The 57,671-nt window shown below is 68.1% G+C and carries 48 protein-coding genes (1 of these 48 running past the window's edge); 34 read left to right on the top strand and 14 right to left on the bottom strand.

Annotation, left to right across the window (positions count from 1 at the left end; all coding sequences use genetic code 11):
• The 4 genes in view from moaA to AB3347_RS00225 are tightly spaced (at most 32 nt apart) and all read left to right on the top strand, a layout consistent with a single transcriptional unit that may run on beyond the window.
• Window positions 1-414, top strand: partial view of a GTP 3',8-cyclase MoaA gene (gene moaA / locus AB3347_RS00240; protein ID WP_369089767.1) — the final stretch only. The gene continues 561 nt to the left of window position 1, outside the view; 414 of the gene's 975 nt are visible here — the last part of the coding sequence; its start codon lies beyond the left edge, outside the window; it ends in the stop codon at window positions 412-414.
• 1 nt (window position 415) lies between these two features.
• Window positions 416-1,063, top strand: a complete 648-nt coding sequence (locus AB3347_RS00235) for a carbonic anhydrase (protein WP_369089766.1) — start codon at window positions 416-418, stop codon at window positions 1,061-1,063.
• A gap of 32 nt (window positions 1,064-1,095) precedes the next feature.
• Window positions 1,096-3,051, top strand: a complete 1,956-nt coding sequence (locus AB3347_RS00230) for a type IV pili methyl-accepting chemotaxis transducer N-terminal domain-containing protein (RefSeq protein ID WP_369089765.1) — start codon at window positions 1,096-1,098, stop codon at window positions 3,049-3,051.
• Window positions 3,052-3,070: 19 nt separating this feature from the next.
• A complete protein-coding gene (locus tag AB3347_RS00225; RefSeq protein WP_369089763.1) occupies window positions 3,071-3,757 on the top strand; it encodes a response regulator in 687 nt (228 codons plus the stop codon).
• 25 nt (window positions 3,758-3,782) lie between these two features.
• Here AB3347_RS00225 and AB3347_RS00220 read toward each other — a convergent pair whose 3' ends face one another.
• Window positions 3,783-6,107: a response regulator gene (locus tag AB3347_RS00220; protein WP_369089762.1), complete on the bottom strand. Its 2,325-nt coding sequence runs from the start codon at window positions 6,105-6,107 to the stop codon at window positions 3,783-3,785.
• Window positions 6,108-6,339: 232 nt separating this feature from the next.
• Between AB3347_RS00220 and AB3347_RS00215 the strand changes: the two genes are divergently transcribed.
• The 15 genes from AB3347_RS00215 (at window position 6,340) to AB3347_RS00145 (ending at window position 24,000) form a co-directional block, all read left to right on the top strand.
• Window positions 6,340-7,611 (top strand): nitrate/nitrite transporter, encoded by a 1,272-nt coding sequence (locus AB3347_RS00215; RefSeq protein WP_369089761.1) that lies wholly within the window; start codon window positions 6,340-6,342, stop codon window positions 7,609-7,611.
• A 49-nt stretch (window positions 7,612-7,660) separates the two neighbouring features.
• Window positions 7,661-9,049: a NarK family nitrate/nitrite MFS transporter gene (locus AB3347_RS00210; RefSeq protein WP_369089760.1), complete on the top strand. Its 1,389-nt coding sequence runs from the start codon at window positions 7,661-7,663 to the stop codon at window positions 9,047-9,049.
• 253 nt (window positions 9,050-9,302) lie between these two features.
• Window positions 9,303-13,118, top strand: a complete 3,816-nt coding sequence (locus AB3347_RS00205) for a nitrate reductase subunit alpha (protein WP_369089759.1) — start codon at window positions 9,303-9,305, stop codon at window positions 13,116-13,118.
• Window positions 13,119-13,156: 38 nt separating this feature from the next.
• Window positions 13,157-14,713 (top strand): nitrate reductase subunit beta, encoded by a 1,557-nt coding sequence (gene narH, locus AB3347_RS00200; protein ID WP_027863681.1) that lies wholly within the window; start codon window positions 13,157-13,159, stop codon window positions 14,711-14,713.
• 67 nt (window positions 14,714-14,780) lie between these two features.
• A complete protein-coding gene (gene narJ, locus AB3347_RS00195) occupies window positions 14,781-15,437 on the top strand; it encodes a nitrate reductase molybdenum cofactor assembly chaperone (RefSeq protein ID WP_369089758.1) in 657 nt (218 codons plus the stop codon).
• Window positions 15,438-15,462: 25 nt separating this feature from the next.
• Window positions 15,463-16,146, top strand: a complete 684-nt coding sequence (gene narI / locus AB3347_RS00190; RefSeq protein WP_369089757.1) for a respiratory nitrate reductase subunit gamma — start codon at window positions 15,463-15,465, stop codon at window positions 16,144-16,146.
• 19 nt (window positions 16,147-16,165) lie between these two features.
• On the top strand, window positions 16,166-16,912 hold the full coding sequence (locus AB3347_RS00185; protein WP_369089756.1) for a peptidylprolyl isomerase: 747 nt from the start codon (window positions 16,166-16,168) through the stop codon (window positions 16,910-16,912).
• Between the two features lie 4 nt (window positions 16,913-16,916).
• Window positions 16,917-17,555 (top strand): YitT family protein, encoded by a 639-nt coding sequence (locus tag AB3347_RS00180; RefSeq protein ID WP_369089755.1) that lies wholly within the window; start codon window positions 16,917-16,919, stop codon window positions 17,553-17,555.
• A gap of 45 nt (window positions 17,556-17,600) precedes the next feature.
• Window positions 17,601-18,005 (top strand): ribonucleotide reductase subunit alpha, encoded by a 405-nt coding sequence (locus AB3347_RS00175; protein ID WP_369089754.1) that lies wholly within the window; start codon window positions 17,601-17,603, stop codon window positions 18,003-18,005.
• 157 nt (window positions 18,006-18,162) lie between these two features.
• Window positions 18,163-19,209 (top strand): peptidase U32 family protein, encoded by a 1,047-nt coding sequence (locus AB3347_RS00170; protein ID WP_369089753.1) that lies wholly within the window; start codon window positions 18,163-18,165, stop codon window positions 19,207-19,209.
• Window positions 19,210-19,226: 17 nt separating this feature from the next.
• Window positions 19,227-20,114, top strand: coding sequence for a U32 family peptidase (locus AB3347_RS00165; protein ID WP_369089752.1), 888 nt, complete (start codon window positions 19,227-19,229; stop codon window positions 20,112-20,114).
• A 26-nt stretch (window positions 20,115-20,140) separates the two neighbouring features.
• Window positions 20,141-20,620: an SCP2 domain-containing protein gene (locus tag AB3347_RS00160; RefSeq protein WP_369089751.1), complete on the top strand. Its 480-nt coding sequence runs from the start codon at window positions 20,141-20,143 to the stop codon at window positions 20,618-20,620.
• Window positions 20,613-21,041 carry a putative zinc-binding protein gene (locus tag AB3347_RS00155; RefSeq protein WP_369089750.1) on the top strand — a complete coding sequence of 143 codons (429 nt, stop codon included), beginning with the start codon at window positions 20,613-20,615 and terminating at the stop codon, window positions 21,039-21,041. The genes AB3347_RS00160 and AB3347_RS00155 overlap by 8 nt, the downstream gene beginning before the upstream one ends.
• 96 nt (window positions 21,042-21,137) lie before the next feature.
• Window positions 21,138-23,639 carry an adenosylcobalamin-dependent ribonucleoside-diphosphate reductase gene (locus tag AB3347_RS00150; RefSeq protein ID WP_369089749.1) on the top strand — a complete coding sequence of 834 codons (2,502 nt, stop codon included), beginning with the start codon at window positions 21,138-21,140 and terminating at the stop codon, window positions 23,637-23,639.
• A gap of 109 nt (window positions 23,640-23,748) precedes the next feature.
• Entirely contained in the window at window positions 23,749-24,000 is a 252-nt protein-coding gene (locus tag AB3347_RS00145) for a hypothetical protein (protein ID WP_369089748.1), read from the top strand.
• Between the two features lie 19 nt (window positions 24,001-24,019).
• Here AB3347_RS00145 and AB3347_RS00140 read toward each other — a convergent pair whose 3' ends face one another.
• Entirely contained in the window at window positions 24,020-24,631 is a 612-nt protein-coding gene (locus AB3347_RS00140; protein WP_369089747.1) for a nitroreductase family protein, read from the bottom strand.
• 218 nt (window positions 24,632-24,849) lie between these two features.
• On the opposite strand from AB3347_RS00140, the gene moaD reads away from it, so the two are divergent.
• The 5 genes from moaD to modC are packed head-to-tail and all read left to right on the top strand — an operon-like array spanning window position 24,850 to window position 28,153.
• Complete coding sequence (moaD, locus tag AB3347_RS00135; RefSeq protein ID WP_369089746.1) at window positions 24,850-25,107, top strand: molybdopterin converting factor subunit 1; 258 nt, start codon at window positions 24,850-24,852, stop codon at window positions 25,105-25,107.
• 1 nt (window position 25,108) lies between these two features.
• Complete coding sequence (locus tag AB3347_RS00130; protein ID WP_369089745.1) at window positions 25,109-25,573, top strand: molybdenum cofactor biosynthesis protein MoaE; 465 nt, start codon at window positions 25,109-25,111, stop codon at window positions 25,571-25,573.
• A 25-nt stretch (window positions 25,574-25,598) separates the two neighbouring features.
• Window positions 25,599-26,351, top strand: a complete 753-nt coding sequence (gene modA / locus AB3347_RS00125) for a molybdate ABC transporter substrate-binding protein (RefSeq protein ID WP_369089744.1) — start codon at window positions 25,599-25,601, stop codon at window positions 26,349-26,351.
• A gap of 6 nt (window positions 26,352-26,357) precedes the next feature.
• Entirely contained in the window at window positions 26,358-27,053 is a 696-nt protein-coding gene (gene modB / locus AB3347_RS00120) for a molybdate ABC transporter permease subunit (protein ID WP_369089743.1), read from the top strand.
• A complete protein-coding gene (modC, locus tag AB3347_RS00115) occupies window positions 27,050-28,153 on the top strand; it encodes a molybdenum ABC transporter ATP-binding protein (protein ID WP_369089742.1) in 1,104 nt (367 codons plus the stop codon). Before modB ends, modC begins: the two co-directional genes overlap by 4 nt.
• Before the next feature lie 21 nt (window positions 28,154-28,174).
• Here the strand turns inward: modC and AB3347_RS00110 are convergent, their stop codons facing one another.
• Window positions 28,175-28,819: an NnrS family protein gene (locus AB3347_RS00110; protein ID WP_369089741.1), complete on the bottom strand. Its 645-nt coding sequence runs from the start codon at window positions 28,817-28,819 to the stop codon at window positions 28,175-28,177.
• Between the two features lie 447 nt (window positions 28,820-29,266).
• Between AB3347_RS00110 and AB3347_RS00105 the strand changes: the two genes are divergently transcribed.
• Both AB3347_RS00105 and AB3347_RS00100 read left to right on the top strand, forming a co-directional pair.
• A complete protein-coding gene (locus AB3347_RS00105) occupies window positions 29,267-29,416 on the top strand; it encodes a hypothetical protein (RefSeq protein ID WP_369089740.1) in 150 nt (49 codons plus the stop codon).
• 112 nt (window positions 29,417-29,528) lie between these two features.
• Entirely contained in the window at window positions 29,529-29,711 is a 183-nt protein-coding gene (locus AB3347_RS00100) for a hypothetical protein (RefSeq protein ID WP_369089739.1), read from the top strand.
• A gap of 98 nt (window positions 29,712-29,809) precedes the next feature.
• On the opposite strand, the gene AB3347_RS00095 is transcribed toward AB3347_RS00100, so the two are convergent.
• Window positions 29,810-31,534, bottom strand: coding sequence for a methyl-accepting chemotaxis protein (locus AB3347_RS00095; RefSeq protein ID WP_369089738.1), 1,725 nt, complete (start codon window positions 31,532-31,534; stop codon window positions 29,810-29,812).
• Between the two features lie 249 nt (window positions 31,535-31,783).
• Between AB3347_RS00095 and AB3347_RS00090 the strand changes: the two genes are divergently transcribed.
• From AB3347_RS00090 to AB3347_RS00075, 4 genes are all read left to right on the top strand, one after another.
• On the top strand, window positions 31,784-33,184 hold the full coding sequence (locus tag AB3347_RS00090) for an L-cystine transporter (protein WP_369089737.1): 1,401 nt from the start codon (window positions 31,784-31,786) through the stop codon (window positions 33,182-33,184).
• 221 nt (window positions 33,185-33,405) lie between these two features.
• A complete protein-coding gene (locus tag AB3347_RS00085; protein WP_369089736.1) occupies window positions 33,406-34,176 on the top strand; it encodes a histidine phosphatase family protein in 771 nt (256 codons plus the stop codon).
• Between the two features lie 9 nt (window positions 34,177-34,185).
• Window positions 34,186-35,172, top strand: coding sequence for an NAD(P)H-hydrate dehydratase (locus tag AB3347_RS00080; RefSeq protein ID WP_369089735.1), 987 nt, complete (start codon window positions 34,186-34,188; stop codon window positions 35,170-35,172).
• Between the two features lie 270 nt (window positions 35,173-35,442).
• Entirely contained in the window at window positions 35,443-35,862 is a 420-nt protein-coding gene (locus tag AB3347_RS00075) for a hypothetical protein (protein ID WP_369089734.1), read from the top strand.
• Between the two features lie 356 nt (window positions 35,863-36,218).
• On the opposite strand, the gene AB3347_RS00070 is transcribed toward AB3347_RS00075, so the two are convergent.
• From AB3347_RS00070 to AB3347_RS00060, 3 genes are all read right to left on the bottom strand, one after another.
• Window positions 36,219-39,425 carry an efflux RND transporter permease subunit gene (locus AB3347_RS00070; protein ID WP_369089733.1) on the bottom strand — a complete coding sequence of 1,069 codons (3,207 nt, stop codon included), beginning with the start codon at window positions 39,423-39,425 and terminating at the stop codon, window positions 36,219-36,221.
• Between the two features lie 29 nt (window positions 39,426-39,454).
• Window positions 39,455-40,630 carry an efflux RND transporter periplasmic adaptor subunit gene (locus tag AB3347_RS00065; protein ID WP_369089732.1) on the bottom strand — a complete coding sequence of 392 codons (1,176 nt, stop codon included), beginning with the start codon at window positions 40,628-40,630 and terminating at the stop codon, window positions 39,455-39,457.
• A gap of 247 nt (window positions 40,631-40,877) precedes the next feature.
• Window positions 40,878-41,303, bottom strand: a complete 426-nt coding sequence (locus AB3347_RS00060; protein ID WP_369089731.1) for a divergent PAP2 family protein — start codon at window positions 41,301-41,303, stop codon at window positions 40,878-40,880.
• A 224-nt stretch (window positions 41,304-41,527) separates the two neighbouring features.
• On the opposite strand from AB3347_RS00060, the gene AB3347_RS00055 reads away from it, so the two are divergent.
• Both AB3347_RS00055 and AB3347_RS00050 read left to right on the top strand, forming a co-directional pair.
• Window positions 41,528-42,586 (top strand): DUF475 domain-containing protein, encoded by a 1,059-nt coding sequence (locus AB3347_RS00055; protein WP_369089730.1) that lies wholly within the window; start codon window positions 41,528-41,530, stop codon window positions 42,584-42,586.
• 86 nt (window positions 42,587-42,672) lie between these two features.
• Window positions 42,673-43,074 carry a hypothetical protein gene (locus AB3347_RS00050; RefSeq protein ID WP_369089729.1) on the top strand — a complete coding sequence of 134 codons (402 nt, stop codon included), beginning with the start codon at window positions 42,673-42,675 and terminating at the stop codon, window positions 43,072-43,074.
• Window positions 43,075-43,162: 88 nt separating this feature from the next.
• On the opposite strand, the gene AB3347_RS00045 is transcribed toward AB3347_RS00050, so the two are convergent.
• Together AB3347_RS00045 and AB3347_RS00040 are read right to left on the bottom strand one after the other, a co-directional pair.
• A complete protein-coding gene (locus AB3347_RS00045) occupies window positions 43,163-45,514 on the bottom strand; it encodes a hypothetical protein (protein ID WP_369089728.1) in 2,352 nt (783 codons plus the stop codon).
• 95 nt (window positions 45,515-45,609) lie between these two features.
• Window positions 45,610-46,629: a serine/threonine protein kinase gene (locus AB3347_RS00040; protein WP_369089727.1), complete on the bottom strand. Its 1,020-nt coding sequence runs from the start codon at window positions 46,627-46,629 to the stop codon at window positions 45,610-45,612.
• Between the two features lie 98 nt (window positions 46,630-46,727).
• Between AB3347_RS00040 and AB3347_RS00035 the strand changes: the two genes are divergently transcribed.
• On the top strand, window positions 46,728-47,420 hold the full coding sequence (locus tag AB3347_RS00035) for a UPF0149 family protein (RefSeq protein WP_369089726.1): 693 nt from the start codon (window positions 46,728-46,730) through the stop codon (window positions 47,418-47,420).
• A 143-nt stretch (window positions 47,421-47,563) separates the two neighbouring features.
• Here the strand turns inward: AB3347_RS00035 and AB3347_RS00030 are convergent, their stop codons facing one another.
• Window positions 47,564-48,694, bottom strand: coding sequence for an HPP family protein (locus tag AB3347_RS00030; protein WP_369089725.1), 1,131 nt, complete (start codon window positions 48,692-48,694; stop codon window positions 47,564-47,566).
• Window positions 48,695-48,849: 155 nt separating this feature from the next.
• Here AB3347_RS00030 and AB3347_RS00025 point away from each other — a divergent pair, with 155 nt between their 5' ends.
• Complete coding sequence (locus AB3347_RS00025; RefSeq protein WP_369089724.1) at window positions 48,850-49,806, top strand: MBL fold metallo-hydrolase; 957 nt, start codon at window positions 48,850-48,852, stop codon at window positions 49,804-49,806.
• Here AB3347_RS00025 and AB3347_RS00020 read toward each other — a convergent pair.
• The 4 genes from AB3347_RS00020 to AB3347_RS00005 form a co-directional block, all read right to left on the bottom strand.
• Window positions 49,788-50,405 (bottom strand): 4'-phosphopantetheinyl transferase superfamily protein, encoded by a 618-nt coding sequence (locus AB3347_RS00020; protein WP_369089723.1) that lies wholly within the window; start codon window positions 50,403-50,405, stop codon window positions 49,788-49,790. The two genes, AB3347_RS00025 and AB3347_RS00020, sit on opposite strands and share 19 nt — an antisense overlap.
• Entirely contained in the window at window positions 50,402-54,424 is a 4,023-nt protein-coding gene (locus AB3347_RS00015) for a Pls/PosA family non-ribosomal peptide synthetase (RefSeq protein ID WP_369089722.1), read from the bottom strand. The genes AB3347_RS00020 and AB3347_RS00015 overlap by 4 nt, the downstream gene beginning before the upstream one ends.
• A gap of 68 nt (window positions 54,425-54,492) precedes the next feature.
• A complete protein-coding gene (locus AB3347_RS00010) occupies window positions 54,493-57,045 on the bottom strand; it encodes an ATP-binding protein (protein ID WP_369089721.1) in 2,553 nt (850 codons plus the stop codon).
• Window positions 57,046-57,097: 52 nt separating this feature from the next.
• A partial coding sequence (locus AB3347_RS00005) for an IS1595 family transposase (RefSeq protein WP_369089720.1) occupies window positions 57,098-57,671 on the bottom strand: 574 nt, incomplete at its 5' end.

Below are 57,671 nucleotides of genomic sequence, written 5' to 3'. Positions count from 1 at the left end.
GAAGTGATGCCGATGGGCGCCACCGGCCGCAACACCTCGTATCTCGACCTGCAGCCGATCCGCGCCCGCCTGCAGGAGCGCTACGACCTGGTACCCCAGGCCGTCGAACTGGGCGGCGGGCCGGCGCGCTACCTTGCCACCCGCGACGGCCGCACCAGCATCGGGTTCATCACGCCGATGTCGCAGCACTTCTGCGCCACCTGCAACCGGGTCAGGCTGGCCGTGGACGGCACCCTGTACCTGTGCCTGGGCCAGGAACAGAAGTTCGAGTTCCGCCCGCTGCTGCGCGGCGGCGCCAGCGACGCCGAACTCGAGGCGGCGATCCGCGCGGCCATCGAACTCAAGCCCCAGAAACACGAATTCACCGAGCGGCCCGAGAAGATCATCCGCTTCATGGCCCAGACCGGAGGCTGACATGCAGGACATCGAGAAATTCATCCGCGGCTTCGGCCGCTTCCAGCAGCAGTACCTGAGCGAGCCGACCGCCCTGGACAGCCTGCGCAGCGGGCAGCATCCGGGCACGCTGGTGATCGGCTGCTGCGACTCGCGGGTCGACCCGGCCCTGCTCACCGGCAGCGATCCGGGCGACATGTTCGTGGTGCGCAATATCGCCAACCTGGTGCCGCCCTGCACGCCCGACGCGCCGCCCGGCGTCAGTTCCGCCATCGAGTTCGCCGTCTGCGGCCTGGAGGTCTCGCGCATCATCGTGCTCGGCCATGCCCGCTGCGGCGGCATCCGCGCCCTGATGTCGCAGGCCCGGGTCACCGAGGAAACCGATTTCGTGGCGCGCTGGATGCGCATCGCCGAACCGGTACGCCAGGAAGTCTTGCGCGAGCTGTCGCACAAGCACGAGGACAGCCGTTGCCGCGCGGCCGAACTGGCCAGCATCCTGCACTCGCTGGATAACCTCATGACCTATCCCTGGATCAAGCGCCGCGTGGAAGCCGGCAAGCTCGCCCTGCACGCTTGGTATTTCGACATCGCGACCGGTTCGCTGCTGGCCTACTCCCCGCGCAAGCAAGAGTTCCTGAACCTGGTCGAGCCGCTCGCCGCCGCGGCATGAGCGCAAGCACCAACGCAAGCGCGAGCCCCATCATGCCCGACTACCCGCCGATCCCGGTCCGGCTGCGCCTGTCCACCCGGATCGCCGGCGCGCTGGTGGGCTTCCTGCTGCTGGCCCTGGCCGCGATCGGCGCCACCCTGTGGCTGTCCTGGCAACTCGAAGGCGCCGGTGCGGCGATCAACGAGACCGGCAGCCTGCGCAGGCACGAATACCGCCTGGCGATGCTGCTCGGGCGCGACGTCCATACGCCGGGGGCCGGCTTCGACCAGGCCGCGCGCCGCCAGATCGCACTGATCGATTCCACCCTGGTGCTGATCGCACGCGGCGACCCGCAGCGCCCGCTCGGGCTGCCCCCGACGGCAGCCGTGCGCACCAGCTTCGACCTGCTGGCGCAGCGCTGGCACCGCGACATGCGCCCGCTGGCCCAGCAGGTGCTCGCCGCGCAGGGCGCCGACCGGGTCACGGCCCTGCGCCGTTTCCTGGCCGGGACCGATGCCTACGTCGCCAGGATCGACGAAGTCGTGCAACTGATCGAACGCGATAACGAGGTGCGCACGTTCTGGCTGCGCTCGTCGCAGCTGGCCTTGATGGCGCTGGCGGTGGGCGGCACGGTGGTGCTGGTCTACATGATGTTCAGTCTGATCGTCGCCCCGGTCGAACGCCTGCATGCCGGCCTGCGCAGCATGGCCGATACCGAGTTCGGCGTGCGCCTGGACGTCGACGGCAAGGACGAATTCGGCCAGCTGGCGGCCGGCTTCAACCAGATGGCCGACCGCCTGCAGCAGTTCTACGGCGAGCTGGAACGCAAGGTCCGCGACAAGACCGCCGCGCTGGAAGAACAGAACCGCGAACTGGCGCTGCTCTACGACAGCGCCGCCTTCCTGCAACGGCGCCAGCCGCTGGAGCCGATGTGCGAAGGCTTCCTGGAGCGGATCGTCCGCTATTTCGGCGCCGACGCCGGCTCCGTGCGGCTGGTCGACAGCGGCAGCGACAAGGTGCACCTGGTGGTCCAGCAAGGCTTGTCCGAGGCGATGGCCGAAGCCGAGCGCTGCATGCCGGTCGGCGACTGCCTGTGCGGCGAGGCCGCGCAACGCAAGGAAGCGGTGGTGCACTGGCTGGGGAGCATGCCGCCGCTGCCCACCTCGCCCGCCGTCTCCCAGTGCGCGGCGGACGGCTTCGTCACCGTGTCGGTGTTCCAGATCTTCGCGCAAGACCAGCACCTGGGCGTGTTCAGCCTGCATTTCCGCAGCGAACGACACTTCGACGCGCATGGCACCGCCCTGCTCGACACCCTCGGACGGCTGCTGGGCACGGCGATCGAGAACATCCGCCTGGCCGCCCGCGAACGCGAGATGGCGATTTCGGAAGAGCGCAACATGGTCGCCCGTGGCTTGCACGACAGCATCGCCCAGGGCTTGAATTTCCTCAACCTGCAGGTGCAGATGCTGGAGGCATCGCTGCGCAACGGCCAGCAGCAGGAGGCGGCCGAGATCGTGCCGGCGCTGCGTGCCGGCGTCAAGGAAAGCTACGAGGACGTGCGCGAACTGCTGCAGAACTTCCGCAGCCGCCTGGAAGAAGAGGACCTGAACGGCGCCTTGCGCAAGGCGGTGCGCAAGTTCCGCGACCAGACCGGGCACGAGGCCAGCTTCGTCGCCGAAGGCAGCGGCGGACCGCCATTCGCGCGCCAGGAGCAATTGCAGATCCTGTTCATCGTGCAGGAAGCCCTGTCGAACATCCGCAAGCACGCCCGCGCCGACAGCGTGCTGGTGCGTGTCCGGGACGGCCAAGACTTTTCGCTCTCGATCAGCGATAATGGCGTCGGATTCGACTCATCCTTGGCATCCGATGCAGCCGGTGAGCACGTGGGCCTGCACATCATGCACGAACGGGCCCGGCATATCCACGCCGACCTGGCCATCGAATCCAGGCCTGGCGCCGGAACCACTGTCAGCCTGCACGTGCCGAGTGCGCAGCGCCGGCTTGCCTGACTAAAATTGGAGTAATTGCATGGCCGAATCAAGCGAGCCAATTCAAGTCCTGCTGGTCGACGACCATCCCCTGTTCCGCAGCGGGGTGCGTTCTTTACTCCAGCGCAACCCTCGTTTCGCCGTGGTCGGCGAGGCGTCCGACGGCGTCGACGGGGTCAAGCGCGCGATGCAGTTCAAGCCCGACGTCATCCTGCTCGACCTGCACATGCCGGGCATGTCCGGCGTCGAAACGCTGCAATTGATCCTGCAGGGCTGGCCCGAGGCCGTCGTGATCATGCTGACCGTGTCCGAAGAGGCCGAAGACCTCGCTACCGCACTCCAGGGCGGAGCGCGCGGCTACCTGATCAAGAACATCGACGCCGACTACCTGGTGCGCGCGATCGAGCGCGCCGCCGCCGGCGAGTCGGTGCTGGCCGAATCCATGACCGGCAAGCTGATGGCGCAGCTGCAGAAACAGCGCGAACCCAGGGCCCCGGCCCCGCCGTCCGAGCTCGACAAGCTCACGCCGCGCGAACGCGAGATCCTGGCCTGCCTGGCGCGCGGCGAAAGCAACAAGCTGATTGCCCGCGTGCTCGACCTGGCCGAAAGCACGGTCAAGATCCACGTCCAGAACATCCTCAAGAAACTCGGCCTGTCGAGCCGGGTGCAGGCCGCGGTGTTCGCCGTCGAGCAGGGACTGAACGGCCATTCCGAGCGCCCGTCCTGAGCGCCCTGCCGGGCCACGGCCTCAGCTACCGGCCGGACAGCGCCAGCAATGCCGCACTCGCCTCCTCATAGGCGCGCCTGAGCTCCCCGAGCTGCGCGCCGACTTCCTCGAAATGCTCGCCCTTGCCCATCAGCTCGAGATTGATGCATGGCACCCGCATGCGGTTGGCGCCGACAAAGTCTATGCTCGACTGCAAGTAATGCGCGGTCGACGCGAGCAGCGCACCGTCGCGCGTCTCGACCGCATGCGCCAGCTTGTCCAGCAGCTGGGGCACCTCGCCGACGAAGGAGCCGATCACTTCATCGAGCAGCGAGGCGCCGTCGTCGATCGCGCGCAACTGGTCGATCCGTGAGGCTTTGATGACCGCGCCGTCGCGCCGGCGCGCCGTCACGTGCTCGACCGCCGCCGCCAGCGCCCCGTCCAGCACCTCGAGCTCGATCGGCTTGGGCACGTAGTCGTTCATTCCCGCGTCCAGGCAGCGTTCGCGGTCGCCCGGCATGGCGTTGGCCGTCATCGCGATGATGTAGGGCGCGTTGGCGCCGCGGAAGCGCTGGCGCAGCCGGCGCGTCGCTTCCAGGCCGTCCATCTCCGGCATCTGCATGTCCATCAGGATCACCGGATACTCCTGGCGTTCCAGCGCCTCGAGCGCTTCCAGGCCGTTGGCCACCACGTCGCCCCGGTAGCCGAGGTGGCGCAGCAACTGCTTGATGACCTTCTGGTTGATCGTATTGTCCTCCGCGACCAGGATGTCCACTTCCGCGCCGGCCCGCGGCGCCAGCGTCGGCGCCGGCGCCGCCCGCTCCGCGCGGCCGCCGCGTTCGCCGAGTACCTGCTGCAAGGCCTCGAGCAGGGCGGCCGGCTTGATCGGCTTGTTGAGCCAGGCCGAGAACGCCCCCATGGCGTCGGCATCGGCATCGGCGCGCGGGCGCTGGCCGACCGAGGTCAGCAGCACAAGCGGCAGCGCCTTGCGGTCGCGGTGCTTGCGCAACTCGAGCGCCAGGCGGGCGCCGTCCATGTCGGGCATCTGCATGTCGAGGATGGCGACGTCGAACGGATGCCCGTCGCGCACCAGGTCGACCGCCTCGACGCTGGAGGCCGCCGCCAGCGGCTCCATTCCCCAAAGCAATGTCTGTTTCATGAGGATGCGCCGGTTGGTCGCGTTGTCGTCGACGATCAGGATGCGCCGGCCGCGCACGTGCGTGGCGCGGTCGCGCAGCACGTTCTCGGCCAGCTGCTCGTCGAAGGCCTCGGCTTCGATGGCAAAGGTAAAGGTCGAGCCGCGCCCCACTTCGCTCTCCACGCTCAGGTCGCCGCCCATCATCTCGGCCAGGCGCCGGCTGATCGTCAATCCCAGTCCGGTGCCGCCGTACTTGCGCGTGGTGGAGGCGTCGACCTGGGTGAACGAACTGAAGACGTCCTCGAGGCGGTGCGCCGGAATGCCGATCCCGGTATCGCGCACGGCAAAGGCAAGCCGGCAGGCGCCGCCCTCGCGCGCGACGGACGACACCGTGACCACGACTTCGCCATGGTGGGTGAACTTGATCGCATTCGACAGCAGGTTCACCAGGATCTGCCGCAGGCGGGTGGCGTCGGCCAGGATCGTCGCCGGCACCCCCGGCTCCAGCATGTAGGCCAGGTCGAGGTTCTTTTCGCTGGCGGCCGGCGCCAGCAGGTCGAGCGCGTCCTCGACGCAGCGCCGCACTTCGAAGGCATGGCGCTCGAGGTCGAGCCGCCCTACCTCCAGTTTCGAATAGTCGAGCAGGTCGTTGATAATCGAGAGCAGCGCTTCGCTGCTGGAACGGATGGTTTCCGTGTAATCGCGCTGTTCCTCGTTGATGTCGGTGTGCAGGAGCAGGCTGGTCATGCCGATGACGGCGTTCAGCGGCGTGCGGATTTCATGGCTCATATTCGCCAGGAACATGCTCTTGGCCTGCATCGCGGCCTCCGCCCTGTCCTTGGCCGCTTCCAGTTCGCGCTCGTAGGCCTTGCGCTCCGAGATGTCCTGCAGGATCGCGGTCAGGATGACGCGCCCGTCCGCCTCGGATTTCGAGATCGTGGCCTCGGCCGGGAACTCGCTGCCGTCCTTGCGGACCGCATAGATGGTGCCGCGTTCGCCCATCCGCCGCGCCGGCCGCTCTCCATGGCGAAAGCCGGCGACGCGCTCGCCGTGTCCCGGGCGGAAACGCACGGGAATCAGGAGCTCCAGGCTTTGCCCGACCACCTCCTCGGCGGCCCAGCCGAACACCCGTTGCGCGCCCTGGTTGAAGAACACGATGCGCTGCGCCTCGTCGGTGCAGACGACGGCGTTCTCGGCGATATCGATAATGCTGCTCAGTTGCTCTAGGCTCAATGGATTCTGCATGGCGTCAGGCTGGGCTTCGTGGAAATGTCGCCATCCTACACGGTCGCGCCGGCTCAAGGTGGACGAATCCCGACGCGCTCCCCCGCGTGGGCTGCTAGGTCTTTGTGACTAGCCGCCCTAGCTCTCTTGCCCAAATGAATATCGCCCTCCGGCCAATAGTTGGGCATGCCGCTTCCACGTACGCTTCGAACTATCGAAAAGTGCGTTTCAGGAGAAAAACATGAGCACCGATAAGAGACCGCTCGCGGTCCTCGTCAGCAGTACCTTTGCATTCACGATCTGCTTTGCCATATGGATGATGTTCGCCGTCCTGGGCATTCCCATCAAGGCCAAGCTGGGCCTGAACGAAACCGAGTTCGGCCTCTTGATCGCCACCCCGGTCCTGAGCGGCGCGCTGGTGCGCGTCCCGCTCGGCATCTGGACCGACCGCTTCGGCGGCCGCATCGTCTTCTTCATCCTGATGCTGGCCTGCGCGCTGCCGATCTACCTGATCAGCTACGCGACCGCCTACTGGCACTTCCTGGTGCTGGGCCTGTTCGTCGGCCTGGCCGGCGGCTCGTTCTCGGTCGGCACGCCCTATGTGGCCCGCTGGTTCGACAAGGAACGGCGCGGCTTCGCCATGGGCGTGTTCGGCGCCGGCAATTCGGGCTCGGCCCTGACCAAGTTCGTCGCCCCGGCCATCATCGCCGCCGCCGGCTGGGAGTACCTACCCAAGGTGTATGCCGGGGCGATGATCGCCACCGCCCTGCTGTTCTGGTTCTTCTCGTATTCGGACCCGGCGCACAAGACGCCGTCCGGCGAGTCCTTCGCACAGCAGATGCGCGTGCTGAAGGACCCGCGGGTATGGCGCTACTGCCAGTATTACTCGGTCGTGTTCGGCGGCTACGTGGCCCTGGCCCTGTGGATGACCAAGTACTACGTCGGCGAATACGGCTTCGACCTGAAGCTGGCCGCCCTGCTGGCCGCCTGCTTCTCGCTGCCGGGCGGCGTGCTGCGCGCGCTGGGCGGCTGGATCTCGGACAAGTACGGCGCCTACAAGGTCACCTGGTGGGTGATGTGGGTCTGCTGGGTGTGCTTCTTCATCCTGTCCTACCCGCAGACCACCATGAGCGTCAAGACCGTCGAGGGCGTGATGGACATGCAGATCGGCCTCGGCCCGATCGCCTTCACCGCCCTGCTGTTCGTGGTCGGCGTGGCGATGGCGATCGGCAAGGCCTCGGTGTTCCGCTTCATTGCCGACGACTTCAGCGACAACATCGGCGCGGTCTCGGGCGTGGTCGGCCTGGCCGGCGGCCTGGGCGGCTTCATCCTGCCGATCCTGTTCGGCGCCATCGTCGACCTGACCGGCATCCGCTCGAGCTCGTTCATGCTGCTCTACGGCACCGTGTGCGTCTCGCTGGTCTGGATGCACTTCTCGTTCAAGCCCGAGCGTACCGAGCCGGCGGCCACTGCGCCCAGGGCGCCGGCCGCACCGGTACGCAAGGCAGCCTGATTCCACCAACCATTCCTTCAACTAATTACAACGCACACAGGAGAACATTGTGAGCAGCTACCTGATATCGACCTGGGAGCCCGAGGTCCCCGCATTCTGGCAAAACCGCGGCAAGGCCACCGCCAGCCGCAACCTCTGGATCTCGATCCCGGCCCTGATGCTGGCCTTCGCGGTCTGGATGGTCTGGAGCGTCGTCGTCGTCAACCTGCCGGCCATCGGCTTCAAGTACAGCACCAACCAGCTGTTCTGGCTGGCCGCGGTGCCGGGCCTGTCCGGCGCGACCCTGCGCATCTTCTACTCGTTCATGGTGCCGATCTTCGGCGGCCGCAAATGGACCGCGATCTCGACCGCCTCGCTGATGATCCCGGCGCTGGGCATCGGTTTCGCCGTCCAGGACCCGAGCACCAGCTACCCGACCATGCTGGTGCTGTCCCTGCTGTGCGGCTTTGGCGGCGGTAACTTCGCCTCGTCGATGTCCAACATCAGCTTCTTCTTCCCGAAGGCGCAGAAGGGCTACGCCCTCGGCATGAACGCCGGCCTGGGCAACCTGGGCGTGTCGGCGGTGCAGTTCGTGGTGCCGCTGGTGATCACCGCGGCCGTGTTCGGCGGCGAGCCGCAGACCTGGAACAAGGTGGTGGAAGGGGCCGCCCAGACCAAGCAGGTCTGGCTGCAGAACGCCGGTTTCATCTGGGTGCCCTTCATTCTCCTGAGCTCGCTGGCCGCATGGTTCGGCATGAACGACCTGGCCTCGGCCAAGGCCTCGTTCTCGGAACAGGCCGTGATCTTCAAGCGCAAGCACAACTGGCTGATGTGCTGGCTGTACATCGGCACCTTCGGTTCCTTCATCGGTTACTCGGCAGCCTTCCCGCTGCTCACCAGCACCCTGTTCCCGGACGTGAATCCGCTGCAGTACGCCTTCGTCGGCCCCCTGGTCAGCGCCCTGTCGCGCGTGGCCGGCGGCTGGGTCTCGGACAAGCTGGGCGGCGCCCGCGTGACCGTCTGGACCTTCGTCGCCATGATCGGCGCCGTGCTCGGCGTGCTGCACTTCCTGCCCGGCGCCGGCAATCCCGGCAACTTCGGCGGCTTCTTCGGCATGTTCCTGGTGCTGTTCGCCTGCACCGGCGTGGGCAACGCCTCGACCTTCCGGATGATCCCGGTGATCTTCCTGACCCTGCACCAGCGCGCTTGCGCCGGCCAGCCGGAAGCCGTGCAGACCCAGGCCGTCGCCAGCGCCAACAAGGAAGCTGCCGCCGTGCTCGGGTTCACCTCGGCCATCGCCGCCTACGGCGCCTTCTTCATCCCGAAGAGCTACGGCACCTCGATCGCCCTGACCGGCAGCGCCGACGCCGCCCTGTGGTGCTTCATCGGCTTCTACATGAGCTGCATCGCCGTGACCTGGTGGTTCTACTCGCGCAAGGGCGCGGAAATGCCCTGCTGATCGCACGATCGGCAGGAGTGGCGCGCCGGCCCGGCCTGCGCGCTGCGGCGAAGGCCGCTGCCTGAGGCTTCAGGCAGCGGCCTTCGTGCTTTCGGACCGATGCGGGGCTAGTCCGAAAGGTGTAGACGCCCTAGTCCCTAATCCGGCGCCGGACCGACTTCTTACGAATACTCAATGGACGAGCCGCTCCGTAGACTGGCGACAGTGAAATCACATTAGCGAAGCGCGCCGCCGGCGCGACGATGGAGAAACCATGAGTCACTTTCTGGACCGACTGAAATTTTTCGGCAAAGCCAAGCAAACGTTCTCGAACGGCCACGGTGAGGTGGTCAACGAGGACCGCACCTGGGAAAACGCCTACCGCCAGCGCTGGCAGCACGACAAGATCGTGCGTTCGACCCACGGCGTGAACTGCACCGGCTCCTGCAGCTGGAAGGTGTATGTCAAGAACGGCCTGATCACCTGGGAAACCCAGCAGACCGACTATCCGCGTACCCGCCCGGACCTGCCGAACCATGAGCCGCGCGGCTGCCCGCGCGGCGCCAGCTACTCGTGGTACGTCTATTCGGCGCAGCGCGTCAAGCACCCGATGGTGCGCGGCCGCCTGATGCAGATGTGGCGCGAAGCGCGCGTCACCCGCGACCCGATCGCCGCATGGGAGTGGATCACCCAGGATCCGGAGCGCTCCGCCAGCTACAAGTCGATCCGCGGCCAGGGTGGCTTCGTGCGCGCCAAGTGGGACGAAGTCAACGAGATGATCGCCGCCGCCAACGCCCACACGATCGACAAGTACGGCCCGGACCGCATCATCGGCTTCTCGCCGATTCCCGCCATGTCGATGGTCAGCTATGCCGCCGGCACCCGCTACCTGAGCCTGATCGGCGGCGTGGCCATGAGCTTCTACGACTGGTACTGCGACCTGCCGCCGGCCAGCCCGCAGGTGTGGGGCGAGCAGACCGACGTGCCGGAATCGGCCGACTGGTACAACTCGACCTACCTGATGGTGTGGGGCTCGAACGTGCCGATGACCCGTACCCCGGACGCCCACTTCTACACCGAGGTGCGCTACAAGGGCACCAAGACCGTGGCCGTGTCGTCCGACTTCGGCGAAATGGCCAAGTTCGGCGACATCTGGCTGGCCCCCAAGCAGGGCACCGACGCCGCGCTGGCGATGGCCATGGGCCACGTCATCATGAAGGAATACCACGCGACCGGAAAATCGGCGTATTTCACCGAGTACGCCAAGCAGTACACCGACTTCCCGATGCTGGTGATGCTCAAGGAACGCGACGGCACCCTGGTGCCGGACTACTTCCTGCGCGCCTCGCACCTGGCCGACAAGCTGAACGAAACCAACAACCCGGAATGGAAGACCCTGGTGCTCGACCAGACCACCGGCAAGATCGTCGCCCCGAGCGGCTCGATCGGTTTCCGCTGGGGCGAGGCCGGCAAGTGGAACCTCGAGCAGAAGGAAGGCTCGACCCGCAACCCGATCGATCCGCAGCTGTCGCTGATCGACGCCAACGACGGCATCGTGCCGGTCGGCTTCCCCTACTTCGGCGGCAAGGATGCCGACGACCTGCTGCTGCGCAACGTGCCGATCAAGAAGATCACCCTGGCCGACGGCAGCGAAGCCATGGTCACGACCGTGTTCGACCTGTCGATGGCCAACTATGGCGTCGACCGCGGCATCTGCCCGAACGCGGCCAAGGGCTATGACGACGACGTTCCCTACACCCCGGCCTGGCAGGTCAAGCACACCGGCGTCAAGGCGCAGGACGTGATCACCGTGGCGCGCGAGTTCGCCGACAACGCCGACCGCACCCGCGGCAAGTCGATGGTCATCGTCGGCGCGGCGCTGAACCACTGGTACCACATGGACATGACCTACCGCGGCATCATCAACATGCTGATGATGTGCGGCTGCATCGGCCAGAGCGGCGGCGGCTGGTCCCACTACGTGGGCCAGGAAAAGCTGCGCCCGCAGACCGGCTGGACCCCGCTGGCCTTCGCGCTGGACTGGAACCGTCCGTCGCGCCAGATGAACTCGACCTCGTTCTTCTACGCCCACACCAGCCAGTGGCGCCACGAGAAGCTGCACACCTCGGAGATCCTGTGCCCGACCGCCGACGGCAAGATGGAAGAGATGGCCCTGATCGACTACAACGCCAAGGCCGAGCGCATGGGCTGGCTGCCGTCGGCGCCGCAGCTCGAGACCAATCCGCTCGAGGTGACGCGCGCCGCCGAAGCGGCAGGCAAGGATCCGGCCCAGTACGCGGTCGAGCAGATCAAGGCCGGCAAGCTGAATTTCTCGTGCGACGACCCGGACAATCCGGCCAACTTCCCGCGCAATATGTTCGTGTGGCGTTCGAACATCCTGGGCAGCTCGGGCAAGGGCCACGAGTACTTCCTGAAGTACCTGCTCGGCACCCAGAACGCCTTGCTGAGCGACGAGACCGACTGCATCAAGCCGCGCGACGTCAAGGTGCGTCCGGCCGCCGAAGGCAAGCTCGACCTGCTGGTGGTGCTCGACTTCCGCATGTCGACCACCTGCCTGTACGGCGACATCGTGCTGCCGACCGCGACCTGGTACGAAAAGGACGACCTGAACACCTCCGACATGCACCCGTTCATCCACCCGCTGTCGGAAGCCGTGCAGCCGCTGTGGGAATCGAAGTCGGACTGGGAAATCTACAAGGGCATCGCGGCCAAGTTCTCGGAGATCGGCGGCGCCCACCTCGGCACCCGCAAGGACCTCGTGCTCACCCCGCTGATGCACGACACCCCGGGCGAACTGGGCCAACCCTTCGATCCGAAGGACTGGCGTCTTGGCGAGTGCGAGCCGGTCCCCGGCAAGACCATGCCCGCCATGACGGTCGTGGAGCGCAACTACCGCGAAATCCACAAGAAGTTCACCTCGGTGGGACCGCTGCTCGAGAAGGCCGGCAACGGCGGCAAGGGCATCGGCTGGAAGACCGGGCACGAAGTCGAGACCCTGCGCGGCATCAACCGCACCGTCCAGGAAGAAGGCGTGTCGCAGGGCCAGCCGCGCCTGGACACCGCGATCGACGCGGCCGAGATGATCCTCACGCTGGCGCCCGAAACCAACGGTCACGTGGCCGTGAAGGCCTGGGATGCGCTGTCCAAGATCACCGGACGCGACCACACCCACCTGGCCAAGCCGCGCGAACACGACAGCATCCGCTTCCGTGACGTGCAGGCCCAGCCGCGCAAGATCATCTCCTCGCCGACCTGGTCGGGCCTGGAGAGCGAAGAGGTCAGCTACAACGCCTGCTACACCAACGTGCACGAGCTGATTCCGTTCCGCACCCTGACCGGCCGCCAGCAGTTCTTCCAGGACCACCTCTGGATGCGCGACTTCGGCGAGGGACTGTGCGTGTACAAGGCGGCGATCAACACCAAGACCACCGAGGCGATCATGAACCGTCGCCCGAACGGCAACAAGGAGCTGGCGCTGAACTTCATCACGCCGCACCAGAAGTGGGGCATCCACTCGACCTACTCGGACAATCTGCGCATGCTGACGCTGTCGCGCGGCGGACCGCACGTGTGGCTGTCGGAAACCGACGCGAAAGCCGCCGGCATCGAGGACAACGACTGGATCGAGGTGTTCAACGTGAACGGCACGCTCACCGCCCGCGCGGTGGTCAGCCAGCGCGTCCCCGAAGGCATGACGCTGATGTACCACGCCCAGGAAAAGATCGTCAACGTGCCGGGCGCGGAGATGTCGAAGAAACGCGGCGGCATCCACAACTCGGTGACCCGCGCCGTGACCAAGCCGACCCACATGATCGGCGGCTATGCCCAGCTGTCGTACGGCTTCAACTACTACGGCACGGTCGGCTCGAACCGCGACGAATTCGTGGTGGTGCGCAAGATGCGCGACGTGGAGTGGATGGAAGGCGCACGCGACGAATCACGTCCGAACAGCGACGAGATCACGCGCGGCCCGCGTCCCCAGGCCGGCAAACCGGCGGCGCAGCCGAAGGCGCCGAAAGAGGAACGGGAACCTGCGCTGGCATTGACGCCGGCACCGAAGAATGCATAACGCGCCAGGATACGCGCCAGGATGAATGAGGAATTGAAATGAAAATCAGAGCACAAATCGGCATGGTCCTGAACCTGGACAAGTGCATCGGCTGCCACACCTGTTCGGTGACCTGCAAGAACGTCTGGACCAGCCGCGACGGCGTCGAGTACGCCTGGTTCAACAACGTCGAGACCAAGCCGGGCATCGGCTACCCGAAGGAATGGGAAAACCAGGACAAGTGGAACGGCGGCTGGAAACGTACCGCTTCCGGCAAGATCGAACCGCGCCAGGGCTCGCGCCTGAAGATCCTGGCCAACATTTTCGCCAACCCGAACCTGCCGGCCATCGACGAGTACTACGAGCCCTTCACCTACGACTACGAGCGCCTGCAGAACGCGCCGCTGTCGGAGACGCCGCCGACCGCCCGTCCGGTATCGGTCCTGACCGGCAAGAAGATGGACAAGATCGAATGGGGCCCGAACTGGGAAGACGACCTGGGCGGCGAGTTCGCCAAGCGCAGCAAGGACAAGCTGTTCGACAACGTGCAGAAAGAGATGTACTCGACCTTCGAGAACACCTTCATGATGTACCTGCCGCGCCTGTGCGAGCACTGCCTGAACCCGGCCTGCGTCGCCTCCTGCCCGTCCGGCTCGGTGTACAAGCGCGAAGACGACGGCATCGTGCTGATCGACCAGGACAAGTGCCGCGGCTGGCGCATGTGCATCTCGGGCTGCCCGTACAAGAAGATCTACTACAACTGGTCGTCGGGCAAGGCCGAGAAGTGCACCTTCTGCTACCCGCGCATCGAAGCCGGCCAGCCGACCGTGTGCTCGGAAACCTGCGTGGGCCGGATCCGCTACCTGGGCGTGCTGCTGTACGACGCCGACAAGATCGAGGCCGCCGCCTCGGTCGCCGACGAGCAGGACCTGTACGAAGCCCAGCTCGACCTGTTCCTCGACCCGCATGATCCGAAGGTCATCGAGGAAGCGCGCCGCCAGGGCATCCCGGATTCGTGGCTCGAATCGGCCAAGCGCTCGCCGGTGTACAAGATGGCGGTCGAGTGGAAGATCGCCTTCCCGCTGCATCCGGAATACCGCACGCTGCCGATGGTGTGGTACATCCCGCCGCTGTCGCCGATCCAGGCTGCGGCCGAAAGCGGCAAGATGGGCATGAACGGCATCATCCCGGATACGCAGAGCCTGCGCATCCCGGTGCGCTACCTCGCCAACCTGCTCACCGCGGGCAAGGAAGCGCCGGTGGTCCATGCGCTGGACCGCATGCTGGCGATGCGCGCCTACATGCGCAGCAAGTCGGTCGACGGCGTCGAGAACCTCGCCGTGCTGAAGCAGACCGGCCTGAGCAAGGCCGTGGTCGAGGACATGTACCACATCATGGCGATCGCGAACTACGAGGACCGCTTCGTGATCCCGAGCAGCCACAAGGAGATGGCCGAGGACAGCTTCAACGAAAAGGGTTCCTGCGGCTTCTCCTTCGGCAACGGCTGCTCGGACGGCGTCAGCGACGCCTCCCTGTTCGGCAAGAAGAAACAGGGCTCGGTGCACTTCGTCTCGATGCCGAAGTCGCGCAAGAAGAAAGAGATGGAAGGCGCCTGAGGCGCTAGATGCATCCCAACCGCCGCCCCCGGCCCCGGGGGCGGGCCAAGGAAAATGAGGAATCGACATGCAACACTACCAAATCCTGTCGGCGCTGCTGACCTACCCCGAGCCGGAGCTGGTCGCCGCCCTGCCCGAGCTCGAAGCCGGCCTGCCGGTGCCGATGCGCGCCCGCGTGGCCTCGCTGCTGGCCCACCTGGCCGAGAACGACATGATCACGCTGCAGCAGGAATACGTGCAGACCTTCGACCGCACGCCGACCCACTCGCTGCACCTGTTCGAGCACATCCATGGCGAGTCGCGCGACCGCGGCCAGGCCATGGTCGACCTGATGGAAGAGTACAAGAAGCACGGGCTGGAGATGTGCCCGGACGAGCTGCCCGACTACGTGCCGCTGTTCCTGGAATTCCTGTCGCAGCTGGATAGCGACGAGGCCGCCGCGCGCCTGCTGGGCGACGCCGTCCACGTGCTGGCCCACATCGGCCGCAAGCTCGATGCCAACGGCAGCGTGTACGCGGGCGTGTTCGACGTGCTCGAAAGCCTGTCGCCGGTCCAGGCCGAGGAGCTCTCGGAGCCGCCGATCAAGGACATGGACGAGGCCCTGGAAACCTTCGGCCCAGGCGCGGACGGCGTCGAGCCCCTGCTCAAGCCGGCCGCGAACGGCACGCAACCGATCAACTTTTACCCGCAAGGCACCCACCGCCAGGCGCGCGCCGCCGCCTGACCGCCGGAATGCCCAGGAGACCATCATGAACTACCTGCACCAATTCACCTTCGGGATCTATCCCTACATCGCGCTGGCGATCTTCCTGCTCGGCAGCCTGATCCGCTTCGACCGCGAACAGTACACCTGGAAGTCCGAGTCCACCCAGGTGCTGCACCGCGGCAGCCTGCGCTGGGGCAGCCCCCTGTTCCACATCGGCATCATCGGCCTGTTGGGCGGCCACGCCGTCGGCCTGCTGACTCCGGTCTGGGTCTGGGACAGCCTGGGCGTGCCGCACGGCGCCAAGCAACTGTTCGCCATGGTCGCCGGCGGCGTCATGGGCACCCTGTGCCTGGTCGGCATCCTGCTGCTGCTGGCGCGCCGCATCGCCAACGACCGCCTGCGCCGCGCCACCACCTTCAAGGACAAGATCGTCCTGCTGTGGATCCTCGCTACCTTGCTGCTGGGCCTGAGCTCGATCTTCGTGTCGGCGGGCCACATGGACGGCCACATGATGGTGCTCCTGATGACCTGGGCCCAGCACATCGTCACCTTCCGCGGCGACGCCGCCGGCTTCATCGTCGATGCGCCGCTGGTGTTCAAGCTGCACCTGTTCATGGGCATGTCGCTGTTCGTCATCTTCCCGTTCACCCGCCTGGTGCACGTGTGGAGCGGCTTCGGCGCCGTGACCTACCTGGGCCGCGCCTTCCAGCTGGTCCGCCCGCGCTAAGAAGGCTAAAGGAGACATCATGGGACTTTCCGTCAACGGCGTCGACATCGACGACAGCGTCATCGAACGCGAACTGCCGCATCATCAGGGCGCGGCCAATCCGCTCAAGGAAGCGGTACACGAAGTGGTGCTGCGCACCCTGCTGCTGCAGGAAGCAGCGCGCCTCGGCATCCAGGGCGAGGACGACGATGCGCGCGTCGAAGCCCTGCTGGCGTGCGAAGTACGGGTGCCGCAGGCCGACGAAGCCGCCTGCGCCCAGTACTACCGCAACCATCCGCAGCGCTTCACCAACGGCGAGATGGTCGAGGCGCGCCACATCCTGTTCCAGGTCACGTCCAGCGTGCCGCTGGAACTGGTGCGCGCCACCGCCGAGTCGGTGCTGGAAGCCTTGCGCGCCGCGCCCGAGCGCTTCGACGAACTGGCGCGCCAGTACTCGAACTGCCCGTCCGGCGCGGTCGGCGGCAGCCTGGGCCAGCTCTCGCGCGGCCAGTGCGTGCCCGAGTTCGACAAGCTCCTGTTCCGCCTCGGCGAAGGCCAGCTGGCCGAGCGCCTGCTGGAAACCCGCTTCGGCCTGCACATCGTCCAGGTGCAGCGCCGGGTCGACGGCCGCCTGCTGCCCTTCGAGGCGGTACACGGCCAGATCGCCGACTACCTGAGCACCGCCGCCTGGCAGCGCGGCGTGCACCAGTACCTGCAACTGCTGGTGGGACGGGCCGAGATCGCCGGCGTGAGCCTGGAAGGCGCCGACACGCCGCTGGTGCAGTAGGGCCATGGGCGGCGCCGGACAATCCATCGCCGAACCGGGCGGGCCGCACTCGGTCCCGCACTCGGTGCTGGACGACCTGCAGGCCCTGGTCGGCGGCGCCATGCTGGTGTCGCTCGGCGTCACCCTGATGAACAGCGCCGGCCTGGTCACCGGCGGCGTCGCCGGACTGTGCCTGCTGCTCCACTACGCGACCGGCATCGGCTTCGGCAAGATCTTCTTTGTCCTGAGCCTGCCCTTCTATGCCTTCGCCCTGCGCAAGCTGGGCTGGCGTTTCACCCTCAAGACCCTGGGCGCGGTGCTGCTGTTTTCGCTCGGCACCGAGCTGTTGCCGGGCCTGCTGCAGCTGGGCCGGGTGCACCCTCTCTACGCCGCCCTGATGGGCGGCATCCTGGTCGGGGTGGGCCTGTTGATGCTGTTCCGCCACCGCGCCAGCCTGGGCGGCTTCAACATCTTCTGCATCTGGCTGCAGGAACGCTTCGGCTGGCGCGCCGGCCTGGTGCAGCTCGCGATCGACGCGCTGATCCTGCTGGCATCGCTCGCACTGCTCAGGCCATCGGCCTGGCTGCTGTCCTTGGCGGGCACCGCCGTGCTCAACCTGACCCTGGCCATCAACCACCGCCCCGGACGCTATCTCGCGCACTGATCCGGCCCACCGTGGCAGACTGACCTTTTTCTTCGATCCCCTATCATGCAACTCAACGACTTCTCCGATTTCCTTGCCGCCGCCGGCGCCCAGGACGAACCGCAGCAACTGCTGTTCGTGTTCGCCGCCGCCGAGCTGCCGCAAACGCATTCGCCCGGCCAGAAAAAGCGCTTCGATGCCGGCCGGGGCGGCGCCTTGACGCCCGTGATGTGCGTCGACAAGTCGGCCGCCGAACTGGCCAGCTTCGCGGCCCTGGCCGAGGAGTCGCGCCAGACCGGCCAGCCCTGGGACATGGTGTTCGTGGCGGCCCTGCCCGGGCGCGACGGCCAGCCGCCCACCGGCCAGGACGTCGAGCGGGCCCTGAAGATGATGATCGATGCCGTGCACCGCGGCGCCATCGAGCGCTTCGCGGCCTTCGATCCGGACGGGCTGCCGGTGCGCTTCTTCTAGCAGGATTCCTGCGCCGTCCTTAAACCAGTTTAAGGCGGGCGCGGCATGCCCTCGCTATAGTCGTGGCACGGGAGAACCGAGGTTTTCCCGCAGCGCCGGCGCATGCCGGCAACGATCGACAGCACGGCCTCCGGCCGGCATTACCGTCCCGCTATCCATGTCACGTACCCTATCCGATGAGAGCCGCGCCGCAGCGACGCGCGCGCCGGTCGAACTCGTCTGCCCTGCAGGCAGCCTCCCCGCCCTCAAGGCCGCCGTCGACAACGGCGCCGACTGCGTCTACCTCGGCTTTCGCGACGCCACCAACGCCCGCAATTTCGCCGGCCTGAACTTCGGCGACGCCGCCATCGCCGACGGCATCGCGTATGCCCACCGGCGCGGCCGCAAGGTCTTCCTGGCCCTGAACACCTATCCGCAGCCCGGCGCCTGGGACGTCTGGCGCCAGGCCATCGACCGCGCCGCCCTGGCCGGCATCGACGCCGTCATCCTGGCCGATCCGGGCCTGATGGAATATGCCGCGCGCGTGCACCCCGAACTGCGCCTGCACCTGTCGGTCCAGGGCTCGGCCACCAACGCCGAAGCGATCAACTTCTACCACCGCCATTTCGGCATCGCGCGCGCGGTGCTGCCGCGCGTGCTCTCGCTGGCCCAGGTCGAGCAGGTGATCGGCAACACGCCGGTCGAGATCGAGGTATTCGGCTTCGGCAGCCTGTGCGTCATGGTGGAGGGGCGCTGCCAGTTGTCGTCCTATGCGACCGGCGAGTCGCCCAACACCCATGGGGTGTGCTCGCCGGCCAAGGCGGTGCGCTGGCAGCGCACCCCGGCCGGCCTCGAGGCGCGCTTGAACGAGGTGCTGATCGACCGCTACGACGCCTCCGAGCATGCCGGCTACCCGACCCTGTGCAAGGGTCGCTTCGAGGTCGACGGCGACACCTATTACGCGGTCGAGGAGCCGACCAGCCTGAATACCCTGGAGATCCTGCCGAAGCTGATCAATCTGGGCGCGCGCGCCATCAAGATCGAGGGGCGCCAGCGCAGTCCCGCCTACGTCGCGCAGGTGACGCGGGTCTGGCGCCAGGCCATCGACCTGTGCAGCGCCGAACGGCAGCGCTATTCGGTAAGGCCGGCCTGGATGGCCGAACTCGACAAGGTAGCGGAGGGCCAGCAGCACACCCTGGGCGCCTATCACCGCCCATGGAAATAACGGATCCGGAGCCTCCCATGAAAATTTCCCTCGGTCCCATCCAGTACTACTGGCCGCGCGACACCGTGCTCGCGTTCTACGACACCATGGCGGCAGCGCCGGTCGACATCGTCTATCTCGGCGAAACCGTCTGCTCGCGCCGCCACGAACTGCGCCTGGCCGACTGGCTGGCGCTGGCCGCCATGCTGGAAGCGGCAGGCAAGCAGGTGGTGCTGTCGACCCAGGTGCTGATCGAGTCGAGCCCCGACCTCGGCACCCTGCGCCGGATCGTCGCCAACGGCCGCCACCTGGTCGAGGCCAACGACTTCGGCGCGGTCCATTGCATGGACGGCCTGCCCTTCGTGGCCGGGCCCCACCTGAATCTCTACAGCGCGCAGTCGCTGGCGATCCTGGCCAATGCCGGCGCCACCCGCTGGGTCATGCCGCTGGAGATGTCGCGCGGCGGGCTGGCGGCCCTGCTCGACGAGAAACCGCCGGCATTGCAGACCGAAGTATTCGCCTACGGCCGCCTGCCGCTGGCATTCTCGGCGCGCTGCTTCACCGCGCGCCACCGCAATCTCCCCAAGGACGACTGCCGCTTCAGCTGCATCGACCATCCCGACGGCCTGCTCATGGAAACCCGCGAGAAGCAGCCCTTCCTGGTCCTGAACGGCATCCAGACCCAATCGGCCCTGGTCTACAACCTGGTCGACCAGTTCGACGCCATGCGCGCCATGGGCGTGGACGTGGTGCGCCTCAGTCCCCAGGCGGCGCACATGCGCGCCATCGTCGACCTGGCGCACGCCGCACTGCACGGCCGCCTGGACGGCGCCGAGGCGGCCCGGCAGATGGCGCCGCTGATGCCGGCGGCGGCCTGCGACGGCTACTGGCACGGCCGGCCCGGACTGGACAAACAGGCCGCATGAACGCGGCCGCCATCACGAGGACAATCATGTACCATTCACCACAACACCTGCCGGCGCCCGTGGGGCGCCTGCTGTCGCTGCTGCCCGCGTATCCGGGTTCCTGCCTGTTCGCGGCGGCGCTCAACCGGCTCCTGGTCCGGCACTTGCCGGACGACGTGCGCGCCGGCCTGGCCGGCAAGCGCCTGCGCCTGCGCGCGCTGGATGCGGGCATCGCCTTCGACTTCGTCTGGGGCGGCCGCGCCTTCGCCGCCGCCAGGCGCTCCGGCGACGCCGACCTGAGCATCAGCGCCAGCCTGCGCGACTTCGCCCTGCTGGCAGCGCGCAAGGAAGATCCGGATACGCTGTTCTTCAGCCGCCGGCTGGTCATGGAAGGCGACACGGAACTGGGCCTGCTGGTCAAGAACACCCTGGACGCGATCGAGCAGCCGCTGTTCTCGCTGGACGGCCTGTTGCCGCGCCGCCCGGGTGCGCGCCGCGCCGCGCGGCAGGGAGCGTCCCATGGCTAAGGACCGCGCAAGCCTTCCGCTGGTGTACTCGTGCTCGGGCTGCTCGAGCGCGGCACAGATGGCCAACCACGTCGCCCTGGCGCTGGACCGCCTCGGCGTGGCCGAGATGTCCTGCATCGCCGGGGTCGGCGGCGACGTGCCCTCCCTGGTCAAGCTGGCCAAGTCCGGCCGGCCGGTGGCGGTGATCGACGGCTGCCCGCTGGTCTGCGCCCGGAGCTGCCTGGCGCGCCACGGCGTCGAGCCCGACATGCACTGGCAACTCGGCGAGCACGGCGTGAAGAAGCGCTACCACGCCGGTTTCGACCCCGAGCAGGCCGAAGCGATGGTGGCGCGCGTGGCCGCGCAAGCCGGGTTGCTGCAGCGCGTGCCGGAAGCGGCTGCGCCGGATGCGCCGGTGCCCAGCGCTTCGGCCCTTTCTTGAACCAGTTTAAGGCGGTATCCCGGCTTTGCGCGGATAGTGGATGGCGTTGCAAATCAACCAAGCGGATCCCCTCCGGATCCCACTATCGCGAGAACCATGAACGCTAATGACCAGATGTTCGCAGCGACCATGCCCCCCCAGGAGGTGTCGGTCGACGTGCTGCGCGAGAAGTACGCCAAAGGAAGCGAGACCAGTATCGACGAGGTGCGCGCGCGCGTTGCGCGCGCCCTGGCAGGCCACGAGGCCGAGGCCTTGCGCGAGAAGATGGAACAGCGCTTCCTGTGGGCCCAGGAACAGGGCTTCGTCCCGGCCGGCCGCATCAACTCGGCCGCCGGCCTGGGCATCAAGGCGACCCTGATGAACTGCTTCGTGCAGCCGGTGGGCGACTCGATCACCGGCAGCCATGACGGCCTGCCCGGCATTTACACGGCGGTGGCGGAAGCGGCCGAAACCATGCGGCGCGGCGGCGGCGTCGGCTACGACTTCAGCCCGATCCGCCCGGCAGGCAGTGTGGTGCGCGGCACCCGGTCGCGGGCTTCCGGGCCGGTCTCGTACATGGAAGTGTTCGACGCCTCCTGCCGCACGGTCGAGTCGGCCGGCGCGCGGCGCGGCGCCCAGATGGGGGTGCTGCGCGTCGACCACCCCGATATCGAGCGCTTCATCGCCGCCAAGGATGGCGGCGCCTTCAGCAACTTCAACCTGTCGGTCGGCGTGAGCGACGAATTCATGGCGGCGGTGCTGGCCGACGCCGAGTTCGAATTGCGGCACCAGGCCGAACCGGGACCGGACGCCGTGGCCGGCGGCGCCTGCCTGCGCGACGACGGCCTGTGGGCCTACCGGCGGGTGCGTGCCCGCGCGCTGTGGGACCAGGTCATGCGCTCGACCTACGATCATGCCGAGCCCGGGGTGCTGTTCATCGACCGCATGAACGCGGAAAACAACCTGTACTACCTCGAACGGCTGGCCGCCACCAATCCCTGCGGCGAGCAGCCCTTGCCGCCCTACGGATGCTGCGACCTCGGTTCGCTGAACCTGACCCGGTATGTGCGCCACCCGTTCAGCGCCGAGGCGCGCTTCGACTTCGACACCATGCGCGAGGTCGCCGCGATCGGCGTGCGCATGCTCGACCTGGCGCTCGACGCGACCCAGTGGCCGCTGCCGCAGCAGGCCGCCGAAGGCCGCGACAAGCGCCGCGTGGGCCTGGGCTTCATGGGCCTGGGCAGCGCGCTGGTCATGCTCGGGATACGCTATGACAGCGAGGAAGGACGCGCCATGGCCACCCGCATCGCCTGCGAACTGCGCGACGCCGCCTATGCCGCGTCGATCGCGCTGGCGCGCGAGAAGGGACCGTTCCCGCTGTTCGATGCGCAGCGCTACCTGGACGGACAGTTCGTGCAGCGCCTGCCCGAAGCCCTGCGCGACGAAATCGCCCTGCATGGCATCCGCAACTCGCACCTGCTGTCGATCGCGCCGACCGGAACGATCACGCTGGCCTTCGCCGACAATGCCTCGAACGGCATCGAGCCGGCGTTCTCGTGGGTGTACCACCGCAAGAAGCGCATGCCGGACGACAGCACCCGCAGCTACGAGGTCGCGGATCACGCCTGGCGCCTTTACCGGCACCTGGGCCACGCGGTCGGCGACGGCTCCCTGCCGCCACAGTTCGTGACCGCCCTGGAGATGTCCGCGCACGACCACCTGCGCATGATGGAGGCGGTGCAACCGTATATCGACACCGCGATCTCCAAGACCGTCAACGTGCCGGCCGACTATCCCTACGACGGGTTCAAGGACCTGTACACCGAAGCCTGGCGGGCCGGGCTCAAGGGCCTGGCCACCTACCGGCCGAACAGCGTCACCGGCAGCGTCCTGAGCGTGGCACCGGCGCCGTCCGGGTCCACTCCCGCCCCGGCTGCCCCGGCGCCCTGCTCCGCCGACACCGATCCGCTGCGCCGGCGCTTCGAGAGCCGTCCGATCGGCGAGCTCGAGTCCGTGACGGCCAAGGTCGAGTACAGCACCCAGGAGGGCAAGAAGGCGGTCTACCTCACCATCAGCTTCATCCGGGTCGACGGCATGCTCGATGGACGCGCGGTGAGCATCGAACGCCCCTTCGAGTTCTTCATGCCGGCCAACCAGCGCAGCGACGGCCAGCAATGGATCACCTCGACCATGCGCCTGCTGTCGATGGCCGCGCGCGCCGGCAGCTCGATCGCGAAGGCGCTGGGCGACATGCGCGAGGTGGTCTGGGAAAAGGGGCCGGTGCGCTGCGGCCACCTCACCCGCGAGGACGGCGTCCAGGTGCCGGTCTACCACGACTCGGAAGTGGCCGCGATTGCCTTCATGCTGCAGCGGATCCTGATCGGGCGCGGCTTCCTGGACGCCTACGGCAACCAGGTGCCGGTCATGGAGCTCGACCGCTTGCTAAGGCTGCGCAGCAGCGCGGCCGCAGGCCTGCAGGTGCGGACGGCGCCTGCCGGTGCGGTCGCGGTGGCCGCGCGCCCGGCCGAGAAATGCCCCGAATGCGGCGCGCGCGCCTTGCAGAAGGTCGACGGCTGCGCCCGTTGCAGCGAATGCCATTACATCGGCAGCTGCGGTTGATGACAGGAGCGCAGGAGCGGGAATGCGAAAAAACCTGAACTGCTTCAAGGAAGTCCGCGCATGACGCGGCTACGATGAAGAGACCGATACCGATCCCCAAGGAGCCAAGATGGAACACTCTCTACAACTGAACGCCGTCCTCGATCATGCCGGCATCGACAAGATGCTTGGCGTACTGCGCAGCATGCCGGGCATCCGCGCCGTCGAGCTGGCCGCAGGCAGCAGCCGGGTCGACCTGCAGTACGACGACGGCCTGACCTCGCCGCAGGAAATCGACACCAGCATTTCGCGCTCGGGTTTCCCCCTGCAGCCGCGCGCCGCCCGCTCGGGGGGCTGCTGCGGCTCCTGCGGCGGCGCTTAGCCCGCCGCCAAGCGGGGATTCACAGCACGGTCAGGTAGTGCGCCGGCTGCGGGCGCGGGCGCTCTTCCTTGACCCGCTCGGCGCTGCCGAAGCCGACGAAGCACACGGCCTGCTCGCCCTCTTCCAGTCCCAGCAGGCGGCGCATGCCGGGAGCGGCCAGCGCGGCGCCGCTGGCCAGGCCGCTGGCAATGCCGAGGGCCTGCGCCGCGGTCAGCATGTTCTGCACCGCGCATCCCAGCGCCACCAGGCGTTCCGCCACCGGCACCTCCGCCGGCGCCGGGTCGCCACGCAGCACCGCGACCAGCAGGCAGGGCGCGTGGAAGGCCTTGGCATGGGCCGCCTTGCGCGCGGCTTCGTCGGCGGCCGGCTCGCGCTGCACGAGCGCGTCCACGAAGGCATCGCCCAGTGCGTGGCGCTTATGCGCCGGAATCAGGACCAGGCGCCACGAGCGCTGCTTCGCATGATCGGGCGCATGCCCCGCCGCCTCGCAGATGCGCTGCAGGCTGGCCTCGTCGGGACCGGGCGCCAGCAAGCGGCGCAGCGATGTATTGCGGCGCGCGGCCAGCAGCGACCATAGTTGCTCGGTCTGCGGGAGAAGCGCGGGAAGCGCCGGATGGGTGGAAAATGCCATGGTGACCTCTCGTGCCTGGACTCGGCCTCGGACTCGGCCACAGTGATGCCGGATATTGTCGCATGCCGTGTTTTCGGACGAACTCGACCATTCAGCCGGGCGCCTACGCCGGAATGACTAGGCCGGCGTAAGCCGTCATGCCGACAGCCTTGCGGCGGCGATCTGCCTAGAATGTCGGCAACACCTCCAAGCAACCCATCCGCCCGCATCCAACTATCATGCACATCACACTGCGACTCTTCGCCAGCCTGCGCGAGACCCTCGGGGTCTCCTCCGACAAGCTGACGCTGCCCGACACGACCCGCACTGCCGGGGATGTGGTGCACGCCCTGCGCGCGCGCGGCGGCGCCTGGGCCGAGGCCCTGTCCGACGCCGGCGCTTTCCGGGTCGCGGTCGACCAGACCATGGGCAGCCTCGACAGCCCGGTGCGCGATGGCGCCGAGCTGGCCTTGTTCCCGCCCGTGACGGGGGGCTAGCATGCGCGTACGCGTCCAGCAAGAGGACTTCGAGCTCTCCACCGAGATCGCCGCCCTGCGCGCCGGCCGCGGCGACATCGGCGCCGTGGTGGCCTTCGTCGGCACGGTGCGCGAGATGAACGGCGCCGGCGCCGTCTCGCAGATGGAACTCGAACACTATCCGGGCATGACGGAGACGGCACTGGAAGCCATTGCCCGCGAAGCCGGCAGGCGTTGGCCGGTCTCCGACATCCTGATCGTCCACCGGATCGGCGCCTTGCGCGGCTGCGACCAGATCGTGCTGGCGGCAGTGGCAGGCCGCCACCGCCGCGAGGCATTTGCCGCCTGCGAGTTCGTGATGGACTACCTCAAGACCCGGGCCCCGTTCTGGAAAAAGGAAATGACGGCGCATGGCGCGCACTGGGTGGCGGCACGGGCCTCCGACGAAGCCGGCCTGGCCAAGTGGCAGGCAGCCGCCCAGGCTTGACCTGACTTTCCGTCTCCTGAGTTCGATGAAGCGTTTTCTTGCATCCCTGCTCGTGACACTGGCGTCAAGCGGCGCCGCCTGCTCCACCCATGCCGCCGAGGTGCACGTGGCGGTGGCCTCGAATTTCGCCGCGCCCATGCAGAAGATCGCCATGGCCTTCGAGAAGAAGAGTGGTCACAAGACCATCCTTGCCTTCGGCGCGACCGGCAAATTCTATGCACAGGTGAAGCATGGCGCGCCGTACGAGCTGCTGCTGTCGGCCGACGCGGCGACGCCCGCCAGGCTGGTCGCGGAAGGCCTGGCGCTGCCCGGCAGCGCCTTCAGCTACGCCACCGGCCGGCTGGTGCTGTGGTCGGCGCAGGCCGCGTTGGTCGATGCCAGGGGAGCGGTGCTCGGCAATGGCGGCTACGCCCACCTGGCCGTTGCCAACCCCAGGACCGCGCCCTACGGCGCAGCCGCCCTCGAGGTGCTCAAGAAACTCCGCCTGCTCGATGGCGTGAAAAACAGGCTAGTCCAGGGCGAGAACATCGCCCAGACCTATCAGTTCGTGAAGACCGGCAACGCCGCCCTCGGCTTCGTGGCCATGTCCGAGGTGTACCGCGGCGGCGCATTGATCGGCGGATCGGCGTGGGTGGTGCCGTCCAGCCTGCATGCGCCGATCCGCCAGGACGCGGTGGTGCTTGCCAAGGGCGCCGCCAACCCGGCAGCCCGGGAGCTGGCGGCCTACCTGCGCTCCGACGAGGCGCGCCGCATCATCCGCTTCTACGGCTACGAGTAAGCGCGCATGGACGACATCGATCCGTTTGCCGGCGATTTCGCCGCGGTCTGGCTGACCGTGAAACTGGCGACGCTGGTCACCCTCCTGTTGCTGCTGCTTGCCACGCCGCTGGCATGGTGGCTGGCGCGCACCCGCTCGCGCCTGAAACCCGTGGTCGGCGCCCTGGTTGCGCTGCCCATCGTCCTGCCGCCGACCGTGCTCGGCTTCTACCTCCTGCTTGCGCTGGGGCCGGAAGGCCCGCTGGGCCGCCTCGGCGCGGCGCTCGGGATCGGCATCAAGCCGTTTACCTTCGAGGGCCTGGTGCTGGCCTCGGTCCTGTACTCGCTGCCCTTCGCGGTACAACCGCTGCAGAATGCCTTCGACGCGATCGGCAGGCGCCCCCTCGAAGTGGCGGCGACGCTGCGCGCAAGTCCCTGGGACAGTTTCTGGACCGTGGCGGTGCCGCTGGCGCGGCCGGGATTCCTGTCCGCGGCGGTCCTCGGCTTTGCCCATACGGTCGGCGAATTCGGCGTCGTGCTCATGATTGGCGGAAATATCCCGAACGAGACGCGGGTCGTCTCGGTCCAGATCTACGACCATGTGGAAGCGATGGCCTACACGCAAGCCCACTGGCTGGCGGGAGGCATGCTCGTGTTCAGCTTCGTGGTCTTGTTCGCCCTTTACACCTTGTATCCCCAATCGATTCGGAATCCGCGCACATGACAGGTTTACGGCTACAGTTCAATGTGGCGCTGCGCGCCAGCGCAGCGGCCGAACCGGACGGCTTTGCGCTCGACATCGACCTTGCCTTGCCGCAGGCCGGGATCAGCGCCCTGTTCGGGCATTCCGGATCCGGCAAGAGCACCTGCCTGCGCGTGATCGCCGGCCTCGACCGGATCGCCGGCGCGCGCGTGTCCTTCGGCGACGAGGTCTGGCAGGACGACGCGCGCAAGCTGTTCGTCCCGCCCCACCAGCGGGCGCTCGGCTATGTGTTCCAGGAAGCCAGCCTGTTCGATCACCTGACGGTGCGCGGCAACCTCGAGTTCGGCTTCAAGCGAGTGCCGCAGCACGCGCGCCGCTTCGCGCCGGCGGACATTGCCGAGCTGCTCGGCATCGCGGCGCTGCTGGACCAGCGTCCGGCGCGCCTGTCCGGCGGCGAACGCCAGCGGGTGGCCATTGCCCGCGCCTTGCTGGCCTCGCCACGCATCCTGCTGATGGACGAGCCCCTGGCCGCCCTCGACTTCAGGCGCAAGCGCGAGATCCTGCCCTACCTGGAGCGGCTGCGCGACGAACTGGCCATGCCGATCGTGTACGTGAGCCATGCGCCGGACGAAGTGGCGCGACTGGCCGACCACCTGGTGCTGCTCGACGAAGGAAAAGTACTGGCCAGCGGCCCCCTGGGCGAAACCCTGGCGCGGGTCGACCTGCCGCCGCATGTCGGCCCGGAGATCGGCGCCGTCTTCGACGCCGTGCTGACCCGGCACGAAAGCGGCGAGCTGTCCTCGCTGAGCTTTCCGGGAGGCACGCTTACCGTCGCGCGCCGCGCCGAGGCGCTCGGCAGCCGGCTGCGTTGCCGCATCGATGCGCGCGACATCGGCCTGTCGCTGGCCGATCCGGCGGCCTCCGGCAAGGCCGATGCGCTGCCCGCCGAGGTCACGGCGGTGGCTGCCGCGAACGACGCCATGGATGAGGTGCTGGTGCAGCTGCGGGTCGGGCCGACACCCTTCCTGGCGCGCGTCAAGGCCCGCTTCCTGCAGGAGTGCGGTATCCGGCCGGGCCGGCAGGTCTGGGTGCAGATGCAACACGTGGCATTGCTGGCCTGAGCCAGGGCCTGCGCCGACGGATCAGGAAAGGTCGGCGCTCGAGGGGGTGCCCGCTGCGGCAGCTTTCCTGTCCGCTCCAGCATGGCGCACGCACAGGATTGCCAGCACGAGGCTGACGATCGCGGCTGCCTCGACGAATTTGCCGGGGCCGAGCGGCGACATGCCCAGCGCGGCGGCATGGTAGAGCACATTCAGCAGCGACAACAAGCAGAGCAAGTCGACCAGCACCACGTGCTTCGGCATTCGCGCGCGCTTGAGAACGCTGTACAAGGGCAAGGGCGCGAACAACAGGAAGGCGCAATCGACGGCAGCGAGCACCGCATCGGGCGCCATGAGCATGGCGCCGCGTCCGGCCAGCCAGACGCCGGCAATGAATACCAGCCACATGCCGCGCGCAGGATCCCGTCTCGTCCAATTTTGCGCGGCACGGTAGAGAAAACCGATGAACAGCGCCGCCAGCACGCCGAAGATCGCCTCATGCGCCAACCAGGGCGCATCGATCCGCTGATGCCTCATCCATCCCGGCCCCACGCCCATCCAGGACAGGCCGGCGACAATCGCAAAGCCCGATGCCATCAGGTAGAACGGACGGGCTCCGGCGTCGACAGCGACGAATCCAGTGCTGGTAAAACCGGGAGAAGCGGTCCCGCTGCGTGAGGATGACATGTTTCCGAAAAATATTTGGACTCACACATCGTAGGGCGTGGCGGGTGCCCCGGCAATCTGTCGGAGTGACTATGCCCCCCTCCCGAAAGACCGGCAGCGCCGCCAGGGTGTCTTCGGCGGCACGCGCCACGACATGATTCAACATTTACTGCCTGCCACTTAAATTTGCATCATGTGCCGAACTTGTGCCGGTCTCGCCCGGTCATATGAGTCCGACAATACCCGGCGCTGCGTGTTGGTTTCAACCGACGCCCTACCGTAATTGCTTGACAGCGCATGCGCATCGCCGGATATTGTTGTTTCAAGGAAAGCCCTTGAAATCGTAAGCAATTGTGTGTGCTCTTGAATTACTTGAGCATACATGTAAAATAAACAACATCCGATGCGCCTGCCGGCACGGCTCGCATTGCGGACTGGATTCCTGAGTTGAAGCGTTACCGGCACTGCATGTCGACCACCACTCACCCGGCCATTTCCGGCGCGCGTCCCCTGGACGCCCGCGCCGGATCCTGCACGGGCCTGGCGCCGGCCATGCAGCCTGCCGATCTGCTCCCCTTCTCCTGCCCCGGCCTGCAGCGCACTGTCCGGCTTGCCTAAGCGGCAGGCACGGCGCGTGTTCGGCGCCGCCCGCCTGCCAGCATCCGCTACGAACGAGACACCATCCACAACAAAAGCCGGTCTCCGGTGGAGACGGCAAAAGGAAACCACCATGAATACCGAACATTCGCACCCGAGCATCCATCCGGCCACGGTCGACCGCAGCAACCCGAGCGCGCCGAAGCGCAGCTTTGCCAAGTCCATCGTGGCGAACAGCCGCCGCCTGCGCGCCCGCGTCGGCGTCGCCATCGGCCTGTGCCTCGGCCTGGCGGCGCTCGTCATCGTCCTCGAGTAAGCCTGCGGCGCTTCGCGCCGCCCCATGAAAAAAGGCAGCGGCCGTCCGGCGCGCTGCCTTGTCTTTTGGGCGCCCACCCGGGGCTGCCCTGCGCGCGCCTAGAACTCTTCCCAGCCTTCGGTCGCTTCCGCCCGGGCCTTGGCCGGCTTGCCGGCCGGCTTCGGCGCGACCGGCTTGGCTGCGATGCGCGCCGGCGCCTTGGCCGGACCTGCGGCCGCGGCCGGCGCCTGCCTTGCCGCCTGCCTTGCCGGCTGCGCTGCTGCTGCCGAGCTTGCCTGCGCGTCGAGCTTGAAGGTGCCGACCGCCCGCGCCAGCGCGGCGGCTTCTTCCTGCAGCGACTGCGCCGCCGCCGAGGCCTGCTCGACCAGCGCGGCGTTCTGCTGCGTGACCTGGTCCATCTGCAAGACCGCACTGTTGATCTGCTCGATGCCGGCGGTCTGCTCCTGGCTGGCGGCCGTGATCTCGGCCATGATGTCGGTCACGCGGCCGACGCTCTGGACGATTTCCGCCATCGTCGCGCCGGCCTGGTCGACCAGCTCGGAGCCGTGGTGCACCTTCTGCACCGAGTCGTCGATCAGGGTCTTGATCTCCTTGGCCGCCGCGGCGCTACGCTGCGCCAGGCTGCGCACTTCGCCCGCCACCACCGCGAAACCGCGTCCCTGCTCGCCGGCGCGGGCCGCTTCGACCGCCGCGTTCAGCGCCAGGATATTGGTCTGGAAGGCAATGCCGTCGATCACCGAGATGATGTCGACGATGCGCGTGGCCGAGCCGTTGATCGCGCCCATGGTGCGCACCACCTGTTCCACCACTTCGCCGCCCTTGCCCGCCACCTGCTGGGCCGACGCCGCCAGCGCGTTTGCCTGGCGCGCGTTGTCGGCGTTCTGCTTGACGGTCGAGGTCAGCTCTTCCATCGACGAGGCGGTTTCTTCGAGCGAGCCGGCCTGCTGCTCGGTGCGGCTCGACAGGTCGAGGTTGCCGGCCGCGATCTGGCCCGAGGCGGTAGCGATGGTGTCGGTGCCGCCGCGCACGCGGCTGACGATCTGCACCAGGGCCGCGTTCATGTCTTTCAGCGCCTGCAGCAGGCGGCCGGTCTCGTCCTGCGAATCGACCTCGATCTTCTGGGTCAGGTCGCCCGCCGCCACCGCGCCGGCGATCTGCACGGCGCGCTCGAGCGGGCGAACGATCGCGCGCACCAGCATCCAGCCGACCACGGCCGCCATCAGCAGGCCGAAGGCGAGGCCGGCCAGGCAGACCAGGCGCACGGTTTCGTAGGTCGACTGCGAGTCCTCGTACTCTGCCTTGACGATCGCCTGCTGCAGATCGACCAGCCTGCCGCCGAGCTCGTTTACAGGCTGGAACAAGCGCGGCATCTCGTTCTCGACCAGCTCGTTGGCCAGCGCGTTGTCGCCGGCGCGCACGGCCGCGACCGCGGGCAGCAAGGCCTTGGTCAGGAACAGCTTGCGGGCCTCAACGAACTTGCCCGCAATTTCCGCCTCTTCGGGCGTCTGGCTGGTTGCCGCATAGGATTTCCAGGCAGCATTGACTGCCGCAATATTGGCATCCACCTTGTCCATCAGTGCGCTGCGCTTGCCAGGGTCAGCCACATCGGTCGATGTGGCGACCAGCAACTGGTTTGCGGTGATCAGTTGCAGCACACGCCCGAGTTCGTTGACCGAGACGACCCGATTGTCGTGCAAGTTGCGCAGTTCGGCGTTGGCGGTATTCAGGTTGACCAGGCCAATAACGGCGCCGATCACCAGCTCGGCTGCGAGAAAACTAATGACCAGGATGAGACGGGTCTTGATGGTGAGGTTTTTTAGCATGATGGACGTGGTGGAGAAGACGGTTATTGAATTATAGAAACAAAAATTACCTCGTGTGCATATTGCGCGCTCCACGAGCCTGGATCATGTTGCTTCGTCGCACACTTACCACAGGAATTGCCTAGAACACAGCAATCCCTCGCCTCACCTGGCGCCAATACCTGTCCATGGGTCCGGCATTCATGTCAGTTTGCCTATAGAATGGTGCAAATGATTTCCGCAGCGCATTAGCTGCTTTGAAAGACTCTGATGAACTTCCCCGTCCTGATCAACCTGAGCCTTGCGCTGGTCGTGTGCGTGCTGCTCTATCGCCTGCAGGCGAACCATGTTTCCTTTACCAAGCGCGTGTTCACCGGCCTCGGCCTCGGCGTGCTGCTGGGCGCGGCCCTGCAGGCCGTCTACGGCGCCGCCTCGCCCGACGTGGCCGCCACCAATGCCTGGCTGGACGTGATCGGCAGCGGCTACGTGAAGCTGCTGCAGATGATCATCATTCCCCTGATCATGGTTTCGATCGTGCAGGCCATCCTCAAGCTGCGCAACGCGGCCTCGCTCGGCAGCATCAGCACCTTGACGATCGGCATCCTGCTCGCGACCACCATCGTGGCGGCCGCGATCGGCATCCTGATGGCCAAGCTGTTCGGCCTGAGCGCGGTCGGCCTCACCGCCTCCAGCGCCGAGCTGGCGCGCGGCGAATACCTGCAGGGCAAGCTGGCAGCGGCGCAGGAGATCTCGCTGCCGGGCATGCTGCTCTCCTTTATCCCTGCCAACCCCTTCCTCGACATGACCGGGGCGCGCAACACCTCGACCATCGCGGTGGTGGTGTTCTCGATCTTCATCGGCATCTCGGCCACCGGCATCGCCGGCAAGAAGCCCGAGGTGTTCGAGTCCTTCAGCGGCTTCGTCCACGTCGCCCACGTGATCGTGATGCGCATGGTGACCCTGGTGCTGCGCCTGACGCCCTTCGGCGTGTTCGCCCTGATGACCAAGATGGTGGCCGGGTCGAGCCTGCAGGACATCCTCAGCCTGGCCAGCTTCGTCGCCGCCTCCTACTGCGCGCTGGCGCTGATGTTCCTGGTGCACCTGGTGCTGGTCGCGGGCAGCGGCCTGAACCCGCTGCGCTACGTGGCTAAGATCTTCCCGGTGCTGGCCTTCGCCTTCACCTCGCGCACCAGCGCGGGCTCGATCCCGATGAGCGTCGCGACCCAGACCGCGCGCCTGGGCACGCCCGAAGGCATCGCCAACTTCGCCGCCTCCTTCGGCGCCACCATGGGCCAGAACGGCTGCGCCGGCATCTACCCGGCCATGCTGGCGGTGATGATCGCGCCGACCGTCGGCATCGATCCATTCACGGCCGGCTTCCTGCTGCCGCTGCTGGCGATCATCGCCTTCGGCTCGATCGGCGTAGCCGGCGTCGGCGGCGGCGCCACCTTCGCGGCGCTGATCGTGCTGTCGGCGATGGACCTGCCGGTGGCGCTGGCCGGCCTCCTGATCTCGGTGGAACCCCTGATCGACATGGGCCGCACCGCCCTCAACGTGAGCGGCTCCATCACCGCCGGCACCCTGACCAGCCGCATCCTCGGCCAGACCGACCTGCGCGTGTTTGATAGCGATGCGGACATCAATCTGGATAGCGAGGAGCAGGTCGTCTGACGAGACGACCTGCGCGGTTTGAGGAAACCGCCTGCGTCGTCTGACGAGACGACCTGCTCCGTCCGGCAGGACGAATTGCGCTTTTTAATGCCTGACAAACAGCCCTTGTAAGCGCCTTCCGACGCTACGGCAAGCCGGTGCGGAAGGCCTGCAATCGTGCGCTTTGCGCCCGTAGAATCCGTCTATGATGACGTCATGTCAATATCGAAGACGGGCTGGTAATGGAACAGAAGTGGCCGCAGGAGATCTGGCTGGTCAGGCACGGACAGAGCGCCGGCAACGTCGCGCGCGACCTGGCCGAAGCCGCCGCCGGGCACCGCATCGACATCGCCCACCGCGACGTCGACGTGCTCCTGTCCGAGCTGGGCGAACGCCAGTCGCAGGCGCTCGGCTCCTGGTTCGCATCCCTGCCGCCGGAGCAGCAGCCCACCGTGGTCCTGCACTCGCCCTACGTGCGCGCCATTCAGACCGCCAACATCCTGATGGAGCGCCTCGATCCGGCGCACCGCAGCCGGATGGTGGTCGAGTCCGACGAGCGCCTGCGCGAGAAGGAATTCGGCATCCTCGACCGCCTCACCACCTACGGCATCGCGCACCACCATCCCGAGCTGTACGAACAGCGCCAGCACGTCGGCAAGTTCTACTTCCGCCCGCCCGGCGGCGAGAGCTGGTGCGACGTCATCCTGCGCCTGCGCAGCGTGATCGACACGCTCAACCGCGAGTACTGCCGCGAGCGCGTGCTGATCGTCGCGCACCAGGTCACGGTCAATTGCTTCCGCTACCTGTTCGAGCGCCTCGACGAAAAGACCATCCTCGACTTCGACCGCGCCGGCGACGTGCCGAACTGCTCGGTCACCTCCTACGAATACGATCCCGAGCTCGGCAAGGGCGGCCACCTGGCCCTGCGCCTGGTCAACTTCGTCGCGCCGCTCGAAGCGAGCGGCACGCCCGTCACCGCCAGCAAGGACCTGCCTGCCGCACCGAAGGCATGAGCCCATCCCATGGAATCACGCATCGACATGCCCTCCAGCCCCACCGCCGTGCATGACGTCGACACAGCCCTGCTGCGCAGCTGGCCGGTGCCGATGCCGGCCGTCGAAGGCGACAAGGAAATCCGCGGCCACGTGCTGGTGCTGGGCGGCTCCTGCGAGATGCCTGGCGCCGTCATCCTGGCCGCCACTGCCTGCCTGCGGGCGGGCGCGGGCAAGCTCACCATCGCCACCGGACAGAGCGTGGCCCAGCTGGTGGCGCTGGCCATGCCCGAGGCGCGCGTCATCGGCCTGCTCGAACACCCGAGCGCCGGCTTCAGCCTGGACGCCGTGGCCTGCCTCGATCCGCTCGCCGAGCGCGTCGACGCGGTCCTGATCGGCCCGGGCATGCGGGACGAAGCAGCCACCGCCGCGCTGGTGCACGCACTGCTGCCGCGCTTCGAGGCGGCCGATACCCGCGTGGTGCTGGACGCCTGCGCCATGGGCGCCCTGCTGCACCCGCCTGAGAACTGGCCGCAAGGCATGCCCTGGCGCTTCGAGCGCCCGGTCATCCTCACGCCGCATGCGGGCGAGATGGCGCACCTGACCGGCATCCCCAAGGACGACATCAATGCCGCGCCCGATCCTTGCGCGCTCGACACCGCGCGCAACTGGAATGCGGTGGTGGCGTTAAAAGGCGCGCGCACTGTCATCGCAACGCCCGATGGAACGTTGTACCAGCACGAGGGCGGCAATGTGGGCCTGGCGATCTCCGGATCCGGAGACGTGCTTGCCGGAATCATTGCCGGCCTGGTCGCGCGCGGTGCGCCGCTGGACCAGGCCACCTGCTGGGGCGTGGCGCTGCATGCGCGTGCCGGCGAACGCCTGGCCGAACGGATGGGCACCTTGGGATACCTGGCGCGGGAAATATCACACGAGATACCCGCGCTGTTGGAACAGATCGCGGGCCAGCATGCCGGCGACACGAGCACCCTCCGGCAAACGCCGGTGGCTTGGTGAATGGGCATCCACAACGCCCGATTTCCTGCAATCCGTAGCAATTCCGCAGCGTAGCGCGGAAACATGTACGACAGTGTGCGGTCCAACTGGCTGCCAATGTTTTTTCAGTCGGATTCGTGCACTGACCGGGGCCGCGTATTGCGTCGGTTCCCTGATGGTTCCACTGCTGGGTTCCCGAACCCTCAGAGGACCCAACCTGGCGCCGCAGCCCGTCCAAGGCCTCACCTGGGCACTGCGGCACAAGATAGACGTGAACGAGGAGTTTAAACAATGAAAGCACTGACTCAAGCACCAAAAATCCTGCTGACTGCTGCCGTGTTGGCCTCCCTGCTGGGCGCCTGCCGCAAGAACGAGCCGGCGACCGACACCACGACCACCACCCCGGACACCTCGGCCACCGCGCCGAGCAGCACCTCGGGCGCAACCGGCACCACCGGCGACACCGGCACCGGCGCAACCGGCACCGGCACGACCGGCACCACCGGTGACACCACCGGCACCGGCGCAACCGGCACCGGCACCACCGGCACTACCGGCACCACCGGCGACATGGGCACCGGCACCACCGGCACCACCGGCACCGGGACCACCGGCACCACCGGCACGACCGGCACGACCGGTACCACCGGCACCGGCACTTCGGGTACCTCGGGCACCACCGGCACCACCCCGCCGAGCAGCGGCGGCTGATTCAACACCTGCCGAACAAGGAATGGCGCCTGCAGTGCGGGCGCCGCTCCTTCCGGGCCAGGCGCAAGCCTGGCCTTTTGCTGTCGTCTCCACAGCGGCGATGGACCAGCCCGGCCGGGCTGGCTGGGCCGTTTCGTAAAAATACGGGGGGGGTCAGGTCTGACATTTAGACACGAGCTGAGCAATACGACAGCGTAATGGTCGAGTTCGTGTCCGAATGTCAGACCTGACCCCTGCTCTTTTCGCGTCTCGCCTCCCTGCTCTTTCCTGCCAGAGACCCAAAAAAAGCCAGCCCGAAGGCTGGCTCTTGCGCTGCGCACTGCGGGCGCGCTGTTGCCGGCGGATGCCGGCCAGGCTCAGGCCGGTTGCGGCGTGCCGCGGCCGCGGCCGCTTACCAGGCGGCCGATGCGCAGGATGACGCGGAACACCAGGCGCACGAAGACCAAGGTCAGGATCGCCTCCACCAAGGTCACCAGGAAGGCCAGGGCCGCGTTGTAGCGCTGGGCGCGGCGGCCGAACTTGGCGAACATGCGGTCGCGGGCGATCTCGATGCTGTCGTAGAAGGTCGGCACGACCAGCAGGGTCAGCAGCGTCGAGGTGATCACGCCGCCGATGATCGCGATGGCCAGCGGCTGGTAGAACTGGCCGGCGTCGCCGAAGGCCATCGCCACCGGGAACATACCTGCGATCAGGGCGAAGGTGGTCATCAGGATCGGACGCAGGCGCTTGCGGCCGGCCTGCATCAGCGCCTCTTCGCGGTCCATGCCTTCCTTCTCCAGGGCGCGGGCGGCGTCGATCAGCAGGATCGCATTCTTCGCCACCAGGCCCATCAGCATCAGCACGCCGATCATGCTCATCAGGTTGAGCGTGTTCTTGGTCAGGATCAGGGCCAGCACCACGCCGATCAGGGACAGCGGCAGCGACAGCATCACGCCCAGCGGCGCCGTGAAGGAACCGAACTGCATCACCAGGATCAGGTACATCAGCAAAATACCCGAGAACAGCGCGATGAGCATCTGGCCGAACAGTTCCTGCTGGTCCTGGCCCTGGCCGCCCAGCGACAGGCCGTAACCCGGCGGGAAGTCGAAGCTCTTGGCCAGCTTCATGGCGTCGGCGGTCACTTCGCCGGCCGAACGGCCCTGGGCGTTGGCCGACACGGTGATCAGGCGTTCGCCGTCCTTGTGGCGGATGCCGGCCGGGCCCTTGCCCATGGTAATGGTGGCGATCTGCTCGAGCGGCACCATCATGCCGGTGCCGGCCACCGCGATCGGCAGGCGCTCGATGCTGTCGGTATTGACGCGGTCGTCCGGATGCAGGCGCACGGCGACGTCGCGGGTCTCGCTGGTCGGGTCGACCCAGTCGCCCACCTCGATGCCGGCGAAGGCCACGCGCAGGGCCTGGGCGGCGTCATTGACCGAGATGCCCATGGCGTTGGCCAGGCCGCGGTCGAGCACGATCTGCAGCTCGTTCTTCGGATCCTGCTCCGACAGGGTCACGTCGACCGCGCCCGGCACCTGGCGCAGCTTCTCCATGTAGGCCGAGGTCAGTTCCATCAGCTTGCGCGAATCCGGACCGGTGAATTCGATCTGGACCGGCTTGCCGCCGCCGCCCAGGTCGTCGATGACGGTGTACTCGGCGCCCACCAGCGGAGCGATCTTGGCGCGCAGTTCGGTGCCGATCTCGGTGCCGCTGCGCTTGCGCTTGCTGCGCTTGCCGATATCGACATAGACGCGGCCGCCGCTCAGGTCGACGTAGCTGTTGGTATCCTCGGTTTCCGGGATCGAACGGGCGATCTCGGCGGCCGCTTCGACCTTGCGGCGCGAATATTCGAGGCTCGACGAGGCCGGGGTGCGGATCTCGACCATGATAGTGCCGAAGTCCGATTTCGGCATGAAGCTCGAGCCGCCGAAGAAATGATGCAGGGTGATGGCGCCGATGAAGCTGGCGACGGCGATCGCACCCATCCACTTGCGATGGTGCAGCGCCCAGGCGATCACGCGGCCATAACGGTCGGCCTGGTGGTCGAACCAGGTGTTGAAGCGTTGCAGCACACGGCTCAGGCCCTTCTTCGGCGCATGCGCGTGGTCAGGCGGGTCGCCCCAGTAGGCCGACAGCATCGGGTCGAGCGTGAACGAGATCAGCAGCGACACGATCACCGAGCAGGTCACGGTCAGGGCGAAGGGGCGGAACCATTCGCCCGAAATGCCCGGCATGAAGGCCACCGGCACGAACACGGCCATGATCGAGAAGGTGGTCGCGGCCACGGCCAGGCCGATCTCGGCCGTGCCTTCGAGCGCGGCGGTACGGCGGTCCGAGCCCATTTCCATGTGACGCACGATGTTTTCGCGCACCACGATCGCATCGTCGATCAGCACGCCGATCGCCAGCGACAGGCCCAGCAGGGTCATGAAGTTCAGCGTGAAGCCGCACAGCCAGACCGCGATGAAGGCGGCCAGCACCGAGGTCGGCAGCGCCAACGCGGTGATCAGGGTCGAACGCCAGGAATTCAGGAAGGCGTAGACCACGAAGATGGTCAGGATCGCGCCCAACACCAGGGCTTCGATTACGTTGTTCAGGCTGCTCTGGGCGTCTTCGCCGCCGTCCTGCACGACTTCGACCTTGGTGCCTTGCGGCAGTTCCTTGCTGACTTCCTTGACGACCTCGTGCACCTTCTTGGCCAGCGAGACGGTCGAGGCGTCGGGCGAGCGGGCGATCTGCAGGCCGACGTTCGGCTTGCCGCTGCGGACCGACAGGCTGTTGATGTCGGCAAAGCCATCCTTGATCTCGGCCACCTGGTTCAGGCGCACGATCTGGTCGCCGTTGCGCTTGACCACGATCTGCGAGAAGTCTTCCGGACGCTCGATGCGGCCGACCAGGCGGATGCCCTTCTCGTCCAGCTCGCTACGCAGCTTGCCCACCGGGGCGTTGGTGTTCTGGGTGCGCAGGGCGTTGGTGACTTCCGACACCGAAACATTGTATTCACGCAGTTTCTCGGCGCGCAGCAGGACCGACAGCTCGCGGCGCAGGGCGCCGTTCACGTTCACGGTCGAGACGCCCGGGATGGCGCGGAACTTGTCTGCCAGCACGTCCTCGGCGTAACGCGAGATGTCGGCGTGCGACTGCGAGCTGGAGGACAGCGAGAGCTGCATCACCGGCTGGGCGTTGATGTCCCAGCGGCGCAGCACCGGCTCGCGCATCTCGACCGGCAGCTTGTAGCGCACCGCGGCGATCGCGTTGCGCACATCGTCCGAGGCTTCGATGACGTTGCGGCCGAAATTGAAGTCCATGAAGATCGACACGCCGCCTTCGTACGAGTTGGAGGTGATCTCGTTCACGCCCTGGATCGCCAGCAGCTGCTTTTCCAGGCGGTTGGTGATCTCGCGCTCGACGGTCTCGGGCGAGGCGCCCGGATACGGGATGTTGACCGACAAGGCCGGACGTTCGACGTCCGGGTTCTGGTTGACCTTGAGCTTGGACAGGGCGAGCAGGCCGATCAACATCATCGCCACGATCATGACGACGGTCGCGACCGGCCGCTTGACACTAAAATTAGAGAGGAACATTTGTTATTTTCCTTGTTTCCCTGATTGCCTTACTTGCCCTGCAGCGGCGCTGGGCCGGCTGCGCTGGCCACCAGTGCGCTCGGCATCTCGACCTTCTGGCCTTCCTTCAGGTTCGAGGTCGGGGAGCGCAGCACGATGTCGCCGGCCGCCAGGCCCTGCTTGATCTCGACGTTGCCGGTGCGCGGATCGCGCGCGCCGACCACCAGCGGCACCTTGTTAAGGGTCTTGTCCTTGATGCGCCAGGTATAGGCGCTGTCGCCGGCCTTGACCAGGGCGGCTTCCGGCAGCATCAGGGCGCTCGTGCTCTTGGCGTCGATGCGGCCTTCGGCATACAGGCCGGCCACCTTCGGCTGGGCCTTGTCGGCGAACTCGATCACCACCTCGACCTGGCGGGTGATGGCGTTGGCGGCCGGGTCGATGCGCTTGACGATGCCGGCGAACTGCTGCTCGCCGTAGCCGTTGACGCGGAAATTGACCTTCTGGCCGAGCTTCACGTTGGCGATCTCGTCGGCCGAGACACGGGCCTGGAAGCGCATGCTGTTCGGGTCGATGACCTTGACCAGTTCCTTGCCGATGGTCGCGGTGTCGCCGGCCGAGACCTTGCGCTCGGAGACGATGCCGTCGAACGGGGCACGGACCACGGTGCGCGACAGCTGCTGGCGCGCGGTGGCGGAGCGCGAACGGGCGGCCGACAGCTCGCTCTGGGCGCTGTTGCGGCGCACTTCGGCTTCGTCCAGGCCCACGGCCGACGTCATGCCGGACGCGCGCAGGGTCTTCATGCGCTCGAGCTGGCGGTTGGCCTGGTCCAGGGCCTGGCTGGCGGCGCGCACGGCTTCGTCGCTGGAGGCGACGGTGTCGCGGATCGCGGTTTCATCCAGGCGCACCAGCACATCGCCGCGCTTGACCGGCTCGCCGTTCTCTTTCAGGACCTGCAGGACCACGGCCGAGACTTCGGCGCGCAGGTCGGCCTTGCGCTCCGGCTGGATCGAGCCGGTGACCACCGGGCCGCTGCTCAGGGTATCGCTCTGGATGGTCAGCACGTCTTCCGATGCCACCTTCAGCTGCGCCGGACGCTTGTCCTGGGGACCGCCCTTGGCGCCGGCCTGGGCTGTTTCCTGACCCGGTTTGGCGGGTTCCTTGGACTCCTTGCTGCAGGCGACGAGCGCCGAGGCGATAGCAAGGACGAGTAGTGATTTGCGCAGCATTGTGGTTCTCCAGAGAATGGACTCAGTGGTTGTTCTTGTAAATATACGGATATGGACAGCCAGCGCGCAGTATCGGGTAGTGCCCTGCCAACTTCAAGCGAGGACGCTGTGTACTGCGGAAATCGAGGGATGAAATGCGGTATTCGGCGATGAGTTGCATTCCAGGCGGACTGAAATGTGCCCGATTCCGGACAGACGGTGGACAGGCGGACGTCCGGCAGCGCCGCCTGCGCACCGTGCAGGGTGTTTACACGCCGGCCCCGAACACGGCGTGGATCAGGAAGCCCATGCCGATGCCGGTGAGGATGCCGCCGCCGATCTCCACCAGGGTGTGGCCCATGCGCTCGCGCAGCACCACGTGGCCCACGGTCTCGGTGGCCAGCCGGTTGATCGCCGCCGCCTGGCGCCCCACGTGCTGGCGCAGGCTGTTGGCGTCGATCATGACGATGAAGGCCAGGGTCACCGCCACCCCGAAGGCCGGGTGCCCGATGCCCTCGCGCAGGGCGATCAGGGTGGCCATGCTGGTGACTACCGAACTGTGGTTGCTGGGGAAGCCGCCGTTGCCGACCAGGTTGAACGCCCAACGGCGCTGGCGCACACTGGTAATCAAGAACTTGATCGGACCGACGACCATCCAGGTCAGTACGGGTGTTACGAGGTATGCGAGATCCATGTCGAAAATCCAGGTGCGAACGTCATTCAATCAAACCGCGCAGCGCGGCGCGGGCAGGCGCCAGGCCGGTGGGTGAGGCCATGCAGCGCGGAATTATCTCAGAAGCAAGCTATCATCGATACAAATACCGATAGGGATCAGAAACATCCGTAGCGCCGTTGCAGCACCCGGGACGGTAAAATTCTTCTCACTTAACAATACAAACAACACAGCAAGGGGGCGGTATGCGGCATTTCCGGTTGTCGATTGGGGTCACGGTCATCCTGATGGCCCTGGCGGGTTGGTGGGGCTACGAGCACCGCGGATTCCCGGGACTGTGGCAGGCGCTCTGGATCACGGCCGTGCTCGGCGTACTGGAAGTCTCGCTGTCCTTCGACAACGCGGTCGTCAACGCCTCGGTCCTGCGCGGCTGGAACGAGTTCTGGCGCAAGCTCTTCCTCACGGTCGGCATCCTGGTGGCGGTGTTCGGCATGCGCCTGCTGTTCCCGCTCGTCATCGTGTCGGCGGCGACCGGCCTCGGCCTGGTCGAGGTCTGGCACATGGCGATCGACAATCCGAACGAATACTCGCGCCACCTCACCGAGAAGCACGCCGAGGTGGCGGCCTTCGGCGGCGCCTTCCTGATGCTGGTGTTCCTGAACTTCCTGTTCGACGAAGAAAAAGAACTGCACTGGCTCGGCTGGCTCGAGGAAAAGGTCGGCAAGTACGGCACCGAGGGCCTGGCCGTCCTGCTGACCCTGTCGGCGGTGTTCGGCGCCATGGTCCTGATGCCGGAGCACCGCAAGCTGCCGGTGCTGATTGCAGGCGTCACCGGGGTGCTGATCTATATCGGCGTGCAATGGCTCAGCGGCCTGCTCGAGAGCGAAGAGGAAGACCCGACGGTGGGCAAGATGATCGCCCAGGGCAGCATCGGCGGCTTCCTCTACCTAGAGGTGCTGGACGCCTCGTTCAGCTTCGACGGCGTGATCGGCGCCTTTGCCATCACCAACGACGTCGTCATCATCATGCTGGGCCTGGCGATCGGCGCCATGTTCGTGCGTTCGATGACGGTGTTCCTGGTCTACAAGGGCACGCTGGACGAATTCGTCTACCTGGAGCACGGCGCGCACTACGCGATCGGCATCCTGGCCCTGATCATGTTCGCCAGCGTCCACTACCACATCCCCGAATGGTTCACCGGGCTGTCGGGGCTGGCCTTCATCCTGGTGTCGCTGTGGTCCTCGGTGCGCTACCGGCGGCGCATGGAACACGCCGGGCACGCCGCCGGGGAACGGGTGGGCTGAGCGGGACATTTTGCTAAATTGTCCAGCCGTGGCAGAATGGGCGCGGCTGCCATCCTGCCATCCTGACAACCGACCGAAACAAGACCATGCCGAAACGCGCCACCGCCATCCTCCTGTCCGCCATCGCCGCCATCGTGGTGCTGTTCGCGCTGTACACCTGGTTCACCCTCACCTGGTCGTATTCGGAAGGCGAGCGCGCCGGCTACCTGCAGAAATTCTCCAAGAAGGGCTGGCTGTGCAAGACCTGGGAAGGCGAAATCCTGCTGTCGAGCATGCCGGGCGCGATCCCGGAACGCTTCGCCTTCACCGTGCGCGACGACGCCGTGGTGCGCCAGTTGCAGAATGCGATGGGACAGCGGGTGCAGATCTCCTACCAGCAGCACGTGGGGATTCCGACCTCGTGCTTCGGCGAGACCGAATACTTCGCCACCAAGGCGCATACCGGACCGGTCAACCCGGTGGCGCCGAGCGAGGCGCCTGCGCAGTAATACGCGCCGTGTATTGAATAATGCTTATTGATATGCGAGGCATATCACTAAGCGCATCCGATTTCCTGGCGCGCCACTGCCCCGAGTCTCACTCCGGCTCGCTCTTGCGCTGATTCAGGATCACGTCCGCCAGCCTGGTCGCCGCCTGCGCGGCCGAGGCCGGCGGCGTGCTCTTGAAGCGTCCCAGCACTTCCCGCGTGATGTTCACCGACGCCACCCGGTGCTCGGCCTCGGCCCTGCGTTCGCCGATGGCGCTGTCCAGGGCCGCCAGTTCGCCGCCCTGCTCTTCGTGGCGCCGGGCCTCCAGCTCGGCCAGTTCGCGGCGTGCCTCGGCCATGCGCCGAGTGGCCTCGGCCGCCTTGCGCTGCATCTCGGCGTGGCGCTGGGCGTGCTCCAGCAGCGCGCGCTGGGCCTCGCGCTTCTCGACCGCCGCCTGCAGCGCGGCCTGTTCCGCCAGCTCGCGCTCGCGCGCCAGCCTGGCCTGCTCTTCCTCGGCCGCGGCGCGCGCCTGGGCCGCCTGGGCGGCCGCCTGCTCCGAGGCCAGCCGTGCGCCGGCGGCTTCGTTGGCGCGGGCGTCGGCTGCCGCCTGCAGGCGCTGCGCGGCCAGCTTGCGCTCGACCAGGGCCAGCGATTCGCGCGCCGCCTCGGCAGCCGCCCGCTCGTCCGCGATGGCCGCATCCTGCAAGGCCTGCTGGCGCTGCGCCAGCGCGGCGCGCTCGGCCTGCGCCTGCGCCAGTTCGGCGGCGCGCCGGGCCTGCGCCTGCTGGGCCGCGGCGGCGGCCTCGGCATGTTCGGCTTCCTCGATGGCGGCGCGGGCCTGGGCGCGCTGCGCTTCCAGGGCGGCTTGCTGGGCGCTTTCGGCACGGCGTTCGGCCTCGGCCTGCTCGCGCAGCTGCGCCGCCGCGGCCTGCGCCGCCTGGGCGCGGGCTTCGGCAGCCTGGGCCAGCTCGCGCTCGGCCTGCAGGCGTTCGTGCTCGCGCGCCAGCGCCGCCTGTTCGGCGGCGGCGCGGATGCGTTCGGCCTCGGCCAGGCCCTCGGCCTGCTCGGCGCGCAGGCGCGCGGCTTCCGCCGCTTCCTGCTGCGCCTCGGCCTGGCGGCGCAACGCCGCCAGCGCCGCCTCTTCCAGCGCATTTTCGTGGGCCCTGGCCTCGGCCGCCTGCGCCGCCAGGGCGGCGCGTTCGTCCGCCAGCGCGCGCTGGCGTTCCTGCTCGGCGGCCTCGCGCCGCGCCGCCTCGGCCGCCGCTTCGTCACTGGCGGCGCGCGCGCGCGCCTGCTCGGCGGCGACGGCCTCGGCGTCCAGGCGCAGCGCGACCTGCCGGCTGGCTTCTTCTTCGGCGTGGGCGCGTTCCTCGGCCACCTCGCGCAGCTTGCGGTCGGCCTCGATCCGGCCCTCGGTCGCCGCCAGGATCCGGGTTTCGGCCTCGCGCCGCGCCGCGGCGCCGGCGGCGGCCATCTGTTCCAGGCGCTCGCGGTGGGTGGCGGCGTCGCGCAGCTCTTTTTCGGTCTGCAGGCGCAGGCGCAGCGACTGGGCCGCGACCCGCTCGGACTCGGCCTGCGCCAGCGCGATCGCCTCGCGTTCCTGCTCGATGTGGGCCAGCGCGCGCGCTTCTTCCAGCGCCCGGGCCTCGGCCGCGGCGCGCGCGAAGCTGGCGGCCAGCGCCACCTGGTCGGCGCGCTCGCGCTGCTGGGTCAGTTCCAGGGCTTCGGCCTCGGCCTCGGCCAGCTTCTCGGCCGTCTGGCGGGCGGCGCGTTCGGCGCGCTCGCGCTCGCGCGCCAGGATCGCCACGCGCGCGTCGGCGCTGGCGTTGTGCAGCACTTCTTCCTTGGCCGCTTCCACCGCCGCCATGCGCTCGGCCGCCTGCAGGCGCGCCTGCTCGGTCTGCGCCAGCAATTCCTCGGCCGCGCGCGCGGCCTGGGCCGCCATCTCGGCCTGGGCCTCCACCTGGGCCGTGGCGCGGCGCCGCGCTTCTTCGTCGAGACGGGCGCGCGACTCGAGCGCCATGCGGGTTTCGGTCTCCTGCTGCACGCGGGCGCGCAGTTCGGCGGTTTCCTGGCGGATCGCTTCCAGGCGCTCGTTCGAGGCCTGGGCGGCGGCGCGCAGCGACTCCATGCGTTCGCGGTTGGCGGCAATCGCTTCTTCGGAGGCCTGGGCGCTGGCCAGCGCGGCGGCGGTGGCGGCCGCATCCATGGCGGCGCGCTCCTCGGCCAGCGAACGGGCGCGCGCCTCGGCGTGGGCGCGGCTCTCGGCGGCGACCTTGGCCTTGGCTTCGGCCTCGACCCGGGCGATGGCTTCGTGGATGTCGCGCATTTCCATGGGGCCGCGGCCGGCCGGCGCCGCTGGCGCCGCCGGTGCTTCCTGCGGCAGCACGCTTCCCGCCTGGGAAAGGTCGATCGTGAAATCGCTATCGTCGTTGTCGTGCTCGGGCTTGATGGGTTCCATGGTGTTCTCGAAGGCAGGCGGCGTCCCGCCGATTATCCGGCAAAGCGTGCGGACGCGTCACGCGGAACTGGACGGGGAATACCCGCCAATTCCGGTCATACGGGCCACAGCGGCGGCTCGTCCATCAGCGCCACCTGTTCGCGCAGCTCGAGGATTCGGTCTTGCCAGTAGCGCTGGGTGTTGAACCAGGGGAAAGCCGCCGGGAAGGCCGGGTCGTCCCAGCGCATCGCCAGCCAGGCAGAATAATGGATCAGGCGCAGGGTGCGCAGGGCCTCGACCAGGTACAGCTGGCGCGGGTGGAACTCGCAAAAGTCCTCGTAGCCGGCCAGCACGTCGGCCATCTGCCCCACCATCTCCTGGCGCTCGCCCGACAGCAGCATCCACAGGTCCTGTACCGCCGGCCCCATGCGGCTGTCGTCGAAATCGACGAAGTGCGGGCCGTCGGGCGTCCACAGCACGTTGCCGCCATGGCAATCGCCGTGCAGGCGCAGCAGCGGCAGTTCGCCGGCGCGCTCGTAGCAGCGCGCCACGCCGGCCAGCGCCTGCTCGACCACGCTGGCCCAGGTGGCGGCCAGCTCCGGCGGCACGAAGCCGTGGCTGCGCAGGTAGTCGAAGGGATCGCGCCCGAAGCTCTGCAGGTTGAGTTCGGGCCGGTGCGCGAACGGCCGCAGGGCGCCGACCGCATGGATGCGGCCGATGAAGCGCCCGATCCATTCGAGCGTAGCCGGATCGCCCAGCTCGGGCGCGCGGCCGCCGCGGCGCGGGAATACCGCGAAGCGGTAGCCGGCGAAGTCGTGCAGGCTGCGGCCGTCGATGACGGTGGCGGGCACCACGGGGATTTCGCGCTCGGCCAGTTCGGCCACGAAGGCGTGCTCCTCGAGGATGGCGACCTCGCTCCAGCGTTCGGGGCGGTAGAACTTGACGACCACCGGCGCGCCTTCTTCCAGGCCAACCTGGTAGACCCGGTTCTCGTAGCTGTTCAGCGCCAGCAGGCGGCCGTCGCCATACAGGCCGACGCTCTCGACGGCCTCCAGCACGGTTTGCGGATCGAGCCGGGCGAACGGATGGGGCTGCGCATTCTCCCCGTTGCTTGCTTCAGTAGACGGATATTCCATGCACGCATTGTACGCTCCGCGCAGCTTTTCTATGCTCTTCGCCCCCGCAGGCGTTACACTGGCGGCTTCCAACGAAAGAACAAGGCAACAAGCGCACCATGCATCTCGACGAACCCCTCAGCGACAAAGAATTCGACGAACTCGACCAGTTCCTGCTGTCCGACCGCTCCCCCGAGGACGCGATGACGATGGACACCCTGCACGGCTACCTGACCGCGATCGCGATCGGCCCGGAAACCATCATGCCGGCCGAGTGGCTGCCGCGCGTCTGGGGCGAGGACGGCAAGCAGGCGCCGAACTGGAAGAACCCCAAGGAAGAACAGCGCATCGTCAACCTGATCATGCGCTTCATGAACGAAGTCCTGATCACCTTCGAGGCCGCGCCCAAGGAATTCGAGCCGCTGTTCTGCGAGCACGAGATCGACGGCGAGGCCCTGATCGACGCCGAGGCCTGGTGCTGGGGCTTCTGGGAAGGCATGGAGCTGCGCCCGGGCTCCTGGGAGCAGGTCTGGGATTCCGAAGTGGCCGAACTGATGCGCCCGATCTACCTGCTCGGCGCCGACGAGATCGAGGAGTCCGAGCTGCAGGAAGTCGAGGACCCGCGCAAGGCGCACCAGCTGGCGCTGCAGATCGAAGCCAACATCCCGGCCATCTACCGCTACTGGCTGCCGCTGCGCAAGGGCGCGGTCGAGACCATCAAGCGCGAGGAGCCGAAGGTCGGCCGCAACGACGACTGCCCTTGCGGCAGCGGCAAGAAGTACAAGAAGTGCTGCGGGGCGGACGCCAACTGATCCGCTCGTTCGGCATCGGCACGGCCGCCTGGACGCGCGGCCGGCAAGCCGGCCACCCTACGCACATCGCTTTTATAGGGTGGGCAGGTTTCCTGCCCACGCGCTCGGCGCAAGCCTGAGCTGCCCGGCCGCCTCAGGCAGCCTCAAGCAGCCTCGAGCTTTTCCCCATCCAGTCCCGCCAGCAAGTCCCCCGGCCGCACCATCCCCACCAGCCGCCCGTCCCCGTCCACCACGAACACCTGCTGCGCCCCGTTGCGAAAGCGCGCCAGCAGCGTCGACACCGGCGCCTCGCGCTTGACCGCGACGAAATCGTCTTCCACCAGCCCGGCCACGGTCGGCACCGCGTCGCGCCCGAACAGCAGGGCCGTGGCCCGCTTGGCGCGCGCCGGCAGCGGGCGGCTGGCGTTGCCGCCCACCGCCACCAGCGACGCCATGCTGAGCACGCCGAGCGCGCGCCCGTCCGCATCCACCACCGGCAGCGCCGGCACGTCGTGGCGCAGCAGCAACGCGCGCGCCGCCGACAGCGGCATGTCGGGCGCGAGCAGGGCCGGCACCGGGTGCGCCAGCGCGCCGCACGTGCTCATGCCGGCGCGGCGCGCGGCCGCGCGTTCTTCGGTATCCGCCAGGATCGAGGCCAGGTCGTCGCGGCTGACGTCAAGCGTCTCGCCGTAGTTTTCCAGGGCCGCATCCAGGTCTTCGCGGGCAAAGCCGGCCTTCTCCTCGGGCGGACGGGCGGCCGGCTGCAGGTGCGGATAACGGTGCCCCGACAGCTTGTTCCAGACCACCGCGCCGAGCACCATCAGCACCGAATTCAGGCCCACCGGCGCCAGCACGAACCAGAAACCGGCATTGTGCACCGCCGCCCCGCCCATCACGGCGGTGACCGCCACCGCGCCGCCGGGCGGATGCAGGCAGCGCATGGAGGCCATCGCGGCGATCGCCAGGCCGCCCGCCAGTGGCGCCGCCACCAGCGGATCGGCCACCTGGGCGCAGGCCACGCCGACCAGCGCCGACACGATGTTGCCGCCGATGACAGGCCAGGGCTGGGCCAGCGGCGCGGCGGGCAGGCAGAACAGCAGCACGGCCGAGGCGGCCATCGGGGCGATCAGGAAGGGTAAGGAATGGACGGCGGCGGCGCCCAGCGCGGCGCGGCTGACCAGGGCGGTGGTCAGCAGCGCGACCAGCGCGCCGAGGGCGGCAGGCACCTGGCGGGTGAAGGATGTGGGTCCGGCCGGGCGCAGGCGACGCAGCCTTGCAAGAAACGTCGAGAACATGGATTTGATTTGCACAAATGGAACCCGCCATTACACCACAGCTTGCGACAACGCGTGATTCCCCACCCTGCGCAAGCATTCCATTATGCAATCATGTAGGATATGCAACGCCCTGCGGTGGACCCGCCGCAGCAACCCAACAACGAGGATCCGCGATGAACACCATCCAACAACGAACCCTGTCCACCCTGGCCGCCGCGGCGCTGGCCCTGTGCGTCGCCGCCCCTGCCCTGGCCGCCGCGCCGATGGCCAAGACCCAGGCGCCCGGCTGGTCGCGCATGATGCTGGGCCAGTATGAAGTCACCCCGCTGTCGGACGGCACGGTGGACCTGCCGGTCGACCAGCTGCTGGCCCAGGACGCCAGGAAGACCCAGGCCACCCTGGCCAAGGCCCACCTCAAACCCATGCTGGAAACCTCGGACAACGCCTACCTGATCAACACCGGCAACAAGCTGATCCTGATCGATACCGGCGCCGGCGCCTTCTTCGGCCCGACCCTGGGCAAGCTGGTGGCCAACATGAAGGCGGCCGGCTACACGCCGGACCAGGTCGACGAGATCTACCTCACCCACTTCCACGGCGACCACGCCGGCGGCCTGGTGAAGGATTCGGCCGCCGTCTTCGGCAAGGCGATCGTGCGCGCCAACAAGCTGGAGTCGGACCACTGGCTGAGCCAGGAAAACATGGACAAGGCCAAGGACAAGGACACGTTCAAGAGCGCCCAGGCCGCCCTCGGCCCCTACGTGAAGGCGGGCCGCTTCAAGCCCTTCGAAGGCAGCGCCGAGCTGGCGCCGGGCATCCGCGCCAACCCGACCGGCGGCCACACCCCGGGCCACACCAGCTACCTGGTGGAAAGCGGCGGCCAGAAGCTGCTCGTGATCGGCGACCTGATCCACGTGGCCGCGGTGCAGATGGAGAACCCGGCGGTGACGATCCAGTTCGACAGCGACCAGAAGGCGGCCGCAGCCACCCGCAAGAAGGAATTCGACGCCGCGGCCAGGAGCGGCACCATGATCGGCGGCGCCCACCTGCAGTTCCCGGGCCTGGGCTACCTGCGTAGCGAAGGCAAGGGCTACCGCTTCGTGCCGGTGAACTACACCCAGATGCGCTGATCCGGCGCGGGCGGGACGGCCAGGCAGCCGGCGTGGCCGGGCGGCGCCGCCAAGGGCCGGCGCCGGCAGCCTGCCACCCGCCGCGCGATCTCCGCATCCCACTCCACCAAGCCGATCCCGAGGCATTTGAGGCTGGCTTCGTGCGCGCTCCAGGCCTGCGCGAAGGCGGCCGGCCGGCGGGCAGGTGGCCGCGCCGCCAGCGCGGCGGCCGCTTCCGGTCCCAGGTAGTCGCGCGCCAGGTCCAGGCAGTCCGGCAGCGCCACGATGGGCGTCAGGTCGACCCCGACCGCTCCGTGCGGACGCCAGGCCGCGACCGAGAACCGGCCTTCATGGCTGATCGACAGGCCGACATGCAGCACCCCCTCGGCCCGCTGCAGCAGCGCGTAGGGCGGCGCACCGGCGCCGCCATGCAGGGCGATCCGGTCGGGCGCGAGGCCGCTCCAGGCGCCGAGTTCCTCGCGCAGCAGCGCGCGGATCGCCAGCCGCGCCGCCGCGCGTTCGTGCCGTTCCGGCCCGGCCACGCCCACCAGCAGCGCCCCGTGCTCGTCCGGCGCCGCGCCACGGCCGCCGCCCCATCCGATCCCGGACGCGGCGCTCATCGCTGCCGCGGCGCCGCCGGCAAGCCTTGCCAGCTGGAAGCGGACGGAATGTGCTCCCCCTTCATGACCAGGGTCAGCGGGCCGAGGCGGGCGTTATCGCCCACCCGGGCACTGTACAGGATCGCCGCGCGCGGGCCGACATAGACCTTGCTGCCGATGTGGACCTGGTCGATCTTCATGACGCGGTCCTCGAACAGGTGGGTCTGGGGACAGGACAGCGCATTCAGTTCGCTGTGGTCGCCGATCGTGACGCAATCGAACTCGGTGATGTCGGTGGTGTCGAGATAGACGCCGCGTCCGATCCGGCAGCCGAGCAGCGCGAACGCCGGCGGCAGCCAGGGCGTGCCGCGCAGGTAGCGCAGGAAGTTCGGCACCGCGATGCCTTCGAACAGGTTGGTGACCGCTTCGGACAGCCAGACGAACGGCGTCCACATCGGCGCCGCGCGCCGGCGGTAGCGTCCTATCAGCAGCCATTTCAGGGCAAGCACGAACAGGTAGCTGCCGATGCCGTAGGCCAGTCCGATCAGCGCCAGGTCGACCACCACCTCGCCCCAGCGCCCGACGGCCGCCACCGGCATCAGGTCGAGCACGACGGTATACCCGACCGCGATCACCAGCGCATGCGGCGCGGCGATGCGGAAGGCTTCGATCGCCGCGCGGCACAGGCGGCGCAGCGGCGAAGGCCGGTAGGTCAGGTGCTCGGGGTAGCCGGCGCCCTGCTCGCGCGCGGGCAGGTGCAGCGCCGGCGAGCCCAGCCAGGTATCGCCGGGCGCCATGCGCCCGTTCGGCGGCGCATGCGTGTGCACGCCGACCAGCACCCCTTCGGGCAGCACGGTGCCGTCGGGGATGTAGCTGCCGTTGCCGACGAAGCTGCGATGCGCCACCACGGTGGGCGCCATCGTCATCCAGCCGCCTTCGATCCGCTCGTCGCCCAGCATTACCGCGTCGGCAATGAAGGTTTCGTCGCCCAGGGTGAGCATGTCGGGCACCACGCCGAGCGCGGTCGAGATCTCGGCGTCGCGCCCTACCCTGGCGCCCAGCAGGCGATACCAGGCCGGCGCGAACACCGTGGCGTAGATGCCGTGCAGGACGTTCAGGCTGGATTCCTGAATATGGCTGACCAGCCACTTGCGGCAATAAGTATTGCTGTGCACCGCCCAGCGTCCGGGACGGATGCGCGGCAGGAAGGTCCAGCGCACCGCGGCCGACACCAGCACCGTCAGCAGCACCAGCACCGCGCTTGCCGGCAGCGCCAGCAGGAAATAGCGGGCCAGCTGGCCGTAGGCCGATCCTTCCTGCGCCAGCAGCCCGATCCCGCGTTCGTCGAACCAGTCGATCAGCGCGAAGCTCGGGAATACCGGCATGAAGAACAGGGTCGCGACCAGCATGATGCCCGCGACGAAGAAGATGCCTTCGCCGAGCAGGCGCGCCGGGCCGGCCAGCGGACGCGGCGACAGTTCGGCGGCGTCGACCGCCCCGACCTCGCGCGCCGGAGAACCGCCCCATGCGCGCCCGGCCGGCACCGCGGCGCCGTCGCCCAGGGCCGACTGCCCTTCCAGGCGGGCGCCCGGGCCGATCCCGGTGTTGCCTTCCATAAGCGCGTAGGACGACACGGTGGCGCCCGCGCCGACCGCGATGCGCCCCAGCAGCAGGCGGCCGCGCTCGACCCGCGCGTTCTCGAAGTTGACCGCGTTGCCGATGCTGGCGCCGTCGCCGACGTCGAGCAGCTCGGGCACGCGCACGGTGAGCGAGCCGATCACGACATCGCTGCCGATGCTTGCGCCCAGCAGGCGCAGCCACCACGGATACAGCGAGGAACCGGCCAGCAGGTAGGCGGGCGCCGCCGCCACCACCCGGTCCGCCAGCCACCAACGGAAATACGTCCCTCCCCACAGGGGGTAGGACCCGGGTTCAAGGCGTCCGGCCACCAGGCGCTTGACGCCGGCCGCGACCACGAAGCCCAGAAAGGTCACCAGCAGGAACATGCCGGCAGCGGCGGCAATGGCGCGCGCCACCGAATCGCCCGGGTCGCCGGTCAGGAAGTGATAGGTGAAGAACGGCGCCAGCCACTGCACCATGTTCAGCACGACCAGCAGCGGCAACACCGCCAGCTGGGCCAGGCCGCACAGCCAGCGCCGCGCCGCCGGCGCCGGCGCCCAGTCGGCTTCGGCCGGGGCGGCGGCCACTGCCTGGTCGAGGCTGGCCGCGATCGCGCCCAGCCGGCGGTTCTGGTAGATGTCGCGCACCGTGACCGCGGCAAAGCGCGGGTCGGCCCGCAGGGCGGTGGCCAGGCGCGCCGCAAACAGCGAGTGGCCGCCGATGTCGGAAAAGAAATCCAGCTCGCGGCGCAAGGGCTGTCCCGGGAACAGCTGCGCCAGCGCCGCGAACAGCGCTTCCTCGCCGGGCGTGTCGGGATGGTCGGCCTCGCCCGGCGCGGCGGCGGGCGGCAGCGGCAAGGGCCGCGCCTTGAGGGCCTTGCGGTCGATCTTGCCGGAGACCAGGCGCGGCATCTCGTCCAGGACCACGAAGCGGCCCGGCACCATATAGGGCGGCATGCGCGCGGCCAGGGCCTGGCGCAAGGCGGCCGACTCCGGCATGCCGGCGCCGGCGCTCGCGACCAGGTAGGCGACCAGGCGATCGACACCCTCGTCGCGGCGCAGCAGCACCGCCGTGGTGCCGACCCCGGGCTGCTGCGCCAGCACCGCTTCGATCTCGCCCAGCTCCACGCGGAAGCCGCGAATCTTCACCTGGTCGTCGGTGCGGCCGAGGCACACCACCTGCCCATCCGCCTCGATGCGCGCCAGGTCGCCGGTGCGGTAGAGCCGCGCGTCGTCGGCGCCGCCGGCCCAGGGATTGGCGACGAATTTCTCGGCCGTCAAGTCGGGCCGGCCGAGGTAGCCGGCCGACAGGCCCGGCCCGGTCAGGCACAGTTCCCCGGTCTGGCCGCGCGGCAGCAGTTCCAGGCGGCCGTCGTCCGCGCCCGCCGCGATCACCAGCATCCCGTAGTTGGGCAAGGGGGTGCCGATCGTGATCGCGCGCCCGGGCTCGAGCCGGGCCAGGCTGGCCGACACCGTGGCTTCGGTCGGGCCGTAGGTATTGAACATGGTCCGCCCCGGACGGGAGAAGCGTTCCACGACCGATTCCGGGCACATCTCGCCGCCCAGGTTGATGATGCGCAGGCCCGGCACGTCGTGGGCGAACAGGGCCAGCAGGGTCGGCACCGCATGCAGCACCGTGACGCCGTTCTCGGCCAGCAGCTGCGGCAGCACCTCCGGATCGCCCGCGGCATCGCGCGGACCGAGCCAGAGCGTGGCGCCGACCAGGTAGGATATCCAGATCTCTTCGAACGACATGTCGAAGGCCACCGAGAAGCCCTGGTAGACACGATCCTGCGCCCGTACGCCGAGCACCGCGTTTTCGCTGCGCAGGAAATGACAGATGCTGCGCTGGCTGATCACGATGCCCTTGGGCTTGCCGGTCGAGCCGGAGGTATAGATCACGTAGGCCGGCGCCGAGTTGGCCACGCGCCCGCGTTGCAGCGGCGTATAGCCGGGGGCCGGCGGCGCCAGCAGGCGCTCGGCCAGGTGCACCGGCCGCGCCATCGGCTGCATGCGCGCCGCCATCGCCTCGCTGCTGACCAGGGCGGGCGCCCCGGCGTCTTCCATGCAGACCAGCAAGCGCTCGAACGGGGTGTCTTCATCGACCGGCAGCCAGGCGGCGCCGGTCTTGGCAATGGCCGCCTGCATGACCAGCAGGTCGATCCCGCGTGGCATCCAGAGGCCGACGATGTCGCCGGCCTGGATGCCAGCCTCCAGCAGGCGCGACGCCGCCAGCCCGGCCAGTTCGTCCAGCTCGCGGTAGCTCAGCCGGCGCGCGCCTTCGATCAGGGCTGGCTGGTCGGGGGCGCGTCGCGCGCTCGCTTCGAGCAGGTCGGCCAGGATTTCATCGCGCAACAATTCAGGCTGTTGTGGACCGTAAAGAATATCGGCGCGTGTCGCCTTGGCAGAAAGTGTATCCATTGCATGCTCGGGTCTGGCAGTAGAACGAACGATACCCGATCCGCCGCTTTCCCGATACGGCCCTGTTGTCAGGCGGCACCAGCAGCCAGGCCGGCAGCCGCGCCGACGCCCTCCAGCAGGCGCTCCAGCGCGTCGATGTCGACCGGCTTGACCAGGTGGTGCTGGAAGCCGGCCGCGAAAGCCTGGTCGCGGTCCTGCTGCTGCCCGTAGCCGGTGACGGCCACCAGCACCGCGGCGGCGGTTTCGGGCTGGGCGCGCAGGCGCCGCGCCAGTTCGCGGCCGTCCATGCCGGGCAGGCCGATGTCGAGCAGGCAGACGTCCGGCGCCACGCTGCGCGCGCGTTCCAGCGCCCGCACGGGTTCGTGCTCGACCACCACCTCGTGGCCGCAGGCCGCCAGCAGCAGGCCGAGGGTCTCGGCCGCATCCACGTTGTCGTCCACCACCAGGATCTTCAGCGCCGCGGCCCGTACCGCGGCAGCGGCCGGCTCGGCCAGCCCGGCCGCCCCGGCCGCCCCGGCCGCTGCGGCCGACTCGGGCGGCTGCGCCGGCGCGGCGCCCTGCGCCAGCGGCAGGGTGATGACGAAGGTGCTGCCCTTGCCCGGGCCCGGGCTCGAGCAGCCGACCGTGCCGCCGTGCAGCTCGACCAGGTTGCGCACCAGCGCCAGGCCCAGCCCCAGCCCGCCCTGCGAGCGGTCGGACGAGCGCTCGGCCTGGGTGAACAGGTCGAACACGCGCTTGGTGAGTTCGCGGTCCATGCCGATGCCCTGGTCGCGCACGCCGATGACCAGCGCGTGCTTGCCGCCGCCGGCGCGCACCTCGGCGCGCAGGTCGATGGCGCCGGCGTCGGACGTGTACTTGGTGGCGTTGCCCAGCACATTGGCCACCACCTGCACCAGGCGCGCCTTGTCGCCTTCCACCTGCGCCCATGAGGGCGGCAGGTGCAGCGACAAGGCCTGGCGCCGCGCGTCGATCGCCGGGCGCACCTGCTCCACCGCCTCCTGCACCACCGCACGCATGGCGACCGGGGCGCGTTCCAGCGTGATCAGGCCGCGCGTGACCCGCGAGACGTCCAGCAGGTCATCCACCAGGCGCGTCATGTGACGCACCTGGCGCCCGATGATGTTGCTGCTCTGGCGCACCCGCGCTTCGTCGAGGGTGCCGATGCGCAGCAGCTCGGCGGCGGCGCTGATCGGCGCCAGCGGGTTGCGCAGTTCGTGCGCCAGCATGGCCAGGAACTCGTCCTTGCGGCGGTCGGCCTCCATCAGCCTTTCCTCGGCCAGCTTGCGGTCGGTGATGTCGCGGAAAAAGGAAGCGATGCTGCCGTCCTGCATCGGGTAGGCGCGCACCTCGGTCCAGACGCGCTCGCCGTCGGGGAAGGTGTGCGAATAGACGGCGGCCGACGCGACCCGGGTGCGCATCACCTCGCGGTACATGCGGCCGGCATCCATGTCGACCGTGTGCGGGAACACTTCCCAGTGGTTACGGCCGACGATCTCCTGCGCCGTGGCCCGGCACAGGCGCAGGCCCTCGGCGTTCATCTCGACGATGTTCCAGTTCGCGTCGAACACGGCGAAGCCCTCGGCGATGGTGTCGAAAATGTGCCGGCTGCGGTCGCGCTCGGCGCGCAGCTCGGCCTGGGCGCGCGCGGTCTCGGCCGCGGCCCAGGTGCGCTCGGCGACGTCGCGCGCCAGCTGCACGTCGTCCTCGCTCCAGTGGCGCGCCAGCGGGCAGTCGATTCCCAGGCAGGCCGTCAGGCGGCCCAGTTTCACCAGCGGCACCACCAGCATCGCCCCGATCCCGTCGGCCACGTAGGCGCTGCGGTAGCCCAGGGTGCGCACGTCGTGCGCGCTGTCGTGGATGCGCACCACGTCGCCGGCGCGCAGGGCGGCGCCGACGGCGGGCCCGAATTCGTCGAGCCGGAAGTCGGGCTTGAGGTTCAGCCGCGCGCGGGCGCGGCCGTCGCGCGCCCACCAGTGGGGCACCGAGAAGCGTCCGCTCGCCTCGACCATTTCGGCATACACCACCCGGCCGGCGTGCAGCTCGCCGCCCAGCAGCGCACAGGCGGTGGCGATCACCTCCTCGCTCGAGGCCAGCGGCCGCAGCGCGTCCGAGACGGTGAGCTCGAAGGCGGCGCGGCGCTCGGACGCGACCCGGCGCGTGGTTTCCATCACGGTGCAGAACAGGCCGGCCACCTGGCCGTCGTCGCCGATCAGGGGCGCATGCGAGAAGGTGAAGGTGGCGCGCTCCGGATAGCCGCGCCGGTTCACCGTCATCGGCATGTCCTCGAAGTAGACCTGCTTGCCCGACAGGGCGCGGTCGATCAGCGGCACCATGTCCGTCCAGACTTCGGCCCACAGCTCGCAGAAACGTTCGCCCAGCGCGCGCCCGTGCTTCTGGCCGAGCAGCGGCGCGTAGGCGTCGTTATAGAGGAAGGTCAGGTCCGGGCCCCATGCCAGGAACATCGGAAAGGCCGAGTGCAGCATCATCTCGACCGCCGTGCGCAGGGATGGCGGCCATTGTCCGGGCGGCCCGAGCGGGGTCTGGCTCCAGTCGTGGCGGCGGATGCACATGCGCATCCCGCCATCGCCAGCGTCGAATCCGGTATGCGAAGGGGTGGACATGGGCCGATTGTCGCACAGCTTATATTGCCTGGCGTGCATTTTTATGGCGCTGTCATCGTTGACTATGGATGATCCCGATCGCAATGCGTAACAATTGCGCGGCAGAGGTGATCCGGTTACCGTCGAGCGCCCAGTGCCAGCCCAGGTAGTTGGACAGGTAGCGCGAGGCCACGCCGCGAAAGCGGCTCAACCACTGGCGAAAGCGGCTGTGGTAGGCGTTCACATTCTGGACGTGGATCGCGCCGGCGGCGCTTCGGCGTACCCGTACCCCGGCGCGCAGGTCGACCGCCTGGTGCGCAATGCCGTGCTGGCGGGCGAAGGCCCGGTAAGCGGCGTGCCCGTCGCTGACCAGGAGTACTTGCCGGTCGAGCCTGGGCAGCAGGTGGCGCGCCAGGTGCGCCGCCGTCAGCGCGCCGCGTCCGACCACGGCATCGATGGTTTGCCCGCCGCGGTCGCGCGCCACCAGGATGCAGTCGAGCTCGCGCGAAATCCCGCGCTTGCCGGCGCGTCCGCCGCGCTTGCGCGCCGGGCGGTCCAGCTTTTTCGCGCCTTTTTGCGACTCCAGCAGGAACATCTCGTCGGCCTCGGCAATGCCATTGAGCAGTTGCGGACGGTCATGCTTGGCG

It is taken from the genome of Massilia sp. X63 (assembly GCF_041023745.1).
Taxonomy (GTDB): domain Bacteria; phylum Pseudomonadota; class Gammaproteobacteria; order Burkholderiales; family Burkholderiaceae_D; genus Telluria.
The sequence above is the reverse complement of the archived record's forward strand: the minus strand, read 5'-3'. Positions and strand labels throughout refer to the sequence as shown.

Coding starts and splice junctions, on each gene's coding strand:
- AB3347_RS00235 (WP_369089766.1), top strand. CDS start 416: ATGCAGGACATCGAGAAATTCATCCGCGGCTTCGGCCGCTTCCAGCAG.
- AB3347_RS00230 (WP_369089765.1), top strand. CDS start 1,096: ATGCCCGACTACCCGCCGATCCCGGTCCGGCTGCGCCTGTCCACCCGG.
- AB3347_RS00225 (WP_369089763.1), top strand. CDS start 3,071: ATGGCCGAATCAAGCGAGCCAATTCAAGTCCTGCTGGTCGACGACCAT.
- AB3347_RS00215 (WP_369089761.1), top strand. CDS start 6,340: ATGAGCACCGATAAGAGACCGCTCGCGGTCCTCGTCAGCAGTACCTTT.
- AB3347_RS00205 (WP_369089759.1), top strand. CDS start 9,303: ATGAGTCACTTTCTGGACCGACTGAAATTTTTCGGCAAAGCCAAGCAA.
- narH (WP_027863681.1), top strand. CDS start 13,157: ATGAAAATCAGAGCACAAATCGGCATGGTCCTGAACCTGGACAAGTGC.
- narJ (WP_369089758.1), top strand. CDS start 14,781: ATGCAACACTACCAAATCCTGTCGGCGCTGCTGACCTACCCCGAGCCG.
- narI (WP_369089757.1), top strand. CDS start 15,463: ATGAACTACCTGCACCAATTCACCTTCGGGATCTATCCCTACATCGCG.
- AB3347_RS00185 (WP_369089756.1), top strand. CDS start 16,166: ATGGGACTTTCCGTCAACGGCGTCGACATCGACGACAGCGTCATCGAA.
- AB3347_RS00180 (WP_369089755.1), top strand. CDS start 16,917: ATGGGCGGCGCCGGACAATCCATCGCCGAACCGGGCGGGCCGCACTCG.
- AB3347_RS00175 (WP_369089754.1), top strand. CDS start 17,601: ATGCAACTCAACGACTTCTCCGATTTCCTTGCCGCCGCCGGCGCCCAG.
- AB3347_RS00170 (WP_369089753.1), top strand. CDS start 18,163: ATGTCACGTACCCTATCCGATGAGAGCCGCGCCGCAGCGACGCGCGCG.
- AB3347_RS00165 (WP_369089752.1), top strand. CDS start 19,227: ATGAAAATTTCCCTCGGTCCCATCCAGTACTACTGGCCGCGCGACACC.
- AB3347_RS00160 (WP_369089751.1), top strand. CDS start 20,141: ATGTACCATTCACCACAACACCTGCCGGCGCCCGTGGGGCGCCTGCTG.
- AB3347_RS00155 (WP_369089750.1), top strand. CDS start 20,613: ATGGCTAAGGACCGCGCAAGCCTTCCGCTGGTGTACTCGTGCTCGGGC.
- AB3347_RS00150 (WP_369089749.1), top strand. CDS start 21,138: ATGAACGCTAATGACCAGATGTTCGCAGCGACCATGCCCCCCCAGGAG.
- AB3347_RS00145 (WP_369089748.1), top strand. CDS start 23,749: ATGGAACACTCTCTACAACTGAACGCCGTCCTCGATCATGCCGGCATC.
- AB3347_RS00140 (WP_369089747.1), bottom strand. CDS start 24,631: ATGGCATTTTCCACCCATCCGGCGCTTCCCGCGCTTCTCCCGCAGACC.
- moaD (WP_369089746.1), top strand. CDS start 24,850: ATGCACATCACACTGCGACTCTTCGCCAGCCTGCGCGAGACCCTCGGG.
- AB3347_RS00130 (WP_369089745.1), top strand. CDS start 25,109: ATGCGCGTACGCGTCCAGCAAGAGGACTTCGAGCTCTCCACCGAGATC.
- modA (WP_369089744.1), top strand. CDS start 25,599: ATGAAGCGTTTTCTTGCATCCCTGCTCGTGACACTGGCGTCAAGCGGC.
- modB (WP_369089743.1), top strand. CDS start 26,358: ATGGACGACATCGATCCGTTTGCCGGCGATTTCGCCGCGGTCTGGCTG.
- modC (WP_369089742.1), top strand. CDS start 27,050: ATGACAGGTTTACGGCTACAGTTCAATGTGGCGCTGCGCGCCAGCGCA.
- AB3347_RS00110 (WP_369089741.1), bottom strand. CDS start 28,819: ATGTCATCCTCACGCAGCGGGACCGCTTCTCCCGGTTTTACCAGCACT.
- AB3347_RS00105 (WP_369089740.1), top strand. CDS start 29,267: ATGTCGACCACCACTCACCCGGCCATTTCCGGCGCGCGTCCCCTGGAC.
- AB3347_RS00100 (WP_369089739.1), top strand. CDS start 29,529: ATGAATACCGAACATTCGCACCCGAGCATCCATCCGGCCACGGTCGAC.
- AB3347_RS00095 (WP_369089738.1), bottom strand. CDS start 31,534: ATGCTAAAAAACCTCACCATCAAGACCCGTCTCATCCTGGTCATTAGT.
- AB3347_RS00090 (WP_369089737.1), top strand. CDS start 31,784: ATGAACTTCCCCGTCCTGATCAACCTGAGCCTTGCGCTGGTCGTGTGC.
- AB3347_RS00085 (WP_369089736.1), top strand. CDS start 33,406: ATGGAACAGAAGTGGCCGCAGGAGATCTGGCTGGTCAGGCACGGACAG.
- AB3347_RS00080 (WP_369089735.1), top strand. CDS start 34,186: ATGGAATCACGCATCGACATGCCCTCCAGCCCCACCGCCGTGCATGAC.
- AB3347_RS00075 (WP_369089734.1), top strand. CDS start 35,443: ATGAAAGCACTGACTCAAGCACCAAAAATCCTGCTGACTGCTGCCGTG.
- AB3347_RS00070 (WP_369089733.1), bottom strand. CDS start 39,425: ATGTTCCTCTCTAATTTTAGTGTCAAGCGGCCGGTCGCGACCGTCGTC.
- AB3347_RS00065 (WP_369089732.1), bottom strand. CDS start 40,630: ATGCTGCGCAAATCACTACTCGTCCTTGCTATCGCCTCGGCGCTCGTC.
- AB3347_RS00060 (WP_369089731.1), bottom strand. CDS start 41,303: ATGGATCTCGCATACCTCGTAACACCCGTACTGACCTGGATGGTCGTC.
- AB3347_RS00055 (WP_369089730.1), top strand. CDS start 41,528: ATGCGGCATTTCCGGTTGTCGATTGGGGTCACGGTCATCCTGATGGCC.
- AB3347_RS00050 (WP_369089729.1), top strand. CDS start 42,673: ATGCCGAAACGCGCCACCGCCATCCTCCTGTCCGCCATCGCCGCCATC.
- AB3347_RS00045 (WP_369089728.1), bottom strand. CDS start 45,514: ATGGAACCCATCAAGCCCGAGCACGACAACGACGATAGCGATTTCACG.
- AB3347_RS00040 (WP_369089727.1), bottom strand. CDS start 46,629: ATGGAATATCCGTCTACTGAAGCAAGCAACGGGGAGAATGCGCAGCCC.
- AB3347_RS00035 (WP_369089726.1), top strand. CDS start 46,728: ATGCATCTCGACGAACCCCTCAGCGACAAAGAATTCGACGAACTCGAC.
- AB3347_RS00030 (WP_369089725.1), bottom strand. CDS start 48,694: ATGTTCTCGACGTTTCTTGCAAGGCTGCGTCGCCTGCGCCCGGCCGGA.
- AB3347_RS00025 (WP_369089724.1), top strand. CDS start 48,850: ATGAACACCATCCAACAACGAACCCTGTCCACCCTGGCCGCCGCGGCG.
- AB3347_RS00020 (WP_369089723.1), bottom strand. CDS start 50,405: ATGAGCGCCGCGTCCGGGATCGGATGGGGCGGCGGCCGTGGCGCGGCG.
- AB3347_RS00015 (WP_369089722.1), bottom strand. CDS start 54,424: ATGGATACACTTTCTGCCAAGGCGACACGCGCCGATATTCTTTACGGT.
- AB3347_RS00010 (WP_369089721.1), bottom strand. CDS start 57,045: ATGTCCACCCCTTCGCATACCGGATTCGACGCTGGCGATGGCGGGATG.